42 protein-coding genes, 1 riboswitch and 1 other annotated feature (1 of these 44 running past the window's edge) are annotated in these 57,671 nt (G+C 48.3%); of the genes, 32 read left to right on the top strand and 10 right to left on the bottom strand.

Annotated elements, in window-relative coordinates:
- The 9 genes from DW642_RS12445 to DW642_RS12405 form a co-directional block, all read left to right on the top strand.
- On the top strand, positions 1 to 728 hold the 3' portion of the coding sequence (locus tag DW642_RS12445; protein WP_117510374.1) for an ABC transporter permease. 211 nt of this gene lie to the left of the window's left edge; 728 of the gene's 939 nt are visible here — the last part of the coding sequence; its start codon lies off the left edge, out of view; its stop codon occupies positions 726 to 728.
- A 12-nt stretch (positions 729 to 740) separates the two neighbouring features.
- Entirely contained in the window at positions 741 to 1,643 is a 903-nt protein-coding gene (locus DW642_RS12440; protein WP_117510373.1) for a carbohydrate ABC transporter permease, read from the top strand.
- A 191-nt stretch (positions 1,644 to 1,834) separates the two neighbouring features.
- Entirely contained in the window at positions 1,835 to 3,577 is a 1,743-nt protein-coding gene (locus DW642_RS12435; protein WP_117510396.1) for a sensor histidine kinase, read from the top strand.
- Entirely contained in the window at positions 3,555 to 5,150 is a 1,596-nt protein-coding gene (locus tag DW642_RS12430; protein ID WP_117510372.1) for a response regulator transcription factor, read from the top strand. The genes DW642_RS12435 and DW642_RS12430 overlap by 23 nt, the downstream gene beginning before the upstream one ends.
- Positions 5,151 to 5,398: 248 nt before the next feature.
- Positions 5,399 to 7,618 (top strand): beta-glucosidase BglX, encoded by a 2,220-nt coding sequence (bglX, locus tag DW642_RS12425; RefSeq protein ID WP_117510395.1) that lies wholly within the window; start codon positions 5,399 to 5,401, stop codon positions 7,616 to 7,618.
- 200 nt (positions 7,619 to 7,818) lie between these two features.
- Positions 7,819 to 9,189, top strand: a complete 1,371-nt coding sequence (locus tag DW642_RS12420; protein WP_117510371.1) for an MATE family efflux transporter — start codon at positions 7,819 to 7,821, stop codon at positions 9,187 to 9,189.
- Between the two features lie 45 nt (positions 9,190 to 9,234).
- The gene (locus DW642_RS12415; RefSeq protein WP_117510370.1) at positions 9,235 to 10,542 is read left to right on the top strand and encodes an alpha-L-fucosidase; all 1,308 of its coding nucleotides are present in this window, start codon (positions 9,235 to 9,237) and stop codon (positions 10,540 to 10,542) included.
- A 367-nt stretch (positions 10,543 to 10,909) separates the two neighbouring features.
- Positions 10,910 to 11,635: an ABC transporter ATP-binding protein gene (locus DW642_RS12410; protein WP_055221955.1), complete on the top strand. Its 726-nt coding sequence runs from the start codon at positions 10,910 to 10,912 to the stop codon at positions 11,633 to 11,635.
- Positions 11,628 to 13,349, top strand: coding sequence for a putative ABC transporter permease subunit (locus DW642_RS12405; protein WP_117510369.1), 1,722 nt, complete (start codon positions 11,628 to 11,630; stop codon positions 13,347 to 13,349). The genes DW642_RS12410 and DW642_RS12405 overlap by 8 nt, the downstream gene beginning before the upstream one ends.
- Before the next feature lie 288 nt (positions 13,350 to 13,637).
- Here the strand turns inward: DW642_RS12405 and DW642_RS12395 are convergent, their stop codons facing one another.
- The 5 genes from DW642_RS12395 to DW642_RS12375 all read right to left on the bottom strand — a co-directional run bounded on the left by DW642_RS12395 (position 13,638) and on the right by DW642_RS12375 (position 21,492).
- Positions 13,638 to 14,279: an ECF transporter S component gene (locus tag DW642_RS12395; protein WP_022461231.1), complete on the bottom strand. Its 642-nt coding sequence runs from the start codon at positions 14,277 to 14,279 to the stop codon at positions 13,638 to 13,640.
- Positions 14,280 to 14,493: 214 nt separating this feature from the next.
- Positions 14,494 to 14,622, bottom strand: a riboswitch (FMN riboswitch).
- 78 nt (positions 14,623 to 14,700) lie between these two features.
- Entirely contained in the window at positions 14,701 to 17,664 is a 2,964-nt protein-coding gene (locus DW642_RS12390) for a glycoside hydrolase family 3 C-terminal domain-containing protein (protein ID WP_117510368.1), read from the bottom strand.
- 195 nt (positions 17,665 to 17,859) lie between these two features.
- A complete protein-coding gene (locus tag DW642_RS12385) occupies positions 17,860 to 19,578 on the bottom strand; it encodes an extracellular solute-binding protein (RefSeq protein ID WP_117510367.1) in 1,719 nt (572 codons plus the stop codon).
- A gap of 102 nt (positions 19,579 to 19,680) precedes the next feature.
- Entirely contained in the window at positions 19,681 to 20,544 is an 864-nt protein-coding gene (locus tag DW642_RS12380; RefSeq protein ID WP_117510366.1) for a carbohydrate ABC transporter permease, read from the bottom strand.
- Between the two features lie 12 nt (positions 20,545 to 20,556).
- Positions 20,557 to 21,492, bottom strand: coding sequence for an ABC transporter permease (locus DW642_RS12375; protein ID WP_173841824.1), 936 nt, complete (start codon positions 21,490 to 21,492; stop codon positions 20,557 to 20,559).
- Positions 21,493 to 21,855: 363 nt separating this feature from the next.
- Here DW642_RS12375 and DW642_RS12370 point away from each other — a divergent pair, with 363 nt between their 5' ends.
- The 4 genes from DW642_RS12370 to DW642_RS12355 all read left to right on the top strand — a co-directional run bounded on the left by DW642_RS12370 (position 21,856) and on the right by DW642_RS12355 (position 28,458).
- Positions 21,856 to 22,569: a response regulator transcription factor gene (locus tag DW642_RS12370; protein WP_055266899.1), complete on the top strand. Its 714-nt coding sequence runs from the start codon at positions 21,856 to 21,858 to the stop codon at positions 22,567 to 22,569.
- Entirely contained in the window at positions 22,535 to 24,295 is a 1,761-nt protein-coding gene (locus DW642_RS12365) for a sensor histidine kinase (RefSeq protein ID WP_117510364.1), read from the top strand. Before DW642_RS12370 ends, DW642_RS12365 begins: the two co-directional genes overlap by 35 nt.
- A 90-nt stretch (positions 24,296 to 24,385) precedes the next feature.
- Complete coding sequence (locus tag DW642_RS12360) at positions 24,386 to 25,477, top strand: glycosyltransferase family 2 protein (RefSeq protein ID WP_070103713.1); 1,092 nt, start codon at positions 24,386 to 24,388, stop codon at positions 25,475 to 25,477.
- Entirely contained in the window at positions 25,474 to 28,458 is a 2,985-nt protein-coding gene (locus DW642_RS12355) for a YfhO family protein (RefSeq protein WP_117510363.1), read from the top strand. The genes DW642_RS12360 and DW642_RS12355 overlap by 4 nt, the downstream gene beginning before the upstream one ends.
- Before the next feature lie 39 nt (positions 28,459 to 28,497).
- Here the strand turns inward: DW642_RS12355 and DW642_RS16680 are convergent, their stop codons facing one another.
- A complete protein-coding gene (locus DW642_RS16680) occupies positions 28,498 to 28,710 on the bottom strand; it encodes a DUF6783 domain-containing protein (RefSeq protein ID WP_306665944.1) in 213 nt (70 codons plus the stop codon).
- Between DW642_RS16680 and DW642_RS16675 the strand changes: the two genes are divergently transcribed.
- The 4 genes from DW642_RS16675 to DW642_RS12335 all read left to right on the top strand — a co-directional run bounded on the left by DW642_RS16675 (position 28,630) and on the right by DW642_RS12335 (position 30,949).
- Positions 28,630 to 28,803 (top strand): DUF6783 domain-containing protein, encoded by a 174-nt coding sequence (locus tag DW642_RS16675; RefSeq protein ID WP_308054139.1) that lies wholly within the window; start codon positions 28,630 to 28,632, stop codon positions 28,801 to 28,803. The genes DW642_RS16680 and DW642_RS16675 overlap by 81 nt on opposite strands.
- The gene (locus DW642_RS12345) at positions 28,794 to 29,186 is read left to right on the top strand and encodes a VOC family protein (RefSeq protein ID WP_055227805.1); all 393 of its coding nucleotides are present in this window, start codon (positions 28,794 to 28,796) and stop codon (positions 29,184 to 29,186) included. Before DW642_RS16675 ends, DW642_RS12345 begins: the two co-directional genes overlap by 10 nt.
- A gap of 358 nt (positions 29,187 to 29,544) precedes the next feature.
- The gene (locus tag DW642_RS12340) at positions 29,545 to 29,823 is read left to right on the top strand and encodes a helix-turn-helix domain-containing protein (protein WP_055227803.1); all 279 of its coding nucleotides are present in this window, start codon (positions 29,545 to 29,547) and stop codon (positions 29,821 to 29,823) included.
- A complete protein-coding gene (locus DW642_RS12335; RefSeq protein ID WP_055227801.1) occupies positions 29,810 to 30,949 on the top strand; it encodes a type II toxin-antitoxin system HipA family toxin in 1,140 nt (379 codons plus the stop codon). Before DW642_RS12340 ends, DW642_RS12335 begins: the two co-directional genes overlap by 14 nt.
- 209 nt (positions 30,950 to 31,158) lie before the next feature.
- Here the strand turns inward: DW642_RS12335 and DW642_RS12330 are convergent, their stop codons facing one another.
- A complete protein-coding gene (locus DW642_RS12330) occupies positions 31,159 to 32,982 on the bottom strand; it encodes a S8 family peptidase (RefSeq protein WP_117510362.1) in 1,824 nt (607 codons plus the stop codon).
- 114 nt (positions 32,983 to 33,096) lie between these two features.
- Here DW642_RS12330 and trkA point away from each other — a divergent pair, with 114 nt between their 5' ends.
- From trkA to DW642_RS12295, 7 genes are all read left to right on the top strand, one after another.
- Complete coding sequence (gene trkA / locus DW642_RS12325) at positions 33,097 to 34,527, top strand: Trk system potassium transporter TrkA (protein ID WP_256359696.1); 1,431 nt, start codon at positions 33,097 to 33,099, stop codon at positions 34,525 to 34,527.
- Between the two features lie 15 nt (positions 34,528 to 34,542).
- On the top strand, positions 34,543 to 35,985 hold the full coding sequence (locus DW642_RS12320; RefSeq protein WP_117510361.1) for a TrkH family potassium uptake protein: 1,443 nt from the start codon (positions 34,543 to 34,545) through the stop codon (positions 35,983 to 35,985).
- Positions 35,986 to 36,147: 162 nt separating this feature from the next.
- Positions 36,148 to 37,227 carry a histidinol-phosphate transaminase gene (hisC, locus tag DW642_RS12315; protein ID WP_117510360.1) on the top strand — a complete coding sequence of 360 codons (1,080 nt, stop codon included), beginning with the start codon at positions 36,148 to 36,150 and terminating at the stop codon, positions 37,225 to 37,227.
- A 160-nt stretch (positions 37,228 to 37,387) separates the two neighbouring features.
- Positions 37,388 to 38,764, top strand: a complete 1,377-nt coding sequence (locus tag DW642_RS12310; RefSeq protein WP_117510359.1) for an MATE family efflux transporter — start codon at positions 37,388 to 37,390, stop codon at positions 38,762 to 38,764.
- 175 nt (positions 38,765 to 38,939) lie between these two features.
- Positions 38,940 to 39,224: an HPr family phosphocarrier protein gene (locus DW642_RS12305; protein ID WP_117510358.1), complete on the top strand. Its 285-nt coding sequence runs from the start codon at positions 38,940 to 38,942 to the stop codon at positions 39,222 to 39,224.
- A 303-nt stretch (positions 39,225 to 39,527) separates the two neighbouring features.
- Positions 39,528 to 39,740: a small, acid-soluble spore protein, alpha/beta type gene (locus DW642_RS12300; protein ID WP_055220834.1), complete on the top strand. Its 213-nt coding sequence runs from the start codon at positions 39,528 to 39,530 to the stop codon at positions 39,738 to 39,740.
- A gap of 195 nt (positions 39,741 to 39,935) precedes the next feature.
- Positions 39,936 to 41,723: a glycoside hydrolase family 2 protein gene (locus DW642_RS12295; protein ID WP_117510357.1), complete on the top strand. Its 1,788-nt coding sequence runs from the start codon at positions 39,936 to 39,938 to the stop codon at positions 41,721 to 41,723.
- A gap of 185 nt (positions 41,724 to 41,908) precedes the next feature.
- Here DW642_RS12295 and DW642_RS12290 read toward each other — a convergent pair whose 3' ends face one another.
- Positions 41,909 to 43,180, bottom strand: coding sequence for a prolyl oligopeptidase family serine peptidase (locus DW642_RS12290; RefSeq protein ID WP_117510356.1), 1,272 nt, complete (start codon positions 43,178 to 43,180; stop codon positions 41,909 to 41,911).
- Positions 43,181 to 43,720: 540 nt separating this feature from the next.
- On the opposite strand from DW642_RS12290, the gene DW642_RS12285 reads away from it, so the two are divergent.
- From DW642_RS12285 to DW642_RS12265, 5 genes are all read left to right on the top strand, one after another.
- On the top strand, positions 43,721 to 45,184 hold the full coding sequence (locus tag DW642_RS12285) for an alpha/beta hydrolase domain-containing protein (protein ID WP_117510355.1): 1,464 nt from the start codon (positions 43,721 to 43,723) through the stop codon (positions 45,182 to 45,184).
- A 97-nt stretch (positions 45,185 to 45,281) separates the two neighbouring features.
- Positions 45,282 to 46,895 (top strand): apiosidase-like domain-containing protein, encoded by a 1,614-nt coding sequence (locus tag DW642_RS12280; protein ID WP_117510354.1) that lies wholly within the window; start codon positions 45,282 to 45,284, stop codon positions 46,893 to 46,895.
- Between the two features lie 175 nt (positions 46,896 to 47,070).
- Positions 47,071 to 48,621, top strand: a complete 1,551-nt coding sequence (locus DW642_RS12275) for an ABC transporter substrate-binding protein (RefSeq protein WP_158555026.1) — start codon at positions 47,071 to 47,073, stop codon at positions 48,619 to 48,621.
- Positions 48,622 to 48,759: 138 nt separating this feature from the next.
- Complete coding sequence (locus DW642_RS12270) at positions 48,760 to 49,698, top strand: ABC transporter permease (RefSeq protein WP_117510352.1); 939 nt, start codon at positions 48,760 to 48,762, stop codon at positions 49,696 to 49,698.
- 10 nt (positions 49,699 to 49,708) lie between these two features.
- The gene (locus tag DW642_RS12265) at positions 49,709 to 50,608 is read left to right on the top strand and encodes a carbohydrate ABC transporter permease (RefSeq protein WP_055266923.1); all 900 of its coding nucleotides are present in this window, start codon (positions 49,709 to 49,711) and stop codon (positions 50,606 to 50,608) included.
- 65 nt (positions 50,609 to 50,673) lie between these two features.
- Here the strand turns inward: DW642_RS12265 and DW642_RS12260 are convergent, their stop codons facing one another.
- Both DW642_RS12260 and DW642_RS12255 read right to left on the bottom strand, forming a co-directional pair.
- Complete coding sequence (locus tag DW642_RS12260) at positions 50,674 to 52,254, bottom strand: response regulator transcription factor (RefSeq protein ID WP_158555025.1); 1,581 nt, start codon at positions 52,252 to 52,254, stop codon at positions 50,674 to 50,676.
- Between the two features lie 35 nt (positions 52,255 to 52,289).
- Positions 52,290 to 54,005, bottom strand: coding sequence for a sensor histidine kinase (locus DW642_RS12255; RefSeq protein WP_158555024.1), 1,716 nt, complete (start codon positions 54,003 to 54,005; stop codon positions 52,290 to 52,292).
- A 298-nt stretch (positions 54,006 to 54,303) separates the two neighbouring features.
- Between DW642_RS12255 and DW642_RS12245 the strand changes: the two genes are divergently transcribed.
- From DW642_RS12245 to rplL, 3 genes are all read left to right on the top strand, one after another.
- The gene (locus DW642_RS12245; protein WP_117510348.1) at positions 54,304 to 55,860 is read left to right on the top strand and encodes a DUF5605 domain-containing protein; all 1,557 of its coding nucleotides are present in this window, start codon (positions 54,304 to 54,306) and stop codon (positions 55,858 to 55,860) included.
- Positions 55,861 to 56,426: 566 nt separating this feature from the next.
- Positions 56,427 to 56,571: a sequence feature (ribosomal protein L10 leader region), on the top strand.
- A 37-nt stretch (positions 56,572 to 56,608) separates the two neighbouring features.
- Positions 56,609 to 57,118 carry a 50S ribosomal protein L10 gene (gene rplJ / locus DW642_RS12240; RefSeq protein ID WP_055227784.1) on the top strand — a complete coding sequence of 170 codons (510 nt, stop codon included), beginning with the start codon at positions 56,609 to 56,611 and terminating at the stop codon, positions 57,116 to 57,118.
- A 71-nt stretch (positions 57,119 to 57,189) separates the two neighbouring features.
- Positions 57,190 to 57,564, top strand: a complete 375-nt coding sequence (rplL, locus tag DW642_RS12235; protein WP_022462823.1) for a 50S ribosomal protein L7/L12 — start codon at positions 57,190 to 57,192, stop codon at positions 57,562 to 57,564.
- Positions 57,565 to 57,671: the final 107 nt, after the last annotated feature.

Here is a 57,671-nt window from a genome sequence, read left to right as displayed (position 1 = left end):
TTGCTTCCAAGGATGCATGGATTATTACAAGAAATACGCTGTTGTATAACATTGCATTTATTCTTGTAAACATGGTAGTCGGAATTGCCATTGCGATTCTGATTACGGAGATAAGAAACACAAAGCTCAAAAAGATATATCAGAGTGCAATTCTTCTTCCGTTCCTGATGTCCATGGTTATCTTAAGCTACATCGTATATGCGCTTCTGAGTGCGGAAAATGGTCTTGTCAACAATTCGATCCTTCCGTTCTTCCATATTGACCCGATCCAGTGGTACCAGAAACCGAAATACTGGCCGGCGATCCTGATCATCGCGAACTGCTGGAAGGGCGTAGGATACGGATGCCTGATTTATATCGCATCGCTGATCGGTATTGATCCTTCCTTCTATGAGGCTGCCAGACTGGACGGTGCAAGCAAATGGCAGGAGATCACAAAAATCACACTGCCGAGCCTCGTTCCGACCATCATTACCCTGCTGCTTCTCAGCATCGGAAGAATTTTCTATTCCGATTTCGGTCTGTTCTATCAGGTACCAATGAACTCCGGTGTTCTGTTCCCGACCACAAACGTTATCGATACCTACGTATACCGTGCCCTGATTGAACAGGGAAATATCAGTATGTCATCTGCAGCCGGTGTATACCAGTCTCTGGTAGGCTTCTGTGTCGTAATGTTGAGCAACTGGATTGTCCGCAAAGTAGACAAAGACCAGGCATTATTCTAGGAGGATGGAAGTATGACAAATTCAAAAAAAGCAAAACGTTTCCAGTTCTGGATTAATGTAGTACTCATTCTGATTACCTTATCCATTGTACTGCCGTTTGTACTCGTATTTATTTCCTCGCTGACCGATGAAAACACACTGATCCGCAACGGATATTCGTTCTTCCCGGAGAAATTCAGCTTCTATGCTTACTCCTATATCATCCGCCAGGGCGAGAAAATTCTGAGAGCATACGGAATCACCATTTTTGTAACGATCGTTGGTACGGCTGCAAATATTGCGATGTCCTCTCTTCTGGCGTATCCGCTTTCTGTTAAAAAACTGCCGTACCGCAGAGCAATTACCTTTTTCGTATTCTTTACGATGCTGTTCAACGGCGGACTGGTGCCGACCTACTTGATGTATGTAAATTATCTTCACATCAAAAACACGATCTGGGCATTGATTGTTCCGGGCTTCCTGTTAAGCGCAAACAACGTGCTGATGATCCGAAGCTACTTTAACACCAGTATCCCGGACGCGCTGTTCGAGGCGGCCAAAATCGATGGCGCAGGACACATGAAGATTTTCACCAGCATCACACTGCCGCTTGGAAAACCGATTCTGGTAACCATGGGACTGTTTTCCGCACTTGGCTATTGGAATGACTGGACAAATGGTTTATACTATTTATCAGGAAATGACGGTCAGAAGCTTTACAGTATCCAGAACCTGCTGAATCAGATGATCACCGATATTCAGTACCTGGCAAGTGGAAAAGTAACCGGAAATATCGGCGCGGAGGTGGCAAAGCTGCCGACAACCTCGATCCGTATGGCAATCGCATTTATCGCCATGCTGCCGCTGTTTATCATCTATCCGTTCCTTCAGAAATACTTCGCAGAAGGTATCACACTTGGCGCGGTAAAGGGATGATTTTCCATGCAGGAATAAAAAAGAGAAACATTTCGGTGTTTCCGACATAAATCAGAAAAACAGTACAGACTCATGGAAACATGAGGTGTACTGTTTTTCTGCTGTATTATATTCAGAAAAAAAGATCAGTTCGTAAAATCAAACACGGAAAAATTTCGAGCGTACCGGAACAGAAAAAAGGAGGAAATATCATGCGTATTTCAAAACAGACGAAAAAAACAACACTGGCGCAGCAGGGGCGTTATCTTTTGATCTGCCTGCTGAGTATGCTGCTGCTTTTTCTGGCTGGGAGCATGATTATTCTGAACCGGACGCAGCAGCAGGTATATGAGCAGCTGGAAGAGATTTCAAAGCTGTATACGGATGAGCTGGATAACCGTTTTTTTCGAATCAGCCGAAACCTGTTCTCGACTGTAATGGACAGCTCCAACCCGGATTCTGCGTTCTGGAAATATATGGATCTGATGGAGAAGGATCAGTATGAGGAATATGTCATCACACAGCTGCGAAGGAACTATGTATCTGCAGCGTGGGATTTTGGAACGGATTACAATGTTTTTCTCTATACGCAGAAGGATGAGAGCTTATATCAGCTGAGCATTTCCTCCGACGGGCGTTATTCCATTGATCCGTATCTGCAGGAAGCGCTGAAGCGCCGGATCAGGAGTCTGTCCCAGCAGACGTATGCAGTCAAGAAAAAATGGACCGTGATGCGCCAGGGCAATGAGGTTTATATGCTCAAGGTAGCACAGAGTCAGGGCGTCGGATTCGGCTGCTACGTCAATCTGAAGACGATTTTGGAACCGTTCTCTGAGCTGTCTCTTGGGAAGAGCGGCTATGTCAGTCTCGTTGACCAGAACGGAAAAAGCATCGGAACACTGACGGAAAAAGGAATTGTAACGGACGGTTCGAAGCTTGATACCGGCAATTATACGTTCCGGCAGGAGCTTTCACAGGCACCGTTTGAAATACGGATTAAAATCTCCTGGACGGGAGTCTTAAATCTGATGACGGGAAGTGTGTTTGCTCTTCTCGGCGTTGCATTTCTGATGGTGATTGCCGGTTCCGTGCTGCTGTTCCATCTGAAAACAAAAATCCTGAAGCCGGTCGCTATGTTTACGGAAAATCTTCAAAAATATGACAATGGGGATCTCACCTATCAGATGTCGGAAGGAAATCTGGTAGAGCTGGAGCGGATTGACGATAAATTCCGAAACATGATTCATCAGATCCGACGTCTGAAGATCACGCTGTATGAGCAGGAGCTGGAAAAACAGAAAATCGAGATGGATTACCTCAAAATCCAGATTCGTCCGCATTTTTACATGAACTGTCTGAACTTTATTTACAGCATGATTGACTTCGGACAGTACGATCATGCAAAGTCGATGAGCCGTATTACATCCGATTATCTCGCCTATATTTTCCGCAATACAAGCGAGATGGTGCCAGTGACGGCGGAGACGAACCACTGCGAAAATTACCTCAAAATTCTGCTGCTGCGCTATCCGGAAAAATTCACCTATTATTTTGAAGTCCATGAAGAAGTGAAAGACGCGGTAATCTTCCCGTTTCTGATTCAGGTGTTTGTAGAGAATGCGGCAAAACATGCCCTGACGCTGGAGACGGTTCCGCTGATTTCCGTGACGGTTTACCCGGAGGACCGCGGAGACGAAAAGTATGTCAACATTTATATTTCAGACACCGGAAACGGCTTCCCGGAGGAGACGCTGCAAAGGCTGAAAGCAGGGGAAGATATTTCCGAGCATGGAAAGCATATCGGGATTGAAAACTGCCTGAAACGATTCCGTTATTACTATGGTGATACAGGAGAGATTCATTTCGATAACAGTCCGCTCGGCGGAGCGATTGTAGATATCCATATTCCATACAGGACAGGGGGAGAAGAACATGAAACTATTGCTCGTGGATGATGAAGAGTACGTGATTGAAAGTATCAAAAGAAACCTCGATCTTACAGAGACCGGGGTGAACGAGGTGTATACCGCGTTTTCCGTACAGCAGGCGAAGAACATCATGGGAATGGTGGACATTGATATTGTAATCAGCGATATCGTGATGCCGGGCGGAACGGGATTCGACTTTGTGGAGTGGGTCAGGAAAGAGGAGCTGAAGGTCCAGGTCATCTTCCTGACAAGCTATGCGGAGTTTGACTATGCCAGAAGAGCGATACAGCTGAACAGTGTCGATTATCTGCTGAAGCCCATTGATTTTGAAAAGCTGAAGGAGGCCGTACAGCGTGCGGCGGAATCCGTTGCGAAAGAAAAGAAAATACAGGATCTCAGGCAGGAAAGCATCAAGTGGAACCGGAACAGAAAAATTCTGCAGCAGGATATCTGGAAAAATGTGCTGAAAGACGGCTTCTCTGAGAAAAAATTCTGCGAAACGGCGGCACAGCGTCAGTTGCCATACGGACCGGGACACTATTTCCGGCTGATTTGTCTGATGCCGGAAATAAAGAGCAATAAGCGGGAAATGTGGGATACGGCGACCATGGAATTTGTGATCGAAAATGTGCTGTCGGAACTGTATGAGGAAACGGATATTGCGGTAGATACTGTTTTTTACCAGGAACCGGGCAGCTACTGGATTGTTACACAGTCAAAGGAAAAAGCATTCCCGCAGGACGGTGGACGGGATTGTGAAATTCTGCGGCAGTTTGTTGCGTGGATGAATGAAAAAATCTATCCGGAGCTGTGGTGCGGCGCCGGACAGTGGGAATCTGTGCGGGGGATGCAAAAGCAGAGCCGGAATCTTCAGAAAATGCGGGAGGGAAGCCTTTCCGTGCGAAACGAGGTGCTGTTTCTGAACGAATTTCAGGCTCCGCAGACCAGCTACGAAAATAAGGAGCTGGATGTATGGAAAGCTCTGCTTTCGGAGGAAAAACCGGAGGAGCTGCTGGAGCGGCTGCAGAAATACCTTGACCGGACGGAGCGGGAAGGAATGATTACCAGGGAGCTTCTGGTAGCACTCCGTACCGATCTGACGCAGGTGGTGTATGCATGGCTTTCGGAACGGGAGATCAAGGCGTATGCACTGTTTGCAGATGCGGATATGGAAAACCTGCATCGGAATTCCCTTTATGGCAGAGAAGAGATGATGGAATATGCCGGGGTACTGGTTCGGAAAGCAGTTCAGTACAGACAGTACATCAACAAATCAGATTCGGTCACGAGTCAGGTATGCGCTTATATCGATGCACATTACCGGGAGGAGATTCACCGGGAGGAGCTTGGGGAGCTTGTCTTTTTGAATACGGATTATCTGTCCCGGATCTTTAAAAAAGAAAAGGGTATTTCGATCAGTAATTATATCATCCAAAAGCGGGTGGAGGAGGCAAAAAAGCTCCTGACACAGAGCACGCTGCCGATCAATACGGTGTCGCTGTATGTGGGGTACAGCAATTTCTCGTACTTTACGAAGATGTTTAAGGATAATACGGGATACGCACCGCTGGAATACCGAAGAAGTTTTAGTGAAAAATAGCGGAAAGCCACCCTTCACATGTCCGGGAAATAACAGAGGATTTTATCACTTTCTTACGCACCGGAACAGCAGCAAACAGGTCGGAATAGTGAAAGAAAAAGGTCGGATCAGGGGATATTTTTTTCAAGTCAGATGTGGTAAAATTTCAGTATAAGATTCAGAAAAAAACGGAAAAACGATATTTTTCTGACATTTTAGGGGTTTCTGAAGAAGCAGATACAGCAAAAACGAGGTATGGAGGAGAAAAAATGACCGAGCAGAAATTAAAAGAGCTTCTGGCCGACATGACGCTGGAAGAAAAAGTGAACCAGATGAGCCAGGTGGTGGGCGCCTTCTTCAATAAAGATATGGACATCACAGCCATGGGACCGATGGCGGATAAAGGCTTTACACCGGAAAATGTAGCGCTTTCCGGTTCCATCCTGGGCAGCATGGGTGCAGAAACGTTAAAGAAAATCCAGAAGGATTTTGTGGAGCAGCACCCGCATCACATCCCGATGCTGTTCATGCTGGATATCATCAACGGCTTCAAGACCATTTTCCCGATTCCGCTGGGACAGGGCGCAACGTTTGAACCGGAGCTCTCCGAAAAGTGTGCGGCAGTTGCTGCAAAAGAGGCAGCCGTTTCCGGCCTTCACGTAACCTTCGCACCGATGACCGACCTGGTCCGCGATGCAAGATGGGGCCGTGTCATGGAGTCTACCGGTGAGGATCCGTATCTGAACGGTCTGTTCTGTGCCGGAATGGTGCGCGGATTCCAGGGAGACGATCTGAAGGAGCCGTACAAAATTGCTTCCTGTGTGAAACATTTCGCAGGCTATGGTGCTCCGACAGCAGGAAGAGACTACAATACCGTAGAGCTTTCCGAGCATACCTTCCGTGACTTCTATCTGCCGTCCTACAAAGCCGGCATCGATGCAGGCGCAGCGATGGTAATGACTTCCTTCAACACAGTGAACGGTGTTCCGGCAACCGGAAACAAGAAACTGATGCGCGGCATCCTGCGTGATGAGATGGGATTTGACGGAGTTCTGATTTCCGACTGGGCGGCAATCGAGGAGATTATTTACCACGGCTACTGCGCAGACCGCGAGGAGGCAGCTGTCCGCTCCGCAGAGGCAGGCGTTGACATTGATATGATGACCGGTATTTATTGCGAAAACCTGTGCCGTCTTGTAAGAGAGGGCAAGATTTCCGAGGATCTGATCAATGAGTCCTGCATGCGTATTCTGGAACTGAAAAACAAACTGGGACTGTTTGAAAATCCGTATAAAGACGCAGACGAGACGAAAGAAAAAGAGATAATTCTCTGCAAAGAGCACCGCGATCTGGCAAGAGAAGCCGCAAGAAAATCGTTTGTACTGCTGAAAAACGAAGAGAAAATCCTGCCGCTTGGCAAGGAGAAGAAGATTGCCTGGGTCGGACCGTATGTCCACAGCAGAAACCTGATGGGCTCCTGGTCCTTCATCGGAGATGCAAAGGATGTGACAAATCTGGAAGAGGCCGTAAAAGCGCAGGCAGATACGACAAACATGAGCTTCCATGCAGGCTCTCCGATGCTTGGCTCCGACATCCGCCTGGAGGGCTTCGGCGAGGCGATGGAGCAGTCCACCACGCCGGAAGAGGAAGAAGCAATGCTTCTTGAGGCTGTAAACGCAGCAAAAGAGGCCGATGTTGTCGTTCTTGCGATCGGTGAGGATCGTCTGCAGTCCGGCGAGGCAACCAGCAACGCGAACATCCGTATCCCGGAAATCCAGCAGAGACTGCTTGAGCGCGTTTCAAAAGTCAATGAAAACGTTGTCGTTGTCCTCTTCAATGGCCGTCCGCTCGACCTGCGCGATGTCGTATCGAAAGCAAAAGCTGTTCTTGAAGTGTGGATGCCGGGTACCGAGGGTGCCAATGCAATCGCAGACGTTGTTTTTGGTGCATACGCTCCAAGCGGCAAGCTGACCATGAGTTTCCCGTACTCTGTAGGCCAGGTGCCGGTTCACTACAACGAGTATTCCACCGGAAGACCGCACGTGCCGGGCAAGGACAAAGACCGTTTCCGTTCCAAATACCTCGACATCCCGAACGCACCACTGTTCCCGTTCGGATATGGCCTTGGCTACACCAGCTTTGCAATTTCAGATGTGAAACTGGACAAGGCAGAGCTTGGCATGGAAGATGAGATTAAAGCCTCCGTAACCGTGAAAAACACCGGCGATACAAAGGGAACCGAGACCGTACAGCTTTACATCCACGACGTAGCCGCATCCGTGGTACGCCCGGTGAAAGAGCTGAAAGATTTCTGCAAGGTAACCCTTCAGCCGGGAGAAGAAACCGAAGTCATCTTCAAAATCACAGAAGAAGAGCTTCGCTTCCTGACAGAAAATGAGCGTGTAGAAAGTGAAAACGGTGCTTTCGAAGTCTTCATCGGAAGCGACAGCACGACAGAGAATAAGGCAGAATTTGTGCTGAAAAAATAAGAAGCAATACTGGGATGTAGCGTAAGCGGAATCAAGATGGGGGTCTGAATCGCTACGGAAAGATAAAAGAAAAGCCAGCCACAAAAAGCGAAAAGAATTTTGCTTTTGCGGCTGGCTTTTTTCTGCCGGTACCGTATTGACCCTTCTGTTAAAACAAAGTAAAATAGAAATTGGTATTGGGACGAAAGAGAGGAAAAGAAATGGGGTACTTAGGAAACAAGTTACAGGGGAAATACCACAAAGACACATTCCAGACCGCCGTCAACATGGCGTGGCCGGCGATCGTGGAGTCGTTTTTTATTGCATTTGCGGGTCTTGTGGATTCGCTGATGGTAAGCTCGCTTGGCTCTTACGCAGTTGCCGCGGTCGGCCTGACGACACAGCCGAAGCTGCTTGGCCTGGCGTTTTTCTTTGCACTGAATGTGTCGATTTCCGCCCTTGTTGCGCGGCGGCGAGGGGAACAAAGACAGAGTGCGGCGAATGAGACTCTGGTAACTGCGCTTGTATTTATTATCCTTGCGGCAGCTGCATTCAGTGTTGGATTTGTGGCGTTTGCAAGTCCGATCATCCATCTGTGCGGCTCAACGGCGGAGACGCATAACGGCGCAGTAACATATTTCCGTATCATCATGGGCGGTATGATTTTTAACTGTATCCAGATGGGGATCAACTCGGCACAGCGCGGTGCGGGCAATACAAAAATCACGATGCGCACAAATGTAACATCAAATACGATTAATATTATTCTGAATTATCTTCTGATCAACGGCCATTTCGGGTTCCCGGCACTCGGCATTCAGGGTGCGGCACTGGCAACCGTCACAGGAACGGTTGTCGGATGTGTGATGAGCATCCTTTCCATCACAAAGCAAGACGGATTCCTGAACCTTGGCTATATTCTGAAGAACAAAATTAAACCGACGATTGCAGCGTTCATCAGCCTGGTCAGGGTCGGGTACAGTGTGTTTTTCGAACAGGTTTTCATGCGGATCGGCTTTATGATGACGGCGATCATGGCGGCCAAGCAGGGAACCGATGCGATGGCGGCACACCAGGTCGGCATGAATATTATGTCGCTTTCGTTTGCGTTCGGTGACGGCCTTCAGTCCGCAGCGGTTGCACTGATCGGCCGGAGCCTTGGCGCAAAAAAGCCGGATCTTGCGAAAGAGTACGGCAGAACGTGCCGTCTGATCGGCGCGGGCATCGCAGTATGCCTCGTTGCGATTTATCTCTTCGGCGGAAGATGGCTGTACAGTCTGTTTTTCGAAGAACAGCATATCATTGAAATCGGTGTCAGCATCATCCATGTCATTATTTTCGTCGTCATTTTCCAGATCTGTCAGGTTATTTACATGGGATGCCTGCGCGGTGCGGGAGATACGCTTTATACGGCAGTTGCATCCATGATCAGCGTTACATTTATTCGTACGATCGTTTCGTATCTCGGCGGTTACACGCTGGGGCTTGGCATCGTCGGAATCTGGTTCGGCGTGCTGGCGGATCAGATGTCACGGTTTATCTTTGCGACGATCCGATTCAAACAGGGAAAATGGGTGAAAATCAAGATTTAACCGAATCATTACCAATATAAAACTAAAACAGGAGGAAGCAAAACGATGTACAAATTTGACAGAGAAGCCTATGACAGGCGGATGGAGTGGTACCGCGACGCCCGTTTCGGCATGTTTATCCACTGGGGGCTTTACGCCATCCCGGCGCGCGGAGAATGGGTGCGGAGTACCGAGCAGATTCCAAAAGAAGATTACATGAAATATTTTGAGGAGTTCAATCCTGTTGATTTCGAGCCGCGGAAATGGGCCAAGGCGGCGAAAGAGGCCGGTATGAAATACGTGGTTCTGACTGCCAAGCATCACGATGGATTCTGCCTCTTCGACAGCCAGTATACCGATTTCAAATCCACCAACACGAAATGCGGCCGCGACCTCGTTGCAGAGTACGTTGATGCCGTCCGCGCAGAAGGACTGAAGGTCGGTTTGTATTTCTCCCTGCTCGACTGGTTCCACGACGATTTCCCACATTACGGCGACCGGAATCACCCGATGCGGAACAACCCGGCATACAAAAACGATGACCGCGATTTCGACCGCTACCTGACCTACATGCACAATCAGGTACGCGAGATCTGCACAAACTACGGAAAGCTCGATGTGCTGTGGTTTGACTTTTCCTACGATACGTTGCGCGGCGAAGCATGGAAAGCGACGGAGCTGATCAATATGGTGCGGAAGCTCCAGCCGGATGTCATCATCGACAACCGTCTCGAGGTGAGCGGAGAGGGCTACGGTTCTCTGGCGGCCGGAAATCCGACCCCGTACCACGGCGACTTTGTGAGCCCGGAGCAGATGATTCCGCCGAATGGCATCCAGGATGTAAATGGAAACGATATCGCCTGGGAATCCTGCGTTACGATGAACAATCACTGGGGCTATTGTGCCAACGACCACTTCTTCAAACCGGCACCGATGCTGATCAAAAAGCTGGTCGAGTGCGTATCGAAGGGTGGAAACCTGCTTTTGAATGTCGGCCCGGACGCCAGGGGAAATATCCCGGAGGAGTCGATCGAACGGCTGGCTGAGATTGGAAAGTGGATGAAGAAAAACGGAGAGAGCATTTACGGCTGCGGAAAAGCCGGTATTGAGAAACCGGACTTTGGCCGTGTGACGCGCCACGGAAACCATCTGTATTTTCATGTCTATGAAAATACCGTTGGGCCGCTGCCGCTGCCCGGCGTGAAAAAAGAAGAAATTCAGGCGATCCGCTACGTCGCAACCGGCGCGGAAATCCCGGTTTCCACAAGCTGGGTACACAGCGATTATCCGACCATGGCATTCGCCGATCTCGGCGAAGACCCGGTATTGCCGGATGGAGTCGATACAGTCATCGATGTGATTCTGAAAAAGTAGAGGGTAAAATCGGATTTGATCCTGGAGCGTGTCTGAAAAAGCATTTCCGCAATCTGCAGGCTTCACTTTGCGGTATCTTTTTTTCAGACACGCTCTAAAAGTCTTACAAGTTCTTACAAAATTCTGTATTTTTCGTTCCGCTGATTGACAGTTCTGGCAGAAGAATGCATACTGAAAAAAACACAAGATCACAGCCCGTGCTTCGAAATTTAACTGAATCAAGCAAGTAGCGAAGATCCGCCTGACTCCTTTTCCTGCGCAGGGAAGGATAAGAGCTTTCGGAGTGAGAAAAGGGCAGTCTGTTTTTAGAAACGAAGCAAGAGAATCACAGTTTCGTTTTACAAGAAAAAAAGAGGAGGAATAAAACATGATTCGTCTGAACCACGTCAGCAAAATTTACGGCGATGGAAGCAAAAAAGCCGTCGATGATCTTTCCTGGGATATCGAAGATGGAAAGATCACCGGCTTCATCGGTCCTAACGGGGCCGGAAAAACGACAACGTTAAAAATGATCACCGGTATCTTAGCGCCGTCCGAGGGAACGATTGAAATCAATGGAAAAGATATCCAGAAGGATCCGCTCGAAGCCAAGCGCCAGTTCGGTTTTGTGCCCGACGACCCGGATGCGTTTCTTCGCGTCAGGGGAATTGAATATCTGAATTTTATGGCAGATATCTACGGTGTCGGAACGGAAGAGCGTCAGCGTTTTATCGAAGAAACCGCAAAACGCTTTGAGATGGAAGAGAACCTTTCGAGCCGTATCATGAGCTACTCGCATGGCATGCGTCAGAAAATCATGGTAATGGGCGCACTGATCCACAAGCCGCCGGTCTGGATTCTCGATGAGCCGCTGACCGGCCTTGACCCGCGCTCCGCGCACGAGCTCAAACAGATGATGCGTGAACACGCCGATGCCGGAAACGCCGTGCTGTTTTCCACCCATGTGCTGGAAGTAGCGGAAAAACTCTGCGACCGCATCGCCATCATCCATCACGGCCGCCAGGTATACCTGGGTACCCTGGAAGAATTAAAAGCGGCCTATCCGGATCAGACACTTGAAAATATCTTTCTGGAGATCACCGAACATGCGTAACTTATGGATTCTCACCCGTTTCCTTCTGAAAAGCGGACCAGGAAAAAGCAATCAGAAGAGCGGAAAAAAGAAAGCATTTTCGGACGGAGGACGTATCGTTGTATACCTTCTGCTTGGTGTCTGCCTCCTTCCCGTGTCGGTCTTACTGTTTCTTCTGGGATATTCCGGCTATACCTTCCTGCAGCCGCTCGGGCTGGAAACCCTGCTGATCGAGTTCGTCTGTGCCATTGGCATGATGGTCATTTTCTTCTATGGCCTGCCGCTGTTTCTGAGCGAGTATTACATGGACTCTGACCTCGTAAAGCTTTTGCCGCTGCCGTTTACCCCGGCGCAGATTGTCGGTGCGAAAGGCTTCTGCTGTCTGCTGAACGAATACTATCTTATTGTACTGCTGTTCTTTCCGTTTCTGTTAGGGTACGGGATCAGCGCCAAAATGGGCATTTTTTACTGGATCAATATGATCCTCGCCTGCCTTATTTTCCCGGTTGTGCCGCTCGTTTACGCCGCAGTTTTGACGATGCTCGTGATGCGTCTTTTCAAAAATATCCGAAACAAGGATTTCTTAAGCTACCTCGGATTCGCCGCATCCCTGATTTTTGCGATCGGCATCAACGTATTTTCGCGCAGTATCGGAAATTTTGAAATGCAGGATATCATGAACCTGATGGAAAGCCAGAAGGGCACTCTGCGCGCCTTCCGGACCATTTTTCCGAACCTGCCCCTGATGACCGGAAGCCTTGCAGATGCATCCTTTCTCAAAATGATACTCTACATCGCTACAACCGCCGTCATCCTTGCTGTCTTTTTCGCCCTCGCCTGGAAAATCTACCTTCCGGCTGTCCTCGGCATGAGCGAGACCACCAGCGAAAAACGCATTTTATCCAAAGAAGAAGTGACCCGAACCGTCAAAAGCAAAAATCCGGTCCGCACCTACGCGATGATTGAATGGAAAAAACTGTACCGCACACCGGCCTGGTTCATGAATTGTGTTCTGATGCCTCTCATCTGGCCGGTCTTCATGCTTGGTATTGCCCTCATTTCAATCATTTCCAGCCTTGGCATGGCTAAAACCACCGGCCTTTGGACCCGGCTTGTCGCCGATGGCACTATATTCCGCCTCCTGAAAGGGGAACTGCCCGTCGCAGTTGCCGTCCTTACCGCCGCCGGAATCGCCGTCATGATGTCCATGTTCTGCGTGATCTCCGCCACAGCGATGTCCCGAAAAGGCAGCGAATACATTTACATGAAATGCATTCCGATGAGCTATCACGACCAGATCCGTGCCATGCTGGTAAGCGGCATCCTGATCAGTCTCCTTGGCACCTTGCCGTACGCTCTGGTCTTCAACATAATTGCTGTCGTCTTCGGTCTGCACCCGGCGACCCTTCTTTACACCACGGCGATCACGGTTTTATTTACCCTGTTCGTCAACTATGAACAGCTCCTTTTTGACCTTGCATTTCCGAAATTAAACTGGGAAAACGAAACCGCCGCCATAAAATCCAACAACCGCTCCCTGATCTCCGTTCTCATCGACCTCACCGTCGGCGCAATCCTGATCGGAGCCGGCTACCTGCTGTACGGAAAACTTCACCTCAACATCCACATCACCACGAGCATGATGATTCTGCTTACCGCAGTCCTGACCTTCGCCATGCGAACCGCCCTTTTTAAATGGGGCGTTCAAGTGATGGAACATCTGGAAAGCGCTTAACAGTTTCGAGACATAATAACAATATTAAAATGTGATAGAAAAGAGATTTCAGCCAATGTGCGGATCTCTTTTTTTTGCGCTCCTTTCCAATTTCGCTGTGTATTTTCTTTTATCGATTATGCTTCATTGTACTACTAAAAGACCTGTGTGGGCAATCCATTGCCGCCATTCCCCGAAAATTTTAAAAGACGGACAAAAAACAGAGGATTTCTCTCTGCATTTTGTCCGTCTCTCTACAATGTATTTATTGGATTCTCCGTTTACAAAAATGATTTCGGAAATGATGAACTAATTCATCGCCTCACCCTTCAGCAGTCTGCTGATGTGCTTGTACAGAAGCATGGTTACCAGTGATACCACAACACCTTTGATGATATTAAACGGTACAACGGCAAACAGAACAAAGGTCGGAAGGCTTGTAATTGCTTTGTTGACTGCGGATCCCATTCCCACAAGGGCATCCATCGGCATTCCAAAGGCTGCTGCATAAGCCGGAAGCAGTACAAAAGCGTTCAGAAGACCGCCGGCTGCTGCCAGAAATACAGTTCCGACTGCCATACCGATCATGGCATTTTTCTTTGTTTTCTGTGTTTTGTAGATCCATGCGGCCGGCATAACATACGCGCAGCCGATCAGGAAGTTTGCTACTTCACCAACACCTGCGGTGGTACTTCCTTTCATAACAAGGTTCAGCAGAATCTTAATCAGCTCAATCGCAGCTCCGGCAAGAGGTCCCATCGCAAAGGCTCCGATCAGCACCGGAACTTCGCTTAAATCAATCTTGTAGAAACTCGGGGCAAACGGAAGCGGGATGTCAAAAAACATCAATACGACTGCGGCGGCGCCGAGCATTGCCACCTGTACCATGTAACGGGTTTTTCCGATTTGCGACATCTTTGATGTCTGTTTTGCTGTTGTCTGTGCATTCATAACTGTATTTCTCCTTTTTTTTCTGGAGATCTTGACCGGTTCTGCCGGAAGTAACGAGTCCAAATACGCTCCACGAATTTGAACTCGTTTTCGCGGCAGTCGCCAAGGTCTCGTGCAAGCACGGACTTTGGCTCGTTGCCCGCGAAAAAAAGTGCCCTGAATTCCTTTTCTTGAATTCAGGGCACCAAAAATATTTCCATGCAAATAAATTTTATTTCATCTTCTTTCATCCAGACTTTAACTGTTGGTCCCGGAGTTGCACCGAGTCAGCCGCTGTTTGATATCGCAGCGGGTCGCGGACTATACCGCCAGTAGGGAATCACACCCTGCCCTGAAGATCTCCGTATTTTGTTTTTACAGGAATATTTTATTCATATTCACACAATTTGTCAATACTTTTTTCAGACAATACATGATCTGGTTAGTTTGCTACACCCATATGAATTTTTCCTGTGCTCTTATTTTGCAGCACACGCAGATAGCAGATCCGCATATCTCCCGTCAGGACGAGACGGATCTCAGATGCGCCATCCGTCTGCGGTCTGTCTGCGAGGGAAATTTCGATATCCTCATAAACCGGCTCACGGTACCGATTGCGCTCTTTTACTTCGTCCTCCGCATAACGGTCCAGTTTCGGAGCGCTGCGTAACTCGCAGGTTCTTGTGTCACCGGTAAAGCTTCCCATCGAAATACCGTCCACAAAGGCTTCCACACTGCCGCCACGTTCACTCTTCACATGAAGTGCCAGAACAGTAGCATCGGAAAGATCACAGTCACGGTAAACGAGAACACCTTCTTTCGTCTCATCCTGCACGCGGACTGCCTTGAAATTGAAGTGGCCTTCCGTCAGATACATGTTCTCGTAATCATCGTAGTGGTCTGCCGCGGTAAATGCACTCAGATCGCGTACTCCCCTTTTTCCGCCCGGAATAAAGATTTCTGCGGAAACGGCTTTATCCTTGCAGGATGCGCCCGCATAGATTTCATACGTTCCTTCTTCTACCATCAGTCTGCGGCTGATGACATCGTAGAAGCGAAGCTCCTCCACCGGGATTTCCAGTGCGATGTGTCTCGTCTCGCCCGGGGCAATGTTTTTCACACGGACAAAATCAAGCAGCTGGCAGATTGGTTTCTTTACGCAGGATTCCAGAGCGGAACCGTAGATCTGGACGACCTCGTCGCTTGCGGTAGCGCCCGTATTTCTCACATCGAGAGAGATCTGCAGCAGACGGTCATCTTTTAAGGAAATCTTATAGTTCTCATACGCAAATGTGGTATACGTCAGGCCATAGCCGAATGGATACAATTCCTTCCCGTCGAAATAGCGGTACGTTCTTTTTCCTTTGATGATGTCGTAATCATCAATGTCCGGCAGCTGATCGATACTCTCATACCAGGTCATATTCAGACGGCCGGCCGGTGCATAGATTCCAAGCACAGCCTCTGCCATTGCGCTTCCCATATCCTGGCTTCCCGTTGCAGACATGATGATCGCCGGCAGTTTTTCCATCGCTTTCTGAAGTGTGTACGGATAATTCGTAAACAGCACCAGAACGGTATTCGGATTGACCTCTGTGATCCGGTCAAGCAGCATCTCCTGCTCCTCTGGCAGCTCCAGTGTGTTGCGGTCGATCTCCTCTTTCGCATTGATCACGGAGTTACAGCCGAGCGCAAGTAAAACCTGCTTTTTGCCCCGGACTGCAGCAACTGCTTTTTCAATTCCGTTTTCGACAACCTCCATCGTAATCGGAATTCCCTCCGTCTGCTCAAAGGAGAAAAATCCCTCTGCATCCTTATAAACCGGGTAATGGAAACGGTTGGTCAGCACAACGCTGCCATCCTCCTGTGGCTCCACGTGGAAAATCTCCATCACGAACCAGTCGAAGGCTTCCTCCCGGTCTGCCGCAATCTGTCCCATTTTCGGCTTTTCTCCCTGCGACTCTGAGAGTCTTGCGCTGAGGTATTTTCCGGTACGGACACTCTTGAACGTATAGCTTCCCTCACCCCAGTATTCCTTGATAAACACATCTGGCTCATCTGCCATCTGAAGTGTTCCGTCTTCTGCTACGGCAAGACCTTTTCCATCACAGCGGAAAACAACGCGATCCAGACCATCCGCGAATGTAATGTTCTCCTGCTTCAGTACTTCCATCCCCTGCAGGAAGGTTGTGCGGTATGGTGCCGTTCCGCCGTACCAGTCCTGATACCATGCACCACCAAGCGGTCCGACAATGGCAATATCTTCTGCTTTCAGGGCTTTGTCAAGTGGCAGCGCTCCGTTCTCATTTTTCAGAAGTACGATCGATTCGCGGCTCAGCTCTTTACAGATTTCACGTGCCTTCGGGGAATCGATATCGTCCTCGGTCACACGGTCATACGGATTCAGATTTTCCCGATCATAAACGCCGAGACGAAGCTTCGTCTCCATCATACAGCGAATAGAGCGGTCCATATCCTCTTCTTTCAGAATGCCAAGCTCATATGCCTCGCGTGCCGCCTGCTCTACCATACGCGGATCGTCAGACATGGCATCCACACCGGCTTTCAGCGCCGTTGCGATCGTCTCCGCATGCTGTCCGAAATAGTGATGCAGATTCACGACAAGTCCCATCGCACCGCCGTCGCTGACAACGTGACGGAGACCGTACTGTTTTTTCAGAATATCGGTCACTTCCGGATTCAGGATACCGATCGTTCCGTTGATCTTGTTATATGCCGTCATAATGCCCTCTGCGCCGCCATCCTCAATACATCTGCGGAATGGCTCCAGATACAGCTCATATTTGTTCCGCGGGTCAATGGAAGAATTTTTCCATCCGCGGCCGACCTCCGTGTTGTTTCCATAGAAATGCTTTAAGGTCGCTGCACAGCGCAGATACTTCGGATCATCGCCCTGCATTCCCCGGATATAAGCACCGGCCATTTTTCCGGTCAGCACAGGATCCTCTCCGTAACCTTCTTCGTTTCTTCCCCATCTCGGATCGCGCTCAAGATCAACGGTCGGAGCCCATCTGCTGAGTCCATGGCCCTGATGGCGGTGCCATACGACGCGCGCCTCGGTTCCTGTTATTTCACCGGCCTGTCTGATCAGCTCCGGATCCCAGGATGCACTCATACCGATCGGCTGTGGGAAGGATGTTGTCACATCCGGTTTTCCAAGACCGTTCTGATCGTTTCTGCCCTCAACGCCGTGTGCCGCCTCACCGCCCACAGAGACACCCGGAATGCCAAGGCGCGGCAGATCCGGGGAAGAGCTGGCGAGGTATCCCAGTTTTTCTTCGACCGTCATTTCTTTTAACAGCCAGTCGATTCTTTCCTGATCCGTCAGTGATGCATCCCAGAACGGTGTGTTTTTGTTTACCTGAAACTCCTTCTTTTCTGTCATTTTCCAAAAACCTCCCGATTATTTTGTCTCATGAAATTGTTTGCAGATTTTCCATATACTGTTATCTTTTTACAATGTTTCACATTTCCCATTACTGTCGCTGTATTTAAAAACATGGCCTGACATTTAATAATATCAGACCATGTTTTTGTGCCGCCTTCCGTTCAACGGCAAAACCTTATGTTTTTGCTTTACTTACTCTACATCAACAAGTTTGGTAGCAAGGAACTCTGTCATAGCTTCTTCTGCATCTGCCAGACCATTGTCTGTCAGCTCCTGTACCATGCTCTCCCAGTTTCCATCAAACTCATCTTCGGTACCAGTTACGCATTTAACAAGTCCCGGCCAAGCAATTTCGTCCAGAATTGTCTGTTTCTCAGCAAGTTCCTGTGGCTGCTGATATGCCCACAGTGCAGAGTATGGAAGAAGATCGAACTCTTCCGGCTGTGCAAACATGTCGGTCAGCATCTCAAATCCCATCGCTTCGCATCCTTCTTTTTCTGCTGTATTGTAGTTTGCAATAACAGACTCTTTGGTAGTTGGAGTATATGGGAATCCGTCTTCAGAGTAGGAACCTGTTCCGTAGATCGGGAATCCAGTGTAGTTGTCAATACCGGTATTCTTTGCATAATCCGGATCAGACTGAGCTTTTGCAACTTCTTCATCGGTACGATATGGCTGTCCGTTATCATCGAGGAAGTAGTTCTCGCCTTCAATACCCCAGTGATACAGGATCTGTCCTTCATCGGAGCACAGATAGTCAAGGAATTTGATGGCACGAACCGGATCTTCACAGCTCTTGGTAATTCCAATACCCCAGCCAACGGTAGTTCCCTGATACAGAAGGGCTTTTTCTACCTGATCTTCTCTTAAGGTTACAGGAAGTCCAACATAAGTCTGATCTACTTTTCCGTCTGCTACCAGAGTAGCTTCGCACTGGCTGTAATGCCACTCAGCATCGGTGATGGCAACAACACGGCCGCTGGCAACTTTTGCAATATAGTCATCATCTGTCTGCGTTGCAAAGTTCGGATCCAGGATACCTTCGTTGTACATACGGCACAGCCATTTGAAGTATTCTTTCTCTTCATCTGTTACATGTTTGTAATGTACGTTGTACTCGTCGTCAATGATCCACTGTCCATTATCCGGGGATGCATCAGCGATCAGTCCTGCCGGGTTTCCAAGGGTAATCATCCAGTGCCAGTCAGAAGCACTCATGGTGATACCGATCATATCCAGACCATCTTCTGTTTTTGGATGTGCTGCAAGATAGCTCTTGATCATTTTTTCATACTCATCCAGTGTCTTCGGATATTTATAATCGTTCTCTTTTAATGCAGCCCACTGAATCTGGCAGCTTCCGCCTGTTGTCAGGGTTTTCTGGTTTACACCTGCGTAGGAAAGCTGATAGATTCCAGGATCATCCTGGCTCCATTTCAGTTTTTCCATCTCTGCTCCGTACATTTTTTTGATGTTTGGACCATATTTTTCAATCAGGTCTGTCATATCAATCAGCGCGCCTGCCTGATACAAATCCGTTGCTGAGCCTTTTGCATAAATCATGTCCGGATACTCATCATTTGCGATCATCAGCGCAATATCTTCTTTTGCATCACCCTGGGATGCTACCGGATAGGAAACATCCAGTGTAACGCCTGTTGCCTCTGTGATTGCTTTTGCTACCGGGTTATCCCAGTTGCCGTTTTTACCATCAGCGTTAAAATACTCAAAGGTAATCGGAGATTTGTCATCTGCATCATCTGCTGTCTCGCCTGAAGAACTTGCCTCTGCCGCTGATCCAGTCTCTGTGCTGGAACCTCCCTTGCTGCTGCCACTGTCGGAACCGCATCCTGCGAGCATTCCGGCCACCATAGCAGATACTAACATGAGTGATACTACTTTTCTTTTCATAAAAGCCCTCCTTAAAATGGTTTATGTCATCCTGCACTCTTTCTTTCGCCTGGCAGGAATAAACATCATCTTTTTCTAAAAATTTTTTAATACTGTTTTTTATCAGTCTTTAACAGAACCAAGTGTCATACCGCCGATAAAGTATTTCTGAAGGAACGGATATACAATAACGATCGGCACAGTTGCTACAATCGTTACGGCCATACGTACGGACATTGGTGTTACGGCCGTCTGTACATTGGTTCCTGCATGAACGTCCATTTTCATGGTCGCCTGGTTCATAATCTCATACAGTTTGTACTGCAGAGTCGGGAGTTTTTTCGCATACAGGTAAGTATCCATGAAGGAGTTCCACTGTCCTACTGCATAGTACAGACCTACGGTTGCGATAACCGGTTTACAAAGCGGCATAACGACTTTATACCAGATCTGAAAATCGTTTGCTCCGTCGAGCTTTGCTGCCTCCTGCAGAGCCATCGGCAGTCCGTCGATATAAGAGCGGACCAGAATCATATTATAAACCCACATCAGACCAGGCAGAATGTATACCATGAAGTTATTGCCCAGCTTTAAGGTACGGATAATCAGAAGGTATTCCGGAATCATTCCGCCACCGACATACATGGTAACAACGAACAGAAGCTGGAATGGTTTGCGGAGTACGAAGTCTCTGCGGCTTAATGTGTAAGCAACCATCGAGGTACATACAATACCTACGATTGTTCCGATGATGGTTCTTGTTACAGAAATCACAGCCGGCATTGCAATGCCGCCGTCTTTAAATACATATTTATAGTTGCTTAATGTAAACTTTCTCGGAATGATGAAGTTTACATTCTTAATGGTATCCGTAGAATCGTTGAACGAAATCGCCAGTACGTTCAGGAACGGATAAATGGTGATGATGACGAGGAATACGAAGATTACCGCCAGTACGTAGTCAAATTTTTTTGCTTTCTTGTTCATATTCGCGTCCTCCTACATAAGTTTATCTTCGCCTACCAGACCGGCAATCTTATTGGCGATCAGCAGCAGGGTAACGCTGACTGCAGACTGGAATACACCGATTGCGGTACCAAGACCGTAGTTGCTGTTTCCGATACCTCTCTTATAAGAGAACCAGGAAAGTACCATCGTGTGATCCTCAACCAGCGGGTTACTAAGAAGCATCTGACGCTCCATACCTACGTTCAGGGCGCCACCGATGCTCATAATCAGCAGTACGATGATGGTCGGTCGGATACCCGGCAGAGTGATATGCCAGATCTTCTGCAGACGGCTTGCACCGTCCATATCAGCGGCCTCGTAAAGACCAGGATCAATACCTGCCATGGCGGACAGATAAATAATTGCGTTCCAGCCAACCTCTTTCCAGCAGTTGATCAGGATAATGGTTACCCAGATAAGCGGTGAGTTGGAACTCATCAGGTGCAGGTTCTTGCCGAAGATACTGTCAACAACACCGCCGTCGTTGAAAATATTCTTTGCAATACTTGCAATGATAACCCAGGATACAAAGTGCGGCAGATAAGAAATGGTCTGCGTTACTTTTTTGAACTTCATAAAGAACATCTCGTTCAGAAGAACCGCAAATGCGATTGCTGCGATCGTTCCAACCGCGATGTCAAGGAAGCTTACTCCCAATGTGTTGATTAATGTCTGTGTGAACAGACGGTCTTTAAATGCATCTGTAAAGTTCTTAAATCCAACCCAGGTTCTCTCCCAGATCGGAAGTGCGAACGTTGCCGGTTTTACCTCCTGAAACGCCATCGTCCATCCCCAAAGTGGAATATACTTGAAGATAATCAGCCAGATTACAAATGGTACTGACATTACAAGCAGCCAGCGCTGTTTCCACAAAATTGCAGGTGTGATTTTCTGTCCTCTTTTCTTTTTCACCTTTTCCTTCGCCATGCTCCCCATCCTTTCCGTTGTTTTGTGCGTTTTTATTACGCATTTTCTTTGCTTATTTGTGATATTTACATCATATCAAATAAAATCCCAGTTTGATATTGTGTATTTTGTCCACTTATATTGACTTTTTTTATCTTTTTCCACATTTTCAGGTGCTATGGCAGGCATTTTTACTAATTTATATGCGTTTGTTTTTATTTTTTACACCAGCTTACAATTCTACCAATCAGTGTTTTTTTTGTAAAAAAAGCAGGAAAACGTAATGGGGGATTACATTTTAAGAAAAATGTCAGTTTTTTATCCAAATAATCTCCGTTTTCTCTGCTATGATAAACACCATAGAACCAAGAGGGGAAAAACGAGATGAGCCAATACAACATATTAGTCGTAGACGACGACCGGGAAATCGTAAGATCTCTCGGCAAACTATTAGAACTGGAAGGCTACAGGGTAAAAAAAGCCTACAACGGCATGGAGGCACTCGACATCCTCATGACCGAACAGATCCATCTGATCCTGCTCGATGTCATGATGCCCAAAATGAACGGCCTTTCCGCCCTGATGAAAATAAGAGAAAAAAACAACATCCCGATTATCATGCTTTCCGCGAAAACCGAAGAGAGCGATAAAGTCATCGGACTTTCGATGGGCGCCGATGATTACGTGACAAAGCCGTATAATACCGCCGAACTCATGGCCCGTGTTAAATCCCAGCTCCGCCGTTACTTCTCCTTAGGCGCCGCAAACGGAACCACACAAAGCCAGGATATCCTGAAAAACGGCGGTCTGCTGCTGAACCGAAACACCAAAGAACTCCTGGTGGACGGTGAACCTGTTCGCCTGACCGCAACCGAGTACAAAATTATGGAGCTTCTGATGGAGCATCCCGGCTATGTATTCTCAGCCGAAGAAATCTACAGCCAGGTCTGGCAGGAGGATGCTTACAGCGTAGAAAATACCGTCATGGTTCATATCCGGCGCATTCGTGAGAAAATCGAAATTACGCCGAAAAATCCAAAATATTTAAAGGTGGTGTGGGGAATTGGATACAAAATTGAAAAAATTGACGGAAACTGAAAAACGCATCCTGCTGTGGATGCTTACCGATCTTTCTATGGTACTGATTTTGTGCGGAAAGCTTCTGCGGAAATGGGCCAGTGAATTCGAATGGGGAATGTGGCGCAACATCGAATGGGGTATCGGCATTGGAGTGACGGTAGTCGGCGTTTTGGGCATAGCCGCAGCCTTGTATCTGGTATGGAAATTCCGAAAAAATACCGGGAACTCGAAAATGACTGCTTTTGCCGGCAGCGAACCGGAAAAAGCGGGAAAAACAGCAAAAAGCAGCGAAGGGGCAGCCGCAGATAAGTCCGAGACAGATGAAATAGAAAAATCCCGGCAGATGCAGTTTGAGGCAAGAGCCGCTGCGGAAGCAGAGAAAGAGCAGCTGTTTCTGAAAAAATCCGAAAAGGTGCCAAATGAGCTTCTGGTTCTTGTCGGAGGATTTGCTTTTTTCGGATGGCTTCAGCCGCTCCGGCACAGCTATGCCAGATACCGCATTGTTGCCGAATGGGGTACTGTAATAGAGTGTGTGCAGACAGGTCTTCTGTTTTTTGGAATCTGTGGCGTTTTCCTTCTCAGTGCCGGCATTCTTGTCTGTCGCTATGAAAAGAAACAACTGAGAGAAATGTCCTTTTTTTGCAGAGAAAGGAAGCGTTACAGAGATCGGACCAGCCTGGAACGGCAGCTTGCCGGTCAGAGTAAATGGCCGTTCCGTGTGGCACTGATTGCGGAACTTCTAATCGTGATTACCATGATCACCGGACTGATAAACGGAATGGATGGCGAGGTGCTGTTTGTCATTCTTCTTGGGCTGACCACGCTGATTTTAATTCTGTTTGCCTGGAAAACATACCGCAGTCGCCTGAACCGGGAGATGGGCCTTTTGATGGAACAGATCCATACGATGGCAGAAGGCAGCATGGAAAGCCGGATCCATGAAATATCCGAAAAATCCCTGCTGTATCCGGCGTTTGCAGAGCTGGAAAATATTGAGAGCGCTATGCAGAAGAGCGTAGAAAAACAGATGCAGGCGGAGCGTCTCAAAATTGACCTGATTACCAACGTATCGCACGATCTGAAAACCCCGCTCACCTCGATGGTCGGCTATACGGATCTTCTGAAAAAAGAGGATCTGACACCGGCGGCACAGGATTACGTCGAAGTGATTTCTGTGAAACAGGAACAGCTAAAGGAGATGATCCAAAGCCTCTTCGAGCTCTCCAAATCGACAAGCGGAACCGAAAAATTCCAGATGGAAAAAATGGATATGAAACGGTTGATCGAGCAGACCCTCGCCGATATGGACGATGCGATTGCGCAGAGCAATCTGTCGTTCCGCACGGCGCTCGGAGATGAGCCGCTGCCGTTCCTTGGGGATAATGGGAAAATGTACCGCGTGATACAGAATCTCGTGGAAAATATCCTGAAATACAGCCTGGGCGGAACGAGAGTTTACATTGACGCAGGGAAGGAAAAAGGGGAGATTTTCGTGACGATGAAAAACATTTCCGCCTATGAGATGAATTTTGAAGCGGAGGAAATGATGGAACGCTTTGTGCGCGGCGACGAATCACGGACGAGCGAGGGGCACGGCCTTGGCCTTGCGATTGCATCAAGCTACACGGCCAACATGGGCGGCCGCATGGAGCTTGCGGCAGACGGCGATCTGTTTAAAGTCATCCTGCGTTTCCCGGAGGCAGGCGAGGATTCTGCAGCGGGAGAAACAGCCACAAAAACCTGACTTGCATAAGAATGAGACAGAAGCGGGATTGCAGCAGGAAGGATCTGCAGAAGGATTCTGAGAGAGTATGTAATCCCCGGGAGGAAAAAAATGGAGACAATCAGTATTATCATACCATGCTACAACGAAGAGGAAGCAATTCCGGTTTACTACGAGACGATGGTACGTCAGATGGATGAGATGGAAGAACAGCAGAAGGTTCAGTTCGAGCTGATCTTTGTTGACGACGGCTCGAAGGATCACAGTCTGTTTGAGATGCGCCGGCTTGCGCAGAAGGATATGCGCTGCCGTTACCTCTCGTTTTCGAGAAATTTCGGAAAAGAGGCAGCCATGTACGCCGGACTGCAGGCGGCCAAAGGCGATTACGTAACGGTGATGGATGTCGACCTTCAGGATCCGCCGTCCCTTCTTCCGAAAATGTACGCGATGCTGCAGAGCGGCACCTGTGACTGTGTAGCGGCACGCCGCAGTTCACGGGAGGGCGAGGGAAAAATCAAATCCTTCTTATCAAATGCCTTCTACGGTGTGATCAACCGCCTTTCCAGAACAGAGATTGTAAGCGGTGCACGGGACTACCGTCTGATGAGCCGCAAAATGGTGGATGCCGTGCTGGAAATGAGTGAGTACAACCGCTTTTCCAAAGGGATTTTCGGATGGGTCGGTTTTCACACAGAATGGCTGGAATTTGAGCACGAGGACCGCTGCGCCGGGACGTCGAAGTGGCCGCTTCGAAAGCTCCTCGCGTACTCGGTCGACGGCATCACAGGCTTTTCCGTAGCCCCGCTGTCACTTGCATCTGTCATGGGCGTGCTTTTTTTCCTGATTTCTATGATTCTGATCGTGTTCATCATCGGAAGAACGCTGCTGTTTGGCGATCCCGTTGCGGGCTGGCCGTCGATGGCATGCATCCTTTTTCTGGTGAGCGGTGTACAGCTTTTCTGCACGGGCATTGTAGGCATTTATCTTTCCAAGACATATCTTGAAACAAAGCACCGTCCGATCTATCTCTTAAAGGAGACGAGTGAAGAGACGGTCAAGATGCACAGTGTGCAGCCGGTGAAAAAGCAGGAGAGTGCTGCAAAGAGAAGAAAAGATACCCATACGGCCGAAAAGAAAAACGTGTATTTTCCAGAGTATGCCGACAAACGCCATGCGTCTGAAAGAGGAGAAATCCGGGCATGAAAAAGGAAATCTTAAAGGAAATAAGAGAGCCGGGAAAATCACGGAAAAAGAAAGGCCAGCCGAAAGGACGGCGGAACGGCTTCTTGGAAGGTCTTACCGGAAAGGATTTTACGGCGGCTGGTCTGTTTTTCTTTTCTTTGCTTTTGTGCCGGCTGTTCGTCCTGCAATACGGCGTATTCGGCTCCTCGATTGACTGGATCAGCCAGCACAGCACCCTTGCCGATTACTTCCGGAAGCGGTTTTACGCGACCGGAAACCTCTTCCCGGATTTCGCATGGAATCTGGGAGGAGGTCAGAATATTTACCATTTTGCCTACTACGGACTGCTGAGTCCGACCATGCTGTTATCCTACCTTTTCCCGTTCATCCCGATGGACCTGTGGGTGATGGGTTCCTCCGCGCTGCTGTATGCGGCGGATGCAGTGCTTTTTTATCAATGGATCAGCAAAAAGGGTCTGCATTACGGCAACTGTCTTTTTACATCACTTTTCTTTACGTGTTCTACCGCACTTCTATATCATTCCTATAATCAGCTTATGTTTGTCAATTATATGCCGTTTCTGCTGCTGGCTCTGCTGGGCGTGGATCGCCATTTTCAGAAGAGAAAGAGCGGTCTGCTGATTCTTTCCGTTCTTGGGATGATTCTGACCAGCTTTTATTTTTCGGTCGGCGGGCTGCTTGCGCTCACGGCGTATGCAGTGACGGAGTATTTGAAATGCGGTACAGAAAATGCTGCGTATGAAGCGGAACAGGAGAATCGAAAAGTGTCGCGGAATCAAAAGGCCGGGGCAGAGAAAAAGCAGAGGGCAGGTGAAAAATCTGCCGGAACGGGTGAAACCTTGGTGGGTTTGCGGAGCTTTTTTGGCGCAGCAATCCGCTTTGCGCTTCCGGTCCTCGCAGGAATCCTTCTTTCCGGTATTCTGCTGATCCCATCGGCTGCCGCCTTGTTCGGCGGCAGCGGCGAGGGCGGACGCGGCACCGCAGCGGGCGGCATCGCAGGACTTTTTACCGATCCGGCGATGTGGAAACCGCAGTTTCTGATCCTGCGTCTCTGCTACACGCCGTACGGCATTGGCCTCTCCGCATTTGCGGGGGTGGCGCTTTTGGGCAGAGTGATCGGAAAGAGCCGGTTGCGTGAGAAACTGTTGTCCTTCCTTTTGCTGGTATTCTTTTGTATTCCCCTGTTCGGCTATCTGCTGAACGGCGGCCTGTACAGCAAAGATAAAGTATTCATCCCGTTTCTTCCGGTCCTCTGTGCAGAAGTCGGGCTTTATGTGGAAAACCAGCTTGTCCGGAAGCGGGAGTGTGGAAAAAATCGAAGCACCGGGAATTTTAAGCGCAAAGTCATGACAGAGCTGCGAGAATTGCTTCCGTACCTCATAGTTCTGATTCTGATGTGGAATGCAAAGCAAGAGACATACTTTGAACCATACTGGCATCTCGGCATACTGGATGTGATTTGTGTGACTGCGTGCTATCTGGCATGGCGGTGGTTTCCGGCAAAAAAACGGCTGCGGGGCAGAGAGCTTCCGTTTCTGCCGCTCGTCTTTAGTGCTGTGATTCTTGCATTTGCCGGAAAAGCAATCAATCAGGAAAAGCATGTGATGATCCCGCGTAAAACGTATGAAGCTCTGACGGACAGCAAGATTGCAGCGGCAATCCGCGAGATCCGTGCGGAGGATCCCGGCTGGTACCGTATGGAGCAGTATGGAGACGGCGGACAGAACCTTGCGAACGTCAACCGGATATGGGATATTGGACAGAATGTTTCGACGATTTATTCCTCGGCATACAATGCAGAATATAAGAAATTCCGGGACGAGACGTATGGGATTAATGAAGCCTTCCGCAACCGCATGATGCAGACGGTTTCCGATGATCCGCTGTTCTGGCAGTTCATGGGAGTGAAATATATTCTGGCAGAAACACGGCCGGAGGGGTATGAACTGTACCGGGATTACGGGGACTTTCAGGTTTATCGTGCCATATCCGCAGCGCCGGTTGCCTACGTGACAGACCAGGTGGTTTCCGAGACGGAATACAAATCATTACCTTATCCGCAGAACCAGGAAATACTGGAGACGGCAGCCGTGATCCCGGATCAGGAAAAATCGGCGGAATCTGTGGATAATTTCAGAGCCGCTGCAGATTCAGATACAAAGAATGGTTCTGTAGGACCCCTGTTTCACAGTTGTTTTCAGAAAGTGAACCTTGAAATTCCAGAGACCGATCAGGAAGATCTGCGCATTCAGAAGACAGCGGACGGATATGAGATTGAGACGAAAAAATCCGTGACCGTCTCAGCAACGCTGCCGGGTGCCGCAGAGAGAGCGACGCTGCTCGCCGTTTCTTTCGAGGTGGAGAATCAGAAAGCGAGTCATGATATGTTCATCCGCATCAACGGCCAGACCAACCGCCTGACCGGCATCAACCATACGTATGCCAATGGGAATACACAGTTTAACTATCTTGTAACGATGAAAGAAGATGGAACTGCATTCATTCGGATGGGAAAAGGCCATTATATCCTGAAAAATTTTGAGACATGGACTGGTATGGCACAGCCGTTGGAAAAAACGGAGCAGTTGTACAGTCAGGCGGTTACCCTGATTGGCGGAACAACAGCAACATACGGCGGCGACGGCATCACAGGCGTGGTTTCCGCGGAAAGAGACGGATACCTCATCACCAGCATTCCATACGATGAAAATTTTGTGCTGAAAGTGGATGGGAAAGAAACAATGCTGTTCCGCGCAAACACGGCATTTCTCGGCGCAAAAATCCCATCAGGCGAGCACAAAATTGTTCTTGTGTACCATGCGCCCGGACGGGCGGCTGGCAGTTGGTGCAGCCTGATGGGAGGAATGCTGGCACTCATCCTTGTGATCTGTGAAAAAAAGAAACAGCAAAACGGCAGCGAACGGGCAGGAGAGAGCAAAATGTTGCAAAAACAGCGGAAATATTATATCATCAGAGTGTAAAAATAGTTGTAGTGACGCTTGGTGGAATGGAGCATATCTTTACAGCCGCAGGAAGAACTGGCAGCGTTTGCCCGTTTTGGAAACGCCGTTGCAAGCCTTTGTGTGGAGAAAAAAGGTGCTAGAGCGTGTCTGAAAAATCATTTCCGCAATCTGCAAGCTCCACTTTGCGGTATATTTTACCCTCATTCGGTTGCCGTAGCCCGCTACGCCGCCCTTATTCGGATAAAATCTCCCACGAACTGGGACTCGCAGCTCACGAAAAGCCTTTTTCAGACACGCTCTATTCCGGCCATGCCGGATCTGGCACAGGTAGAAAAAAGACTGGGGGATAAGAAATGGAATTAAGAGAGCAGTTAAATGGAATCCAGCATGTCGGTATTCCGACCAACGATATTGAGATGACGATTGCGTTTTATGAAAAGCTTGGATTTGAAATTGCATTCCGCACCGTAAATGAGGCGGCGGATGAGAAAGTGGCATTCTTAAAGCTTGGAACACTTGTGATCGAAACGTACGAAAACAAAGCTGCAGCACTGAAACCCGGAGCAATCGACCATGTGGCGATTGACGTAAAGAATATTGAAAAGGTTCACGAAATGATTACCGGGGCCGGTCTGAATACGACGCAGGATGAAGTACATTTCCTTCCGTTCTGGGAAAATGGCGTCCGTTTCTTCACGATCGAAGGACCAAATAAAGAAAAAGTGGAATTCAGCCAGTATTTGTAACGATTCCAAGCCATGCGAAATGGAAGAAAAATCGCGAATCATGCTTGCATGAATATCCGTTTGACCAGCAAAGCCTCTGCCGGAAAGCAAAATTTTTGCCCGGCAGAGGCTTTTTTACTTACTCTGAAACAAATACTACCGGATAGTCAAAAAAGCGCAAATTATCCCTATAGAGTAAAGGAGATGCAAAATTTATCTGCAGTTACAAAAACGGGGTGGAGTTTTTATGGAAACAGGGCAGGAAATCATTGTGCTTTCTGCACGTGAGTGGTAAAATAGAATAGATAATATATAATCTGTTTTGAATAAAAACAGGATATTTTAGATAACATATAATCTGTAACAAGAAGGGGAAAAAATGGAACAATTTATATGGGAAACTCCGGAAGAACTGGATCAAAAACTTGCGCAGCGAGTGAGAAAAATCAGAAAGAGACGTTCAATTACGCAGGAAAAATTAGCATCTATAAGCGGAGTGAGTTACGGCTCAATCAAAAGATTCGAAACGACAGGACAAATTTCCCTGTTATCTTTAACGAAAATTGCAATCGCACTGGATCTTGCAGATGAGCTCAGAAATATTTTCACGCAGGTACCGTATAAAGATATTCAGGAGGTTATCAATGAAACAAGATAAAGTACTGCAGGTGTGTTATGAGGATCAAACGGTGGGAACATTAGCTATGACGGCAGACCACAAAGTGGCATTTCAGTACAGTGATGAATGGCTGGAAACCGGATTTTCGATCAACCCATTTTCATTGCCTTTGCAAAAACAGGTATTTGTTCCAGTTAAGGATCATTTTGAAGGATTATTTGGGGTTTTTGCGGACAGTCTTCCAGATCATTGGGGCAGATTACTGTTGGATCGCCTGTTACGGGCACATAAACAAAATCCGGATGAACTGACCGTACTGGATCGTCTGGCGATTGTGGGCACATCGGGGATGGGAGCGTTGACATATCACCCGGAAAAGAATTTTCCAGAGGAGCAGAGCAGTGCAGATCTGGACAAACTGGCGGAAGAGTGTCAAAAGATACTGAATACAGAGTATTCGGATAAACTGGACGAATTGTATCTGCTGGGAGGTACCAGCGGCGGAGCAAGACCTAAAATCATGACAACCATTGATAATGAAGAATGGATTATCAAATTTCCAGCGCATGTGGACGGAAAAGATGCAGGAAAAATGGAATATGACTATTCCTGCTGTGCCAAGGCCTGCGGAATTATGATGAGTGAAACGAGATTGTTTCCATCAGAAAAATGTAAAGGATATTTTGGAACTAAAAGGTTTGACAGGAGAAACTGTTTGAAAGGGAAAAAGAAAGTGCACATGTTGACGACAGCTGCAATTCTGGAATTGGATTTTGAGCAGCCAAGTCTGGACTATCATGGATTAATGAAACTGACAAAAATCATGACACGCAATTGCGATGAAGATGTTGAAAATATGTTCCGCCGAATGTGTTTCAATGTTTTTGCACATAACAGAGATGATCATTCGAAGAACTTCACGTATTTGTACGAAGCAGACGAAGATAAATGGCATTTAAGTCCGGCATATGATCTTACTTACAGTAATACGTATTATGGCGAACATACTACGTCAGTAGATGGAAATGGAAGAAATCCAGGCAGAAAAGAGTTACTGGCGGTAGGAACTGGTGCAGGGATGAAAAAGACAAGGTGTGAAGAGATCATAGACGAAATTGAGAAAAAAGTAAAGGAAATGTTGGAAGAATATCTTTTGGGTAAGTGATTCTCTTTGCATTCAAAAAATTTTAAACAGCAAGTTATTAACAGTTAAATAAAAAAGAGTTGCCAGACAAATGAACACTATAAGTACCTTGCTACGAGTTTTATTTTCGTAGCAAAGTACAAGATAGTACAGAGATAAAAATATGTCTCATTTGTCGTTTAACTCTTCACATTGCGCTTTTATTTCTTCTATCGAATCCTTCAATAACTTTAATCTGGCAGGCTACTTTCTAAACAAAGTCGTCCCCATCCCACCCGCCGGTTCGGGTATTCGCTCTCGGATGCGATGGGTTTTGCGCCTGCGATGAGATAAGCTTTCAGCTTTTCACCATATAAAAACGGGTCATTTCCGCGCAGAATACCCCATTCCATCATAAGAGCGGCGCTTCCCGATACAAAAGGCGTGGCAAACGAGGTGCCGGTGAAGGAAGCATAGCCGCCGCCGGAACGGGGAGCTGGGATATTGACACCCGGGGCGGCGAGATCAGGTTTAATTTCGTGGAGAATACGGGTATAGCCGCGGCCGGAGAAGCTGGCATAGGAGGAAAGGCGGGGATCGTAGGCACCGACCGTGATGGCGGAGCGGGCGGTGGAAGGGATGGTGAGTGTGGTGTCGGCAGTGGGGGAGAAGAAGCGTGTCTGTGAACCGACGGCGTTTCCGCCGGGAAGCCAGAGGTCAAAGGAACCGGAGATCAGGCGGCCGGGGGTGAGACGCAAGGTCCAGATGCCGTTTTCGACGGACAGATGGTTTCCTGCGCCCTGAAAGGTCAGGTAAATTTCCTGCGCCTGGCTGTAGGGGGATGGCATGCCATAAAACAGGAGAAGTTCTGTCGGACCAAGCGTCAGACGCGCCGTGCCGAGGACAGGAGAGAGCGTGCCGGAGCGGATGCCGCCGGGGGAAATCAGTTCGATCGAGATTTCATCCCCATAAACCTTCCAGATCTGGAGACTGAACGAGGATTCATAAGCACCGACCTGAAATTCAACGGAGACAGCGCGGTCAGCCGTTGCCGAGACCGCAGACGTCGCAGCCGGATCAGATGTCGGACGGACTGTTTGCGTCTGACCGGACGACTTGCGGTCCGACTTTAGGTTCCCGGTATAATGGCGTCCGGTATCCCCTTCATTTCCTGCCCCGATACAGATCACGTTCTGCCCTAAATTTGACACTGCATTCAAATACGTTTCAAGTAAGGAATCCCCGCTGTGCGAACCGTAATTATTCCCGAAGCTCAAATTAATCACAAGCGGCCGCTCCACCAGAAGTGCATATCTTACGCAGAAATCCACCGCCTGCAGCAATTGCGATGTCCGCGGCAGATCCGCCGGATCAGGATTCCCAAGCTTTACGACCACGAGTGTTGCTTCCGGTGCCACGCCCCGCATGGCCGCATCTGCCGAGGATCTCCCATTTCCCGCTGCGATTCCGAGCACCGCTGTCCCATGCCCCGTCACATCGCGGGACGGCACGAGGGCAAACCGTTCTTCCGGCGTAGAAGATGCAAGTGCCTCATTGATCTGCTGCCGTGTATATACCGACCCAAGAGCATACCCCATCGGAGGATTCCCCGGAATCGTCTGATCCCATAAAATTGCAATTCGGCTTGTCCCGTCCGGTGCGCAGAAATCAGGATGCGCATAGTCCACGCCTGAATCAATGCATGCAAGCAGCACCCCATTCCCAGACAGACCCATAACCCCCTCCTGCACAGGCGTAATACAGGATATGCTCCGCACAAATGCATCTGCGAAATAAAGTAATTTCGGTTTCTCCAGATAGGTAATCTGCGGCAGTCCTGTCACGTAATCCATCAGGGACTCCGGAACCAGAAGAATGGCATACGAAAACAGCAGCAGCGTCACACGAACTCCCTGCTCCTCCAGAAAAGCCAGGTCTCCCTGATACTGTACAATTACTTCCCATGTTTTGCTGTAAGAGTTATAACCTGCCGAAAGCTCCGGCACACGCCGCCGTTCGACTTCCGTTGCGGCCAGCGCAAGGTTCAACAGGTTTTCCCTTTTTTGATCAGTCATTACAAAAACTCCGTCCAAAATGTTGTTAAAATCTATTCCGCTTTTCCTGGAAATATGATATAATCGCCATCGTACAATAGGGGTACAGATCTGCTTTTTGGAGTGCATCGAAAAATGGTTTTACGATGCCGCCTGGCGGGTCTTTACTATTTTACGCGAAATGCTTTTGCATTGAAGGGAGAGAACATGAAAATTATCATTGTGGGCTGCGGAAAAGTCGGAGCCGCACTGACCGCCCAGCTGAGCCGCGAGGACAACCTTGTGACGGTCATCGACACAGACAGTATTGTCGTCCGCAACGTCTCCAACACCTATGACGTTATGGGAATTGTAGGAAACGGAGCAAGCTATCAGGTGCTTCAGGAGGCGGATATTGAGCATGCGGATCTGATGATTGCCGTAACCAAAAGCGATGAAATGAACCTGCTTTGCTGTGTCATTGCCAAACAGGCAGCAGACTGTCACACCATCGCCAGAGTTCGAAATCCGATGTATCGGGAGGAGAGAGAATTTATCCGTAAAAAGCTGGGTCTGTCCATGATCATCAACCCGGAGCACGCGGCCGCCATGGAAATGGCAAGACTGCTGCGGTTCCCATCTGCGATTGAGATCGACAGCTTTTCCCGCGGAAGAATCGAAATGCTGCGCTTTAAAGTGCCGGAAACATCGAAAATTGTCCATATGTCGCTGCGTGAGCTGGCCGGAGCGCTTCAGTACAGTCTGCTGGTCTGTGCTGTTGAGCGAAACGGCGAGGTTTACATACCGGATGGAAATTTTGTGATCCAGGCAAAAGACAGCCTTTCCATCATTACCACACCGCAGAACGCAGAGAGCCTGTTTAAGAAAATTGGTGTTCATACAAACAAGGTACACAATACGATGATCGTTGGCGGCGGTGAAATTACGTATTATCTCGCAAAATCACTGGCAAATATGAACGTCGATGTCAAGATTATCGAGAAAAATAAGGATCGCTGTGAGGTTTTAAGCGAAGCACTGCCGGATGCAACCGTTATTTACGGTGACGGAAGTGACCAGGAGCTCTTAAAAGAGGAGCGCATCCAGAATATGGATTCCTTTGTGGCCTGCACCGATATGGATGAGGAAAACATCATTCTGTCGCTGTATGCGAAAGAGAAGGTATCCTCAAAGGTTGTAACGAAAATCAACCATCTGGAATTTAATGATGTTATCCACAGCCTGAACCTGGACAGCCTGATCTACCCGAAACACATCACCGCAGAGTACATTCTGCAGTATGTCCGGGCAATGAAAAACTCCATCGGAAGCAACGTTGAGACGCTGTATAAGCTGATGGAAGACCGTGTGGAGGCTCTTGAGTTTATCGTGAACCAGAATTGCCGTATGATCGGCATCCGTCTGCAGGATATGAAAACACGGCCAAACCTTCTGGTAGCAGCGATTAACAGACAGGGAAAGGTCATCATTCCGGGTGGACAGGATTCCTTTGAGGCAGGAGATTCCGTCATTATCGTAACAACGGAAACCGGTCTTCAGGATATCCATGAGATTCTGGCAGAGTAACGGGGGAAGCGGATTATGAACTATAAAATGATTCGTTTTGTCATCAGCTGGGTGCTGAAAGTGGAAGGTATGCTGATGCTGTTTCCGGCGCTGGTCGGAGCCCTGTATCAGGAAAAGACAGGCTTTGCGTATCTTATCTGGGGACTGCTCTGCATTGCGGCCGGTCTGATCCTCTGCTTCAGAAAACCGTCCAATATGGAAATCTATTCCCGCGACGGATTTGTCTGCGTTTCGTTAAGCTGGGTTGTCCTTGGTGTTTTCGGAGCGGTGCCGTTTGTAATTACGGGGGAAATTCCGTTTTATATCAATGCGCTGTTTGAGATCGTTTCCGGTTTTACAACGACAGGAGCCAGCATTTTGAGTGATGTGGAAGCCCTTTCACACGCCAGCCTGTTCTGGAGAAGCTTTTCCCACTGGATTGGCGGTATGGGCGTTCTTGTGTTCATTCTTGCATTGCTTCCGATGAAGGGCGGTTCCGTCATGAACCTGATGAAGGCAGAGAGCCCGGGACCGACCGTTTCCAAATTTGTTCCGAGAGTGCGCGGAACCGCTAAAATTCTGTATCAGATTTATCTTGGCATGACACTTTTTACCATTGCTGCCCTGCTGCTTTCCGGCATGAAGACATTTGATTCTGTCACACTCGCCATGGGAGCTGCCGGAACAGGAGGCTTTGCCGTGTTGAACAGCGGTTGTGCAGTGTACACACCACTGCAGCAGTGGATTCTGACAATCGCCATGATTGCGTTCGGTGTGAATTTTAACTTTTATTATCTGATGCTTTGCAAAAAGGGAAAGGCCGCCATTTCGTCCCAGGAGGTAAGAGCGTATTTCCTGATTATCCTTCTGGCAGGAGGCGTGATTTCCTGGAATACCTATCCGATGTACCATTCCATCGGTGAAGCGGTGCGGACTGCCTTTTTCCAGGTCGGATCGATTATCACGACAACGGGTTATTCCACGACGGACTTTGACCTCTGGCCGGAGCTGTCAAAATGTATTCTGGTGATGCTGATGTTCATCGGAGCCTGTGCCGGTTCAACGGGAGGCGGAATCAAGGTTTCGCGAATCCTGATCCTCTTAAAAACCGTGAAAAAAGAGCTTGGTTCGATCGTACATCCGCGCAGTATCAAACGCATCCGTTTCGACGATCACCCGGTAGAGCATGAGGTTCTGCGGGCGATCAACGTATTTTTGATTGTTTATCTGGTGATCTACAGCTTTTCCATGCTGATCATCAGTGTGGATGGATTTTCCTTCGAGACAAACTTCACGGCAGTTGCCGCAACACTGAACAACATCGGACCGGGTCTTGACCAGGTAGGACCGACCAGTAACTTCTTTGGATACGGTCCGGTTTCCAAGCTGATTCTGATTTTTGATATGCTGGCAGGCCGTCTGGAACTGTTTCCGATGCTGATTCTTTTCTATCCGTCTACCTGGAAGAAGAGAGGATAAAGCGGTTCACCGGGAAGAAAAGGGACTTTGCGTCGGCGGGAAACTGCCGGGAGCAGAAGGAAAAGAAAAAATGGTTACGATTCACAGGGGTTTCCAAAAAAACAGAAAGACGGAATAAAGTCAGGGTGCATTTCCTGACCACAGGCAGAAAGGAAGGAACTTATGAGTAACTGGGAAAAGAATGTAAGAAAAGTTGTGCCGTATGTACCGGGCGAGCAGCCGCATGAGGCTGACATGATCAAGCTGAATACGAATGAGAATCCGTATCCGCCGTCACCAAAAGCCGCAGAGGCGATCAGACGGGTAGCAGAAGAGGATACCCTCCGTCTCTATCCGGATCCGACCGCGGCAGAACTGGTGCAGGCGATCGCGGATGTCTACCACGTAAGCACAAAGCAGGTTTTTGTCGGTGTCGGTTCGGATGATGTTCTGGCGATGGCGTTTATGACGTATTTTAACTCTGACAAACCGATTCTTTTCCCGGACATTACCTATTCCTTCTACGATGTCTGGGCGGAGGAATTCCGTATTCCGTACGAGCAGATCCCGCTCGATGAAAATTTCTGCATTGTGCCGGAGCAGTATTTTGCAGAGAATCATCCAAATGGCGGAATCGTGTTCCCGAACCCGAATGCACCGACGGGTGTGGAGCTTTCGCTTTCTGCGATCGAATCGATATTACAGAACAACCCGGATGTGGTTGTAATTGTGGATGAGGCATATGTGGATTTCGGAGCAGCCACTGCGCAGCCGCTGCTGGAAAAATATGAAAACCTGCTGGTTGTGCAGACAACATCAAAATCCCGTTCGCTTGCCGGCATGCGCATCGGCTATGCAATCGGAAATGAGAAGATGATTTCGTATCTGAATGATGTGAAATATTCCTTCAATTCGTATACCATGAATCAGACCACGATCGCAGCCGGAGCCGCAGCGATCCGCGATGTGGAATATTTCCGTAAGACGGTGAAAAAAGTGATGGAAACGCGAGAATGGTCGAAGGAGGAGCTGAAAAAGCTTGGATTTTCTTTCGAGGATTCGAAATCGAACTTTATTTTCGCAACACACAAAAGCGTACCGGCCGGGAAGATTTTTCAGGCACTCCGGGAACGCCATATTTATGTGCGGTATTTTGAGAAACCCCGCATTGACAATTATCTGCGTATTACGATTGGCACGCGGGAAGAAATGCAGACGCTGTTTGACTTTTTGAAAGATTACTTAACCGAATCAAGCAAGTAGCGAAGCGGATTGCAAATATCCGCTTGCCAAGAGGGATGAAGCAGCTGAAAATATAAAACAGAAGAAGAGTATCTGCAGAGGAGCAGAAGAAAATTTTAAAGGGGGACTGCCGTCGGAATCAGCCATGAGATCCGGCGGCAGTTTTAGAAGGTATTTGGGTATGAACAAAGAGAAGAAAGAAGTAGTAAAGGTAAATCAGATTACGGAAGGTGTTATCTGGCAGCAGATTCTGATCTTTTTCCTGCCGATTCTGTTCGGAACGTTTTTCCAACAGCTCTACAACACGGCGGATGCCATGATTGTCGGACACTTTCTCGGAAAACAGGCACTTGCGGCGGTCGGCGGAACGACAGGTACGCTGATCAATCTGCTGGTCGGATTTTTCGTCGGCCTTTCGAGTGGTGCGACGGTTGTTATTTCACAGCATTACGGAGCCAATAAAGAGGACAAGGTGCAGTGGGCAGTGCACACGTCCATTGCCTTTTCCATTCTCGGAGGTATTGTGCTGACAGTAGTCGGCATTGGCTGTTCGAGATGGATGCTCGATCTGATGAACACGCCGGATGACGTTGTAAACTATGCGTTGATTTATATGCGTGTCTATTTCCTTGGAACCATCGGGAACCTGATTTACAATATGGGTTCCGGTATCCTGCGTGCGGTCGGCGACTCGAAACGTCCGCTGCTGTATCTGATCATCTGCTGTATGACCAATATCGCGCTTGACTTTTTATTTGTTGTCGGTTTGCAGATGGGTGTTATGGGCGCGGCGCTTGCGACCATTCTGTCTCAGATCATCAGTGCGGTTCTTGTTATGGGCTCTCTGATGCGGACCAGAGACATTTACCGGCTTCATCTGCGGAAAATCAGCATTGACTGGATTATGCTCAAACGGATTATCCGCATTGGTTTTCCGGCAGGCGTACAGTCAATTCTGTACTCGGTATCGAACGTGATTATTCAGTCTGCTGTCAACTCGCTGGGAACCAACAATGTGGCTGCGTGGGCGGCTTACGGAAAGGTGGACGGTCTTTTCTGGATGATGATCAATGCGCTCGGTATTGCGGCGACAACCTTTGTCGGTCAGAACTACGGTGCGAAAAAGATGGATCGTGTACACCGCGGTGTGCGCACCAGCATGATCATGGCATTCCTGATGACGGGTCTGATGGTTGTGTTTATGTGGTTTATCGGTGATACACTGATTTCTCTGTTTACCACAGATACGGCGGTGCGTGAAATCTGTCACGGACTGATCCATTTCCTGGTTCCGACCTTCTTTACCTACATTTCCATCGAAATCCTTTCCGGTGCACTCCGCGGTGTCGGAGATGCATGGATTCCGATGTTTATCACCGGAATAGGAATCTGTGGAGTACGTATCGTGTGGATGACGGCGGTTCTGCCGCATTTCCACTCCTTAAAAGGAGCTGCCTTCTGCTATCCGCTGTCGTGGGTAATCACAACGATTGCATACTTTATTTATTACCTGTTCTTCAGTCAGCTGAGTAAGCGGAAAGAATTGAGGAGTATCTAACAGAATGTTCAAACTGTATTAACAAAACTGTGCTATCATGAAAATATCAGTGTCAAAAGGTCAAAAAACCGATGCAGGAGGATTTTTGAACTCGGGACACGGCAAAAAATGAGTAAGTAGCCATTTTTCAAAGAAAAATGAGCGGATTACAAAGGAAAGACAGGTGGAACGTAAGATGGTAAGTGAAAAAGTAACGATTGTCAATTCGTCAGGTCTGCATCTTTTAAACGCGGTAAATTTGTCAAACAGTGTAAGCCGGTACAAATCTTCCATGTCGTTTACCTATGAAAACAACGGGATGCAGGGAACGGTTAACTTAAAGAGTATTTTGAGTATCGTTGCCGCAGGAATCAGGCAGGGAGACACTATTGAGATCTGCAGCAGAGGAGAGGATGAAGAGGAAGCACTTCGGGCGGCCATTGCCGCAATTAAAAGCGGGCTCGGAGAGACGCCGGAGTGAGGAGATAGGAACATAGAATAGAAATAAAGAAAAGGACCTCGCTTTTTGAAAAAACGGAATGGGAAACCGGACCGTATTTCAAAAAGCGAGGTTTTTGTGTGGCGGCAGATAAAAGATTCCTGCCTTCGGGGGGGGGATTTCGAAAGCAGGGATGAAAAGATAAGCTGCGAAGCAGCTCTTCGGCTATGAGCAAGCAGCGAAGCGGATTGCGAATATCCGTTTGACAACAGGAGGTATAAGGCCGGAAAAAAGTGTCTACACTCTGGATAAAGCAAAAATGCAGAGAAAAGGAGTGTAGAAAAAATGGCAAGGCAGAAGAAAATTGATCTGGAACATATGACGGAGAAGGAGAAAATGAAATACGAAATCGCAGGTGAGCTGGGGCTTTTAGAACGCGTGCTGAATGACGGCTGGCGATCACTCACGGCAAAAGAAACGGGACGGATCGGTGGCCTTGTGACACGGAGGAAGCGGCAGATGGCGGCGGAAGGAAAGAACGAAAACGAAGAAAAATAAGCGGTACCGCAATTTTTGCAATATCCTCAACAGTTTTGACCATAGATTTTTCCTGTGAAAGCGTTATAATAAAAACAAGGAATGGGTGGTGCCGCGCCAAAGTCCGTGTCTGCACGAGACCCGGCGACTGCCGCGATACCCTGAGAAACTCGCAGAGCGTGTTTCGGATCGTTTGGAGAAGTGAGGGAAAAGTTTATGGAAGCAAAAAAAGAGAAAAAGTATATGTCGGATATCCATCTCGAGGATTATACCGAACAGTACGAAACGGGATTTGCCACAGTGGACACGATGATATTTGAAGGGGGAAGAAGAGAGGAGCTGCTGAACGGCGGCTGGCATTATGCAGTCGATCAGTACGATACCTGTCTGCGCCAGAAATGGTACAAAGAGAGATACCGCGACGAAAAAGGCTTCACTGTGCCAATCGACTATTCCTTTGACGAGTGGCCGGTGATGCAGCTTCCGTGCAGCTGGAATACCATCGATCCGATGTATCTCCTGTATGAGGGAAGCATGATCTTTACGAGAAAAATTTCCTATATCGCAGAAAGAGAGGAAACAGTTTTTCTGAAGGTGGGCGCAGCCAATTATCTGTGCCGCGTTTTCTTAAACGGAAAATACGTCGGTATGCATCGCGGCGGATCGACACCGGCGTTCTGGAATATCACAGAATACCTGAAAGCGGAGAACCGCATCGTGCTTGCTGTTGACGGAACGAGACGGCCGGAGCAGGTGCCGACCGAGAATACCGACTGGTTCAACTACTGCGGCGTATACCGCGATATCGCACTGATCCGTGTTCCGAAATGCCATATCAAAACTTTTAAAATTGCGCTTGTGCCGGACGGAACATTTGGACATGTTATGGCGAAAGTGACACTGTCGGAAAAAATCACAGCCAAGGCAGAGCTTGTCATCGAGGAGCTTGGCGTGAGCCGGAAAATCCAGCTGGAAAACGGAGCCGGAGAAGTTGTTTTTGATGCAAAACCGGAGCTTTGGACACCGGAAAAACCGAAGCTGTATGATGTAAAAGTAACCTGTGGAACCGATACCGTCAGCGACCGGGTCGGCTTTCGTGAAATTCGCGTGAACGGCAGAGACATTCTGCTGAACGGAGAGCCCGTTTTCCTGCGTGGTATCAGTTGCCACGAAGACAGCGTGGAAAACGGAAAAGGCCTGACAAGAGAGGAACGGATCGAAAATATCCGCATTGCGAAAGAACTGGGATGCAACTTCATGCGCCTTGCACATTACCCGCATAACGAAGAAATGGCAAAACTCGCCGACGAGCTTGGGCTTCTTTTGTGGGAGGAAATTCCGGTTTACTGGGCAATTCGTTTTGAACGTGAAAAAACATATGAGGATGCCAAAAATCAGCTCCGCGAACTCATCAACCGTGACTGGAACCGCGCGAGCGTGATCATCTGGTCTGTCGGAAATGAGAATGCCGATACGGATGAACGGCTGAAATTCATGAGCGCACTGGCAGAATGCGCGCATCGGGAGGATGAGACGCGAATGGTGTCTGCGGCCTGCCTGGTTAATGCTGCGAAAAATAAGATTGAGGACCGTCTGATGGAATACCTTGACATCATCGGCATCAACGAGTACTGCGGCTGGTACACCCCGGATTTTGCGATGCTGCCGGCACTGATGGAAAACAGCCAGCCGGACAAGCCGGTTATCGTAACGGAGTTCGGCGCAGACGCGCTGCCGCATCACCATGGAACCATCTCGGACAAAGGAACCGAGGAGTGCCAGGCGGATGTGTACGAAAAACAGATTGCAACGCTGCGGAACATTGACTACATCAAGGGCATGACCCCCTGGATTCTCTACGACTTCCGCTGCCCGCGCAGAACAAGCCTGATCCAGAAATATTATAACCGGAAGGGGCTGCTCTCTGAGGACAAAAAGTACCGCAAACCGGCATTTTATGTGTTGCAGAAATTTTATGAAGAGCTGAAAAGAAAAGAACAGTAGGGGCAAGAGCTTTTCAACAAGATCAGCCGACTTGCACGGTTGATGATATCAAACGGAACAGAGAAAAAAAGACAAGAACAGACAAAAACAGATGGTATGAAATCAGCTTTGAAGTCCGATTTCATACCATCTGTTTTTTTCACTGCAACAATCCGCCGTAGGCGGAGAATCCGGCAAGTGCTGTGTTATGCTTTTTTCTGTGCAGCCATCCACTCCAGAATCGGAGTCTCTTTTCCGTCTGTTATAACCGGTTTTCCGTCGTAATCGAGGACACACTCATCGTTCAGCATCGGAATCCAGGACCAGTGGCCGATGTATTCGAATGGGGTGCCATCCGCGTTTTTCTGTGTTCCAGTGTGATCGAGTACCTTGTCCCAGTAGGTGAAGTGTGCATTCGGATTGACCTTTGCCAGACGTTCATAGGTCGGAACGACAAAATCATCCGGAACGACAACCGGGTCGGTTTTTGCGTGTGTAAACCAGATCGGCAGATCTTTGAGCTTCAGGATGTCTTCATCGGAGATAAATGCATCCGCCAGAGCCTCGCAGACCGGATATGCGGCAGCGTAGCGGGACGGGTTGAAAATGATCTGTTTCATGGTCATAAAGCCGCCGTTGGAGCAGCCGCCGATGTAAATGCGGGAGCGGTCGATCTGCGGATGGGCATCCACGAAAGCACCGATCAGGGCATCGAGAACTTCGGTATATTTGGAAGAACCGTCTTTGGTATATTCTCCGCTTCCGTCATCCATCCACATAGTTGGCGCCTGTGGAGCGAGCAGGTAGGTCTTGCCGCCGAAAATTTTCTGAACCTTTGGGGAAATTAGGTTTACAACTTTATTTCCGATTGCTGCAATCGGCGGTTCCTGTCCGCCCTCACCTGCGCCGTGCAGCCAGATGATCAGCGGGATTTTCTCATCCGCATCCATTTCCGGCTCGTAGTAAACGTAAGAGAGCGGAATCTGCGGATCCTCGTAGCGGTCTTCTTTGAGCCATTCACCGTAGATGACGCGGTTTCCGCCGTCTACGTCGAACGTCTGCGGAGAAATGGCATCATCGTCTGTTGCAATTTCAGAGGTCTGTGTCACATCGTAAGCAACATTGACAAATACATTAAAATTACCGTTGAATTTGATGATGGAGCCGATTCCTTCCATGATGAAACACGGCAGCTCCAGCGTCAGACAGGTACCGTCCTCGCACGGTGCACCGGTTTTGTCAGAAACGTAAACGTTCGAAACGCGGCGTGTGCCGTCCATGGAATCATCCGGTTTGTCACCCATGAAATTCGGCCAGACAAAGTTCTCACCCTCGGTGGATGTACGGGTAACGTGTACCGTAAACTGCTCCGGAGATGGGGCCGCACCCTTCATGCTTTTGCCATAATCCAGAATTATTTTCGAAATATGCGGACCGAAATCAAAAACTTCGGTAATGGTATAATAAGTTCCGTTCATTTGTAAAAACCCTCCTTTGGTACGGAATGTACGCTCAGAGTCTTTCTGCACTTGCTTTTGCGACTGACAAAAATCATCTCACAAAATCAGGTACAGAAAAAGCTTGAGAGTACAGTTGTTTGCATGGGCAGAAAAGACGGTATTGGGAATGATAGATTTTTTCTGCCCGACAATACCAGTTTACTACAGACATTCCGAAAGAAAAAGTACAAATCAGAGATAAATTTGCACGGAGATGCTTTTTCGTTGCTGCTTACTCAGCAGTGAAACACTTGCTGTTTCGCTGCGTAAGAAAGTGATTCAGGCGTGAGCAGTCCTCCATTTGCGAAGCAAAACTTTAAATGAGGGCTGCGAATGTTACAGTTCGCCGGGCACCAGTGAACTGTAACGCTTTTTCTGTGTTTTTGTTTCCGGAACGGAAAAAGTCTGATCGAAACAGAAACAGCAGAAAAGTGTCAAAAAACAGCAGAATCGTTGTTTTTCGTATTGGAGCCGTATGGAATAATAAAATCATACAAGGAAAAAGGGAGGTTTTACGAGATGATTACAAGACTTGAGGAGATTCCGGTAACGAAAGAAAGCTATCCGTTTGCCAGTGCGGAGCGTTACCTGAAGCTGTCGGAGCGCGGCTATGTGGAGAAGGAATATTATATGTATGGAACGGCCAACGTCTATGAGACTGCAGACGAGCGCGGCGGCGTCCGTGTGCGCACTGCGGATGCGCCGTATACAAACCGCATCATTGTCCGCGCACCGCAGGACACTGCAAAATGCAGCGGAAACGTTGTAGTGGAGATCATCAATCCAACGAGTTTTATGGAGATTGACCGCATGTGGATTCTCGGCTGGAAGAAATTTGTGCGGGACGGAGATATCTATGTGGGAATCACAAGCAAACCGAATACGATCGCAAAAATGGTAGAGTTTGATGAAAAGCGTTACGGCTGTCTTTCCTGGGCTAACCCGACGCCGGATGTGCCGTTCTCGGAGCGACTGCAGACCACGGGCGGACTCGGCGATCTGAATCATGATTACGAAACGGGTCTTTTCTGGGACATGCTGACAGACCTGGCGTGGCTGCTGCGCGGCGATGAGGAGCAGAATCCGATTCGGGAATATAAGAGAGAATACGTCTATTTGACGGGCTGGTCACAGTCGGGTTCGTATCTGTTCCGCTATCTGAACAGCTTTGCGTATCGTCCGGAGGTGGCACGCGGTGCGTGTGTATTTGATGGCTACCTTTCCGGAGGAGGAGTCCATTCCCTTGGTATTCCGGTCAACCAGTATGAAACCATGGCTCCGTACCATTACAGTCTGACACGTGTGGAAAAGGCGCGCGAGCCGTTTATCGCTGTGCAGACGGAGAGTGAAAACGGAAGAATGGAAGCATGGCGCATTGCCCAGCAGGACAGCGATGATCCTGAGTTCCTGTTCCGCCAGTATGATGTGACGGGTGCAAGCCATGACACTTCCTATAGCTATGTGGACTACTATCAGAACGATCCGGATCTGGTGCGGATCAACCATCTGCCATTCTATATGGGAAAAAATGAGGAAGGAAACGACTATCCGTCCCAGATTCTTTTTGCGGCAGCATTTCGGAATCTCTTTACCTGGGTACGGACAGGCGCAGCTCCGGCGCACTGTGACCGGATTGCGATTGACAGCGACGGAGAAAACAAAAAGGATGCGTTCGGAAATACAATCGGTGGACTGCGTACCTGCCTCCTTGACTATCCAACCGGAAGATACAGCAATACCAGCGACATTGAAAAAGGCCAGAATTTCCTGGATCCGGAATCGGAAAAGGAAGGATTGTTCGGTTATCAGCAGGCGTTTTCGAAAGAAATGATAAAAGAGCTGTACGGAACATTGGCACATTACCGGGAAATGGCGGAGAAAAACACGAAAGAGCAGGTAACGAAAGGCTTTGTCTGCCGCGAGGATGCGGCGGAGCTGGTTGAGATTGCCGTGCAGCTTGCAAAGAAACGCGGACTGGAATAAAAAACAATAAACAATAAACAGTTACAGTAAAATCAGATTCGAGGAGCGTGCCCGAAAAAAACCGGGCGCGCTCTGCGCAGATAAAGGAGAAAATAAAATGGGGATGAAAGCAGAACAGTGGCGACAAATTATTTTATCATTTGAGAGCAAGAAAACATACAACAATCCATTCCTCGATGTTTCCATCTGGAGTGTTTTTACGGGACCGTCGGGAAGAAGGATCAGAAGAGAAGCATACTGGGACGGCGGAAATACCTATCGGATTGCCTTTGCGCCGACCGAAACCGGAATGTGGAGTTATAGACTGGAAGCACCGGAGGAGACGGGACTTTCCGGAGTGCAGGGAACGATCGAATGTATTCCATACGAAGGAGATCTTGCCATTTATCGGCACGGATTCCTGAAAGTGCATCCATCAGGAAGATATCTGACGTATGCAGACGGAACACCGTTTTTCTGGCTTGGCGATACGCACTGGGCATTTGCCTTTGGTGAGCGGTGGGACGAGTCGAACCATCCGCAGATGACGAGCATGTTCCGCGGCATGGCGGACCGCAGGAAGGAACAGGGTTATAACGTTTATCAGACAAACCTTCGAAGCGACAGCTGGAAGGAGCACAAGAGCCGTTACTGGAAAACGGATGCCGCAGATGATGTGCCGGATGTGGCATTTTACCAGAACGAACTCGACCGCCGCATGCAGTATCTCGCTGACCTCGGCTTTATCAACGCGCTCGGTTTTGCCTGGTCCGGCTCGATCGAGCAGGGCGTGGAGCACCAGAAACATCTGGCACGCTATATCATTGCCCGCTATGGCACCCTTCCGGTTGTGTGGACGCTGGCAGGCGAAGTGGCAGGCTACTTCCCGGGAAAGCCGCGGGAAACAGCCATCAAAGGCTGGCGCGAGGTCGCAAAGTATGTGGAAAAAATGGACGGATATGGAACACTGCAGACCGCACATTATACGAATGAGCGTCCGTTTGCAGATTACTATTATGACGAATCGTGGTTTGATTTTGTGCTGAATCAGGCCGGACACGGCGATTTCCCGATCAATCCGTCCTGGTACCGTGCCTATCGGAAGGAACACGGAACAAAACCATTCATCGAAGGCGAGTCCCTGTATGAATACTGTTCCACACTGGAAGAAAACGGAACCCGGCTCTGCACCGATGCAATGCTGCGCCGCGTGGCATATATGGCAGTCCAGACCGGCGGCTGCGGCTATACGTACGGTGCGCAGGGAATCTGGGATAATATCTGGGAGGTAAGTGACATCAATCCGGATTTTAATGCATTCAACAAATTTGGCATCACCTGGGCGAAAGCCATTGACGGCCCCGGAGGCGCACAGATGGGATATCTGAAACGTTTCTATGAAGAACATCATTTTGAGGAGATGGTGCCTTACGATCTGGCAGAAGCAGAGGAGAGTATCAGCCCGTTTGCCAATAAGCTTGCGGCTGCCACGATCAGCCGGGATAAAACGAGAGCACTGATTTATTACGGAGAGATGGATGGCATGAGTACACCGCTCGCGGGCCTTTGCGACGGAATCTATGCAATTTCCTGGTTTGATCCGAGAACGGGACAGACAGAAAAAGCAGAAATCCAGGTGGAAGTGCGTGGAAAGTCGTGCATTATGCCAAAGAAACCAGCGGCGGGAGACTGGGTGCTGATAGCAGAATGCATAGAAAAAACTGAAAAGTGATCATAAACTATACAAAATGCGGAAAGAAACCGCAGAAAAGTGCAAATTCATCGCAGGATTGTTCTTTTTTGGAGGTAAGAAAGCAGATATAATAAGATCATCAAATGAGTCACGGCCGAAACTCAGAAACGAAATAAAGCAGCAAGACAAAAAGATAAAAAGCGAGGACGAAAGAATGAAAAAGAAAGTAGCAGCGATTTTCATGGCATCCATTATGGCATGCTCCATGGCCGCATGCGGAAGCAGCGGCGGAAGTTCAGATTCCGGAAAGACAGATTCTAAGGATAAGAGTACCGCATCCAGTACAGCAGAGAACGGAAGCGGAGAAGTGGAAAAAATCATCGTAAGCTTCCCGACCTGGACGGGTGCTCCGGCAGATACGGAGAAAGTACAGGAAGCCATCAATGATATCACAAGAGATAAGATTGGTGTTGAAATTGAGCTTTCCATTACTGATTACGGTTCCTTTAACCAGAACACGACGCTGGCGCTTTCCGCAAATGAGGAAATTGATGTACTTGCATGTGTAGGTTTCCCATATGCAACCGGAATTCAGCAGGGATACCTCTCCGACCTAGAAGAAAATGATCTGATTCAGACTTACGGACAGGGAATTATTGATGCGGTTGGACAGGAAAATGTAGATGCCTGCCGTGTAAACGGAGTTTTATATGGACTTCCAAGTAACCGAGACATTGCACAGGGACGTGGATGCGCAGCGATCGCAACCGAGTATCTCGATGGTATTGGCTACGAAGCAAACACAGACGATGAGATCGTAAAAATCAGTCTGGATGAATTAAATGACATTTATGCACAGCTGCATGAGAAGTATCCGGACAAAGAGGTTTATCGTCCGACAACAGGTTCTATGTCGCAGTTCTCTAACGTAGACTCCCTTGGAGGAAATGTGTTCGGTGTGCTGCTTGACTATGGCCAGAACCTTGATGTTGTAAATCTCTTTGAGAGCGATTTCTACAAGGATTATTGTGCAAGACTGTATGACTACAATCAGAAAGGCTATATCAGTGCCGATGCATCGACCGATACAACAGCAGTCGGAGAGCTTGTAAAAGCCGGAACTCTGATGAGCTATACCACAGGCGGAAAGCCTGGCATCAAAGCGCAGGAGACTACACTGACCGGTCGCGATATGACCATCTTCCAGACACTGGATGACTATATCAGTTCCACATCTGTGGCTAGTATGCCTTGGACCATTCCGATCTCTGCACAGCATAAAGAAGCAGCCATGAAATTCCTGAATGAGTGCTACACAAATGCCGATATCGCAAACCTTCTGGCATGGGGCATCGAGGGAACACATTATAAAATTGGCGATGACGGACTTGCTACTTATGCAGACGGTGTAGATGCATCCAACTCCGGATGGAATCATTCCATGGGATGGATGATGCCGAACCAGTTCCTGACCCATGTATGGGAAGGAAATGATCCGGATCTGTGGACAGAGATGAAAGAGTTTAACACCAATGCAAAGGTTTCCAAAGCAAGCGGTTTCTCCTTTGACAGCACAAATGTGGCAAACGAGCTCACAGCAGTACAGAACGTATACAACGAGTATCAGACCAGCGTAGAGTACGGCTTTGTAGACCCGGAGACCGGAATTGCTGAGATGAACGATAAGATGATGACTGCAGGCCTTCAGAAGATTATCGACGAGAAAAAGGCACAGCTTGCAGCGTGGCAGGAAGCAAACAAATAAAGTTTAAGAATTTAGATCAAAAAATGACTGCGCCGTCCCAAAAACAGGACGGCGCAGGTTGTAAGAAGAGAAAAATCTGTCAAAACCGGAACGCTTTGGGACCGGCTGCGGATAAGAAAAAAAAGGAGAAGGAAAAACATGGCAAGAGTGAAAAGTCAGAAGAGCCAGAAAAGACGAAAAACATTTGTACGTTTTCTGCCGATCTATATTCTGATGCTGCCGGGTCTCATTTATCTGTTTATCAACAATTACATGCCTCTGCCGGGTCTTGTGATTGCATTCAAACAGTACAATGCCGGAAAAGGCATCTACGGAAGTCCATGGGTAGGACTGAAAAACTTTGAATATCTGTTTACGACAAGCGATGCCTTTGTTATTACACGAAATACCATTCTCTACAATGTGGCATTTATCGTAATCAACACAACACTGGCAATCGCAGTAGCTATTGTCTTGAGTGAACTGGAAGGAAAACGGAAGAAAGTTTACCAGAGTGCAATCCTTCTTCCGAACCTCCTCTCCACCGTTATCATCGGATATCTTGTTTTTGCATTCTTCAGTGTAGAAAACGGATTCATTAACAACACGATTTTAAAGGCGCTGGGAAAAGATCCGGTTTCCTGGTATTCGGAACCGAAATACTGGCCGTTTATCCTGGTTTTTGTCAGTGCATGGAAGTCGGTTGGCTACAACTGTATTGTGTATCTGGCAACACTGATGGGATTTGATAAATCCTTCTATGAGTCAGCCAAGATCGATGGTGCAACGAGATGGCAGCAGATCAAATATATTACCCTGCCGCTTCTGCGTCCGACCATTATCATGCTGACCATGATGGCAATCGGAAGAATTTTCTACTCTGACTTCGGTCTCTTTTACCAGGTGCCGATGAACCAGGGAGCTCTGTATTCCACAACAAACACAATTGATACCTACGTATATCGCGGACTGCTTCAGATGGGCAATGTTTCGATGTCTGCCGCAGCCGGTGTTTACCAGTCGATCGTAGGATTTATTCTGGTGCTTGGCGCCAACCTGCTGGTACGTAAAATTGACCGCGACAGCGCGCTGATCTAGGAGGAACGGTATGAAAACAAGAGAAGATAAAATTTATAGCTTTTTCGGCCATCTGATCATGACAATCCTGACACTGCTCGCGATCATTCCGATTCTGCTGATGTTCATTTCCTCATTGACTGACAATGCAACCCTGCTACAGAATGGCTACTCTTTCCTGCCGGAAAAGTGGAGTACCTACGCTTATGAGTGGGTATTCACATCCAGCAGTTCCATGGTAATCAAAGCCTACGGAATGTCCTTTATCCTGACCGCAACCGGCGTTGTCTGCAGCCTTGCCCTGACAACCTGTCTGGCCTATGGTCTTTCGAAAAAAGGTCTGCCGGGACGCAATGTCCTGACCTTTCTGGTGTTCTTTACCATGCTGTTCAACGGAGGCCTTGTACCGACCTATATCAACTACACAACCGTATTTCATGTGAAAGATACGTTTTTCGGATTGCTGGTTCCGTCTCTGATGATGAGCGCATTCAACGTTCTTCTGATGAAGAGCTACTTTGTCACCGGTGTGCCGGATGAAATTCTCGAGGCTGCCTATATTGACGGTGCAAACGAGTTCCAGACTATGTGGAAGATCGCAATTCCGCTGTCCAAGCCGATTATTACAACAGTTGCCATGTTCTCTGGTATTGCCTATTGGAACGACTGGAACAATGGTTATATCTATCTGACCAAGAGAACGGATCTCTACAGTATCCAGAATCTGCTGAACCGTCTGATGCAGAATATTCAGGCACTGACGCAGAATGCCAACAACATGGCGCAGGCAGGCGAGGGTCTCTCCCAGATCCCGTCCGGAACGGTTCGGATGGCGATGGCAGCACTTGGTATTCTGCCGATCATGATCATTTATCCGTTCATTCAGAAAAACTTTGTAAAAGGTATTACCCTTGGCGGCGTGAAGGGCTGACAAAAAAATGTGAGTGACTCCCAAAAATCCGGCTTTCCGATATGCAAAAGGAAAACCGGATTTTTTTAATTTTTAAACTGCCGCGGTGTCATGCCCGTCGATTTTTTGAACTGGCGGGAGAAGTACGAAATATTCTGGAAGCCGCAGGTGATGGCAATGTCGCGGATGCTCATTTCGCCCTTTGCGAGAAGTTCCTTGGAGCGCGCAATCCGGCGGTCGATGACGTAGTTGATGAGAGAACTTCCCGTGTCTTTTTTGAAGAGATGGGACAGATAATCGGCGTTCAGGTATACCATGGCTGCAAGCGTATCGCGATCCAGCTCGTCGGAGAGGTGCGATTCGATATATGCTTTCACGGTGGCAACAGCCGTGTCCTGGGAAGCGGCTGCCTGACGGCTTTGTATGAATAGCAGAAGACTGTTGGAAATCCATTCTCGTAAAGCACCAAACGAGGAGAAGGTCTGCTCCGGGGAAGCAACGGTAATCTGGCGGCGGAAGGCTTCGTCTTCGCTGCCCGGATGATCCATCTGGCGGAACAGCAGCTGCAGGAACTGATAGTAAAAGCCGGTCAGAAATTCCCGCGTAGCGGTGCCGGAACTCTTCATCTGATTTAAGAAAGCAAAAATCTCAATCTGAAGCTGTTCCGTTTTTCCGGATGTGAGAAGATCGGACCAGCGGTCGGATGGAATCGGCTGAAAAGGTGTCTGAACAGGAGCTTCGGTTTCAGCGGCAAGATCGAAAACGTGATTTTCGTAGGTGACATTCTTTCCGGCGAAGGCTTTCATGGAAAGAAAAGCTTTTCGCAGGTCTTCCGGGAGACAGACCTTCTGAACAACGAAAAAGTTGATCGAGAACGGAAAGTGTGTCACAAAGTCGGTCAGGGCCTGACGGCATCGGCCAATCACGGCGTCCCGAGAGTGTGTGGAGGCCGGGAGAAGCAGAAGATAAAAACCATCAAGTGCGCGGATCGTCAGCGGCAGCTCGCCGGGTTCAAAAAAATATTCCCGGGCAATATTTTTTAAGGCAAATTCATACAGGGTACGGTTGTCGGTCGGAGAAAAGGAGTTCGTCTGTCCGGTCTGGATCAGAAGCGGACAGAAGGGCTGATGAATCAGTTTGACATCCAGACGGCGATAGCGGATTTCATCCATCACTTCGGGAGGAGCAGAGGAAATACTGCCATTTAACAGGTCGAGGAAAAACTGTTCCGCAAGCGGGAGCTCACTTTCCTTCCAGTAATTGGCATGAAGGGTGTTGACGCGGTCCTTCTGCTGCTTTTCACATTGCGCACAGGCTTTGTCAAGAGCTTCCAGAAGAGCATGGTCGTCCAGCGGCTTCAACAGATAGTCACTGCTGGAAAGCTTCATAGCGCGGGAAATATATTCAAATTTTGCATAGGCGGTCAGAAAAATGCAGACGGTTTCGTAGTGTGCCTGGCGGATTTGGTCCAGCAGTTCGAGGCCGGAGCCGCCGGGCATCTCGATATCACAAATCATCAGATCAATCGGATGCGCGGAAAAGGCTTCCAATGCCTGCGTCAGATTGTAGGCACAGAAAATCTCAAAAAAGTCCGGGCGTAGTGTGCGGATTTTGTTGGAGATGCTTTCGACGGTATAATATTCATCGTCTACAATTAACAGGTTCATAATAACCTCCCAAAACATATTTTTAGCTGTTCCGGTTATCCGTCGATGCGGAAAAAGGGAACGTAAGGAAAATCAATGGTAATCTGAGCGCCTGCGCCGGGGCGGTTGCCAAAAGCAAAAGCCGCGTCGGGAAAAATCTGGCGGAGGCGGAGCACCACATTTGTGATGCCGATGTGTTCCTGCTCGGAGTTTACATAGGTATCAAGCTTTTGCATCACGGCAAGTATATCCTCGGAAAAACCGCGTCCGGTATCCCAGATACAGATATGAAGACGGGTGCACTGATTTTCTTCCTGCGCGGTGATATCGATATGCATGTCCAGCACTTTCCCCATAACGACCTCATATTTGATCGTGTTTTCCACAAAGTTCAGGAGCATAAGCGGCACAACCGTTGCATTGTGCAGCGATTCTTCGCAGGAAGGGAGCAGGCGCAGCGCGCCGGGATAGCGGATGGAGGAAAGCTCCACGTAGTTTTTTACAAGGTTTAGCTCTTCTAAAAGCGAGACGGTCTGGCCGGAGGAAAGCGTATAGCGCAGATGTACACTCAGGTTCTGAAGCATCTGCCGTGCCAGGTCCGCATGGTTATTTTCAGTCAGCTGATAAATGGTGTTCAGGCAGTTGATCATAAAATGCGGCGTGATCTGCTGCTTCAGGTAAAGCGCTTCCAGCTTCTGACGGGCGAGCTGTTTTTCGTAATTCGCGATTTTCAGATCATCGATCTCTTCGACCATATCGTTGAAAGCGGTCGTCATTTTCCGGAATTCGTCGAGCATAGCGTCATCCGGAATCCGCACCTTGAGATCACCGCCGCGGAGCTGTTCCAGCGCATGCGTCAGCATGTGAACCGGGTGAAGAACCCAGCGGTGCAGGGAAGCAGACAGGAGCAGCCAGATTACGAACAGACCGAGCGAAACGATCAGGGCGAGAAGATAAAAGCTGCTCTGATATTTGGTGTATTCCGAAGCCTTTAAAAGCAGGGTCAGCGACAGCGGTGTTTCGTTCAGTTCATGTGAAACAGCCATCCAGGAGGTTCCATCAATGTCGTAGGAAGGATATCGTCGCCATTTCAAGCGGGGAGCCTCCAGGCAGACATCGTTTGACGGGGTGCGCAGAAGAAGGGGACCATCGGAAAAATACAGAAGACTGTCCTGCGTTTTTGTATCGACCAGAGTGCCAAGGAGTGTATCCGTGGAAATGTACGCGCCGAGCAGATATCCGTTCAGGTTCAGAATACGGACAAGGTAATATTTCCCGTTGATTTCGTTGAGATTCCATACAGAGGACGGATCCTCTGTTTTGGCGATTTCACGGATATAGTTCCAGAGGAACGGTGTCGGGTTGGTGGTCTGGTCATAGAGGACCAGGGCATCTGTGGCTTCCTGATAGCAGAAAAAGCCGTCTACGGTATAGTTTGGCGTTGCGTTTTCAAAGCTTTTTTTGATTCGGTTTAATGTGATATACCAGTTGGTTGTCTGTGGTTCTGCTGCGCGGAGGGAAAGAAGATCGGCATCATTTAATGCGAAAACATAGAGGTAGGTTTCCGTGCGGGAAAGATTTTCATCCAGGCTTTTCTGGTACAGAACCAGTGTATTTTCCGAGTTCTCATGGATCCGCTCAAGCATCAGACCGAAAGCGGCTGTGTTGTTGTACGCGACAAGCGCGCAAAAAAGGACGATCATGACTGCAAGCAGAACAAAAATACGAAAACCAAGTGAGTGTATGGAAATTTTGGAAAAGCGTTTTTTCAAAGGACCATCTCCTCTCCTGTACATGTTAGATATATGCTGAATTTTGAGCCAGATAAAAAGAAAATGCCGGAACTGTTCAGCAAAAGGTCCGGCAGACTCTATGGGAAAGTTTACAATAAAAGTGAAAAAACGTCAATAAATACAAGGAAAAAAGAAATAGATATCGGCAAAAGTGATAAAAAAACAACTGAATTATTGTTTAAAAGTTTAATTTAAAAAGATTGACTATTCAAAATGCATTTAGTAAAATTAAATTATCACGATACGAAGCAATACTTATTTCAGAAAGGTGGAACGTATGTTACAGTCTTATACCGAATATGTAAAACGATATGGAATTGCAGAACTGGTTTTCCGGGGACCGTCCGAGGGAAATCCGTTCGCGGAGCAGTGGGTGAAAGGAACGATGGCAGGCCAGGCAGAGGAAAAGCATGCCGAGGGCTTTTATGATGGAAACGGCGTATACAAGCTTCGCTTTATGCCATCCTGCGAAGGAACGTATGAGATTACCGCAGTAACAAGCTGGGGCGATGAGGCGAAGGTGACGGTGGAGGTCAGCGCAGCCGATGAAAACTGCCACGGTCCGGTTCGGGTAGCAAACACCTACCATTTTGCTTACGATGACGGAAAGGAATACTACCCGTGCGGTACGACCTGCTATGTGTGGGAGCTGCAGAGTAAGGAGACTCAGGAGAAAACGTATGAAAGCCTTGCTGCTTCTCCGTTTAATAAGATCCGCTTCTGCGTTTTCCCGAAGCACTATGTCTACAATTTAAAAGAGCCGGCACAGTATCCGTTTGAAATTCGTGAAAATTCTCCGTGGTCTCCGTCTGACTTTGAGACAGAGAAGCTGGAAAAAGCGCCGCGCAATATGTTCGGCGGCATTGATGCCATGATCGAAAACCCGGATGAAGTATGGGATTATACCCGTCCGAATCCTTCTTATTTTGAACACATTGAAAACACGATCGCACGCCTTGGCACCATGGGAATCCAGGCCGATCTGATTCTGTTCCATCCGTACGACCGCTGGGGCTATTCCCGCATGAATCTGGAGCAGCAGAGCTTTTATTTAAGATACGTTGTCAACCGTTTCAGTGCATACCACAATGTATGGTGGGCTATGGCAAATGAATTTGACCTGTTCCGCTGGAAACCGGTATCCGAGTGGGAGTCCAATGCAGAAACCGTCTGCCGTCAGGATCCGTACCGCCATCTGCGCTCCATTCACAACTGTATGACCATGTACGATCATTCCAGGGGATGGATCACGCACTGCAGTCTGCAGAGAATCGATCTGTACCGTACCGCAGAAAATGTGGAAATCTGGCGCCCGCAGTATGGAAAACCGTGCGTACTCGATGAGATTGCATATGAAGGAAATCTTCCGTTCGGCTGGGGAAATATCAGCGGCGAGGAGATGACACGCCGGTTCTGGGAGGCATATACCAGAGGTGGATATGGCCAGCACGGCGAGACGTATGAAAATGAAAACGGTGTGATCTGGTGGTCACACGGCGGAGAGCTGAGGGGCGGCAGCCCGGCGCGTATTCAGTTCCTGCTGGACATTATGGAAGAAAACGGAGGCTATATGGAGCCGCTTCCGGCATTCTTTGATGAGACTTGCTGCACGAACGGCGCAAGCCATCCGAGAAAAGACTGTATCATGTACTATTTCGGAGCCAACCGCCCATGCCGTCGCCCGTTCCACATGCCGGAAGGCCAGGAGTTTGATGTGGAAGTCATCGACACCTGGAACATGACCATCACCCCGGCAGGCCGCCACAGCGGAGAATTCACGATCGACATGCCGTCAAGACCGTATATGGCTGTGCGACTGGTGAAAGTGAAATAAAAATGTGGGAGAGGAATCTTGAAATTCGGTTCTGCATATGATATACTTGCCGTAGGCAAAGCGAAGCTAAAAGGTTTCAACAACGAAAACCCCGGAGATGGCAGTCTCCGGGTTTTTCTATTCCGTAAAGCGGCTTAAACTTTTGGGCTGGTTGTCCTTCTAATCGTTTTCGTCCAACCATTTGCAGATGAGGTGGCAAATCACACCTGCCATAACGGAAACAATAAGCGAAGTAATAGGCTCCAACAACGTCACCTCCTTTCCAAGTTGCCTTGGTGTAGGTGAGACAACAAAATAAGTATAACATGATATGTGTAGAAACGGTTTGAAAAAACAGAACGTATATTTTGATGAAGTGTTACAGTTCACAGATTCCCTGCGAACTGTAACATTCGCAGCCCTCATTTAAAGTTTTGCTTCGCAAAAGGAGGGCTGCTCACTCCTGAATCACTTTCTTACGCAGCGAAACAGCAGGTGTTTCACTGCTGAGTGAACAGTAACGATGAAGTTGCACAAATATGAAAAAAGTTTATTTTGATCTTGACAACCCTCATCACATATGATAATATACCATCTGTATCACGCCGAAGACAGCAGGTGCCGCAAGGCGTAAGTTTCAAACGCCTGCCGAGGAGAAGTTACACAAGGTTCATGTTATGGAATTTTGAGATCTCTTCGCCAATCTTCGCGAAGAGCTTTTTTTATACTTCCAAAGCGTAGGTACGAAATACTACAAGGAGGTGCAATCATGGCAATCAATGCAAAAATCGATCTGAAGAAGCCGGTCCTGGAAGAGATCAGCGCACAGGTAGAAGGCGCACAGTGCGTGCTGCTGGTAAACTACAGCGGATTAACCGTTGCTCAGGATACTCAGCTGCGTAAAGAGTTAAGAGAAGCAGGCGTTCATTACAAAGTATACAAAAATACAATGATGAAACGTGCATTCGCTGGTACTGCTTTCGAGTCTCTTACCAAAGACCTGGATGGCACAAACGCTATCGCAATCAGCAAGGACGATGCAACAGCTCCGGCAAGAATCATCGCTAAATTTGCAAAAACCGCTCCGAAGCTGGAGATGGTTTCTGGTGTTGTAGAAGGAAACTACTACGACAAAGCTGGAATGGAAGCACTGGCAAACGTTCCGTCAAGAGAAGAACTTCTTGGCAAACTGCTTGGAAGCATCCAGTCCCCGATCGCAAACCTGGCTCGCGTCCTCAACCAGATCGCAGAGTCCAAAGGTGGCGCAGCAGAGGCCTAAGCCTCAAGCGGGCAGCGTGAAATACGCAGCCTGAGAACATTATTCAGAAAATATCCAAGGAGGAAAATAAAATGGCAAAGTTAACAACCGCAGAGTTTATTGACGCTATCAAAGAGTTATCTGTATTAGAGTTAAACGATCTTGTAAAAGCATGTGAGGAAGAGTTCGGCGTATCCGCAGCAGCAGGCGTTGTAGTTGCAGCAGCAGCAGGCGATGCAGCAGCAGCTGAGGAGAAAGACGAGTTCGACGTAGAGCTGACAGAGGTTGGCCCGAACAAAGTTAAAGTTATCAAAGTTGTACGTGAAGCTACAGGACTTGGCCTGAAAGAAGCTAAAGAAGTAGTTGACGGTGCTCCGAAAGTCCTCAAAGAGGGTGCTTCCAAAGCAGAAGCTGAAGAGCTCAAAACTAAACTTGAGGCTGAAGGCGCTAAAGTTACTCTTAAATAATTTAAGCGTAAATCAGAATCTATGGACGCACGGCGGGATTTCCTGCCGTGCGTTTTTTTGAAAACTGCGCGTCGCATTCTCGTTACTTCAGCCTGCAAATAAAAAGT

The organism is Blautia sp. AM23-13AC, assembly GCF_003435675.1.
GTDB lineage: Bacteria > Bacillota > Clostridia > Lachnospirales > Lachnospiraceae > Fusicatenibacter > Fusicatenibacter saccharivorans.
The sequence above is the reverse complement of the archived record's forward strand: the minus strand, read 5'-3'. Positions and strand labels throughout refer to the sequence as shown.

Excerpts from the sequence above, each read along its gene's own strand:
- DW642_RS12440 (WP_117510373.1), top strand. The coding sequence starts at position 741 with ATGACAAATTCAAAAAAAGCAAAACGTTTCCAGTTCTGGATTAATGTA.
- DW642_RS12435 (WP_117510396.1), top strand. The coding sequence starts at position 1,835 with ATGCGTATTTCAAAACAGACGAAAAAAACAACACTGGCGCAGCAGGGG.
- DW642_RS12430 (WP_117510372.1), top strand. The coding sequence starts at position 3,555 with ATGAAACTATTGCTCGTGGATGATGAAGAGTACGTGATTGAAAGTATC.
- bglX (WP_117510395.1), top strand. The coding sequence starts at position 5,399 with ATGACCGAGCAGAAATTAAAAGAGCTTCTGGCCGACATGACGCTGGAA.
- DW642_RS12420 (WP_117510371.1), top strand. The coding sequence starts at position 7,819 with ATGGGGTACTTAGGAAACAAGTTACAGGGGAAATACCACAAAGACACA.
- DW642_RS12415 (WP_117510370.1), top strand. The coding sequence starts at position 9,235 with ATGTACAAATTTGACAGAGAAGCCTATGACAGGCGGATGGAGTGGTAC.
- DW642_RS12410 (WP_055221955.1), top strand. The coding sequence starts at position 10,910 with ATGATTCGTCTGAACCACGTCAGCAAAATTTACGGCGATGGAAGCAAA.
- DW642_RS12405 (WP_117510369.1), top strand. The coding sequence starts at position 11,628 with ATGCGTAACTTATGGATTCTCACCCGTTTCCTTCTGAAAAGCGGACCA.
- DW642_RS12395 (WP_022461231.1), bottom strand. The coding sequence starts at position 14,279 with ATGAATGCACAGACAACAGCAAAACAGACATCAAAGATGTCGCAAATC.
- DW642_RS12390 (WP_117510368.1), bottom strand. The coding sequence starts at position 17,664 with ATGACAGAAAAGAAGGAGTTTCAGGTAAACAAAAACACACCGTTCTGG.
- DW642_RS12385 (WP_117510367.1), bottom strand. The coding sequence starts at position 19,578 with ATGAAAAGAAAAGTAGTATCACTCATGTTAGTATCTGCTATGGTGGCC.
- DW642_RS12380 (WP_117510366.1), bottom strand. The coding sequence starts at position 20,544 with ATGAACAAGAAAGCAAAAAAATTTGACTACGTACTGGCGGTAATCTTC.
- DW642_RS12375 (WP_173841824.1), bottom strand. The coding sequence starts at position 21,492 with ATGGCGAAGGAAAAGGTGAAAAAGAAAAGAGGACAGAAAATCACACCT.
- DW642_RS12370 (WP_055266899.1), top strand. The coding sequence starts at position 21,856 with ATGAGCCAATACAACATATTAGTCGTAGACGACGACCGGGAAATCGTA.
- DW642_RS12360 (WP_070103713.1), top strand. The coding sequence starts at position 24,386 with ATGGAGACAATCAGTATTATCATACCATGCTACAACGAAGAGGAAGCA.
- DW642_RS12355 (WP_117510363.1), top strand. The coding sequence starts at position 25,474 with ATGAAAAAGGAAATCTTAAAGGAAATAAGAGAGCCGGGAAAATCACGG.
- DW642_RS12345 (WP_055227805.1), top strand. The coding sequence starts at position 28,794 with ATGGAATTAAGAGAGCAGTTAAATGGAATCCAGCATGTCGGTATTCCG.
- DW642_RS12340 (WP_055227803.1), top strand. The coding sequence starts at position 29,545 with ATGGAACAATTTATATGGGAAACTCCGGAAGAACTGGATCAAAAACTT.
- DW642_RS12335 (WP_055227801.1), top strand. The coding sequence starts at position 29,810 with ATGAAACAAGATAAAGTACTGCAGGTGTGTTATGAGGATCAAACGGTG.
- DW642_RS12330 (WP_117510362.1), bottom strand. The coding sequence starts at position 32,982 with ATGACTGATCAAAAAAGGGAAAACCTGTTGAACCTTGCGCTGGCCGCA.
- trkA (WP_256359696.1), top strand. The coding sequence starts at position 33,097 with ATGGTTTTACGATGCCGCCTGGCGGGTCTTTACTATTTTACGCGAAAT.
- DW642_RS12320 (WP_117510361.1), top strand. The coding sequence starts at position 34,543 with ATGAACTATAAAATGATTCGTTTTGTCATCAGCTGGGTGCTGAAAGTG.
- hisC (WP_117510360.1), top strand. The coding sequence starts at position 36,148 with ATGAGTAACTGGGAAAAGAATGTAAGAAAAGTTGTGCCGTATGTACCG.
- DW642_RS12310 (WP_117510359.1), top strand. The coding sequence starts at position 37,388 with ATGAACAAAGAGAAGAAAGAAGTAGTAAAGGTAAATCAGATTACGGAA.
- DW642_RS12305 (WP_117510358.1), top strand. The coding sequence starts at position 38,940 with ATGGTAAGTGAAAAAGTAACGATTGTCAATTCGTCAGGTCTGCATCTT.
- DW642_RS12300 (WP_055220834.1), top strand. The coding sequence starts at position 39,528 with ATGGCAAGGCAGAAGAAAATTGATCTGGAACATATGACGGAGAAGGAG.
- DW642_RS12295 (WP_117510357.1), top strand. The coding sequence starts at position 39,936 with ATGGAAGCAAAAAAAGAGAAAAAGTATATGTCGGATATCCATCTCGAG.
- DW642_RS12290 (WP_117510356.1), bottom strand. The coding sequence starts at position 43,180 with ATGAACGGAACTTATTATACCATTACCGAAGTTTTTGATTTCGGTCCG.
- DW642_RS12285 (WP_117510355.1), top strand. The coding sequence starts at position 43,721 with ATGATTACAAGACTTGAGGAGATTCCGGTAACGAAAGAAAGCTATCCG.
- DW642_RS12280 (WP_117510354.1), top strand. The coding sequence starts at position 45,282 with ATGGGGATGAAAGCAGAACAGTGGCGACAAATTATTTTATCATTTGAG.
- DW642_RS12275 (WP_158555026.1), top strand. The coding sequence starts at position 47,071 with ATGAAAAAGAAAGTAGCAGCGATTTTCATGGCATCCATTATGGCATGC.
- DW642_RS12270 (WP_117510352.1), top strand. The coding sequence starts at position 48,760 with ATGGCAAGAGTGAAAAGTCAGAAGAGCCAGAAAAGACGAAAAACATTT.
- DW642_RS12265 (WP_055266923.1), top strand. The coding sequence starts at position 49,709 with ATGAAAACAAGAGAAGATAAAATTTATAGCTTTTTCGGCCATCTGATC.
- DW642_RS12260 (WP_158555025.1), bottom strand. The coding sequence starts at position 52,254 with ATGAACCTGTTAATTGTAGACGATGAATATTATACCGTCGAAAGCATC.
- DW642_RS12245 (WP_117510348.1), top strand. The coding sequence starts at position 54,304 with ATGTTACAGTCTTATACCGAATATGTAAAACGATATGGAATTGCAGAA.
- rplJ (WP_055227784.1), top strand. The coding sequence starts at position 56,609 with ATGGCAATCAATGCAAAAATCGATCTGAAGAAGCCGGTCCTGGAAGAG.
- rplL (WP_022462823.1), top strand. The coding sequence starts at position 57,190 with ATGGCAAAGTTAACAACCGCAGAGTTTATTGACGCTATCAAAGAGTTA.